Below are 56567 nucleotides of genomic sequence, written 5' to 3' on the forward strand. Positions count from 1 at the left end.
ACGTCGTCTTCTCGGTGGCGTTCAGCCCGGACGGGGATACCCTGGCCAGCGCCGGCGAAGACAGGTCTGTTCGGTTGTGGAATGTTTCTGATCCGGCCCGGGCCGTGCCGTTGGGGCGGCCCCTGACCGGCCACACCAATATCATCACCTCGGTGGCGTTCAGCCCAGACGGGCGCACCCTGGCCAGCGCCGGTTGGGATAGGTCTGTTCGGTTGTGGAATGTTTCTGACCCCGCCCAGTCCGCCACCTTGGGCCGGCCCTTGACCGGCCTTATCGGCACTGTCTTCTCGGTGGCGTTCAGCCCGGACGGGCATACCTTGGCCAGCGCCAGCGCCGACCGGTCTATCCGGCTGTGGAACCTTCCCGGCTCGTATCTGACCGGGCACACCCACGCCGTCGCCTCGGTGGCGTTCAGCCCGGATGGGGATACCCTGGCCAGCGCCAGCGAAGACAGGTCTGTTCGGTTGTGGGACGTTTCTGATCCGGCCCGGGCCGTGCCGTTGGGGCGGCCCCTGAACGGCCACACCGCCAGCGTCTTCTCGGTGGCGTTCAGCCCGGATGGGGATACCCTGGCCAGCGCCGGTTGGGATAGGTCTGTTCGGTTGTGGGATGTTTCTGATCCGGCCCGGGCCGTGCCGTTGGGGCGGCCCCTGACGGGCCACACCAACATTGTCTTCTCGGTGGCGTTCAGCCCGGATGGGCATACCCTGGCCAGCGCCGGTGCCGACGGGTCTGTTCGGTTGTGGGATGTTTCTGATCCGGCCCGGGCCGTGCCGTTGGGGCGGCCCCTGACGGGCCACACCAACATTGTCTACTCGGTGGCGTTCAGCCCGGATGGGCATACCCTGGCCAGCGCCAGCGAAGACAGGTCTGTTCGGTTGTGGAATGTTTCTGACCCGGCTCAGCCCGCACCTCTGGGCTGGCCCCTGATCAGCCACGCCAGCAACGCCGTCCTCTCGGTGGCGTTCAGCCCGGACGGGCATACCCTGGCCAGCGCCAGCGCCGACAGGTCTATTCGGTTGTGGGACGTTTCTGATCCGGCTCAGCCCGCACCTCTGGGCCGGCCCCTGACCGGCCACACCGACCACGTCTTCTCGGTGGCGTTCAGCCCGGATGGGCATACCCTGGCCAGCGCCAGTTGGGATAGCTCTGTTCGGTTGTGGGACGTTTCTGACCCTGCCCGGGCCGCACCACTGGGCCGGCCCCTGACCGGCCACACCGGCGCTGTCTACTCGGTGGCGTTCAGCCCGGACGGGCATACCCTGGCCAGCGCCGGTGCGGATCGTGCAGTTTTGCTATGGGAGACAAACGTGGCCAAGGCAATCCAACGAATCTGCGCCATTACCAAGAACAACCTCGGCATTAAAGAATGGCAGCGCTACATCGGCGACGACGTCCCATACACCTCACCGTGCAAATGACCCGGCCACCAGCATCCAAAGATCCTTCTCTGGCTGCACGTGGGCGGCGCAAGTGCCGCGCCGATATCTACGAGAGGCAATGGCTTCACCTGGGTTGACGTGAACTTAGTGAGGGCACAGACGCCCCCGACCACTAACAACAGGAGCATTGACGTGACGCGGTCCTGCCGACGGCGCCTTACCACGCGCGGGAGCGGGCCGAGAACGGGGCGGCGGGGTCGGAGTGGCTGCCCTGGTGCGCTTCACCACCGACGCCTCCGACGCGGTGCGCTGGATCTTCGACGCGTATACGCCAACTGCGAGACGCGGAATATCCACGCCTTCACTAATCATCTTGACCGCCACGATCCATCGGCCTGTGCCGTTGCGAAAGTTGTCGTCCCAGACAGGAAGTTGCCCTGGACCACCATGTCGGCCGCGAACCACGTCTTTGGCGGGCTCGTACCGTCCCCCGGCTCGACGTACTGGGTACGGCGGCTCCGCGCGAGTTGGGTCATGTCCTCCGCGAAGCCCCGCATCGCGATCGTGTCCTGGTTGGGACGGCGGCGGTTGATCCGCGCAAAGACGACTCTGCGTCTCTTGGGGGCATCCAGGCTTCTCCTTGAACATCGTGCGTGGCGCTCGTCCTATCGTTGCGCCACGGTCAACTACACGCCGCGTTCCCATAGACAGTGTGAGGAGATGGTTACGGTTCGCGGTTGTTCGCCGAACCGAAACCAGGCCGCGGGCTTGCTGTTACGGCTTGAGACGTGGGTGCGCCGTATCCGGCCGCGCTCTCGCTCGGCCTGCCGCCCCACACACTTGTCAAGCCGCGATCGAGCGCGTAGGTGAGGCACTCCGCGCGGACCTCGCATCGGCGGCAGATCTTCTTGCCGGCGTCCGGCCGCTGTCCCTCTTACGGAAGATCTCCAAGTCGGTCTCGGGACACAGCCTGGATGCACCGCGTGAGTCCTTGTGATCGGTTTCTGGGCCGATTTCGTTCCGCGGGCCGTTTCGTCAGGTGACGTGCTGTTTCCCAGGCAGGCGGGGGCCGCTGCGCTCGGGTCGCAGCTTGTCCACATGTCCGCAGGGGCTCGGGGGCGGAGATTCATGCGCCGGTGGCGCGGGTGACCGCTGGGGGCCGTCGTCGCGCGGGTGGTGACCGAGACTTCGGGCTGGTCAGACCGCTTCGGCGGGCGGCGGGTCATGTACGGCGTCGAAGATGTTCATCCACGCCTGCCGCCAGCGCCAATGCTCGGGTAGGTGGACGGTGACGTGGCCGCGTCCGTGCCGGGCCAGGCGAGCGGGGATGGCGATCAGACGCCGGCGGAGCGTGGTGCCCCGCACCTTGGCGTGCACGCCACCGGCCAGGCAGCCGGTCGCGCGCAGCAGGTTGTGGGTGATCGCCGCGCAGGTCACCCAGGCGGCGTTCGCGGCGAAGTCACCCGAGGGGAGATGCGCGAGCGGGCCGCCGTTCAGGTCGGCGAAGACCTGTTCGACGATCGCGTGGTCACGATGCTGTTCTTCAGCCTGGACCAGGTGGAACGGGCTGTCGGTGAACACCGCGTGGTACCGGTAGGTGCTGAACAGCTCGTCCTGGCCGATCATCGTCTGCGGGTTGAGCCGCTTGACCCGGCGTACGATCAGCCGGGCCGTGACGGCCCGGCCTTTCTTCGAGGTGAACGCGGTGGAGGAGACTTCGGCGATCTCGGCGTCGGAGACCCAGCATCCGGCCTGCTCATCGAAGATGGCGCCCGGGTAGGTGATCGGCGTCCAGGCGTCCTCGTCGATGACGGCGATCGCCGCCTTGATCTTCGGGTCCATCTTCGCGGTGACCGAGAAGTGCGCGCCCGCGCGGCGGCAGGCGCCGATGACGCCCGCCGCGTAGAACGTCGAATCAGCGCGCAGGAGGAGGATGCCGGTGGCGCCCGCCGCCCGCGCGGCCGTTATCGACTCGGCCACGAACGATTGCGCGCCGCGGGCTGAGTTCGCTTTCCCGCCACGCAACCGGGTGCCGGTGATGACCGGGGCGGCCAGCGGCGTCGACAGCACCGAGGCCAGCACGTTCAACCCGCGCACCAGCACACTCTTGCCGCCGATCTTCGTGTGCCCGAACTCGCTGCCTTGTTTGGCGTGTCCGTAGGTGCGTTTCTGCATCGAGTCCACATCGAGGAACGCGACCGTGCCGGCTGCGGGCAGCAGCGGCGTGTGCGCGGCCAGACGGCCCAGCACCTCGCGGGAGACCTTCTCGATCTGGCGGACGTTCCCCCACCTCAGGCAGCGCAGGAACGAGCCCAGTGTGGAGGGGGCGCGGATGTCGTCGAACAGTTTGTCCATGCCGCCGTGCCGCAACACGTCCAGATCGGCGATGGAGTCGGCTCCGGCGACCATCCCGGCCACAATCGAGCTGATCTTCGCGGCCGCGTTGACGCCGACCCGGTCGGCGATCGCGACGTGCTCGTCGACGAGCCCGCCCAGGTCGATGCGCTCGGCCAGCCGCATCACCGGCTCCAGCCCGGCGTAGGCGATCACGTGTTCGTCGTCGAAGCGCGCGTGGGTCCTGGCAGCGGCATGAAACAATCGCACTTACGAGGTGTCCTTCGACTGCGGATCTTGGAAGCGTAGAGAACTCCCATCATCCCAGCTCGCAGCGCACCTCCTCTCATTTCACGGCAATCACGTCAGAATCGGCTCGGTGCATCAGGCACAGTGCCTGGGCCATCCAGCCGGTGTCGGGGTCGTGTGCAAGGGCATACAGGGCGGCGAGGTCGTCTCCGGTCATTGTGGTGATCGAATGTCGGTCGATAATTATTGCCGGGCCCCCGGCAGATGTCCGCCCCGATCGTCCGCCGAACATCCCACCCGCGCCCGCCCGCGCGTGCGCGCACGCGCGTGGAGCCTCCTCTCGGGGCCGGTGAATTCGTCGTTCTACCCTTTCAACCAGGCAAACGCCTGCCCGTGCATTGGCGTGCAAAGGCGTCACCTCACTGGCTGACCGCTCTCAAGTCAGAGATTTCTTGCAGCCCGCTATTCGCTATCTCTGAGCTGTTCAGAGATAGTGCCATCCGCCTCAGAGTCTGATCTGATGGTTGCCCTCTCTGAGTAGTCTCTGAGGTTTCTGCTGTCCTGGTCATGCGCCGTCGACCCGACTGGCGGGCCGACGGCGCACGCATCCGGAGAAACGTGTCCCGACTACACGATGGAAAGCAGGAATGACAAGCAGACAATCGCCAATGAGCGCGAGGGCCTGAACAGCCCGGAGCGTCTGGAGAATCGTCGGCTGGTGATTTCGCCGGTGCCGATCCAGACCGCGCGGGCATTCATCGCCTGGACCCAGCCCCGCCTCGCTTCGCCAGCCGGTTCCGCGTTCGCTCTCGGTGCCCAGAGCGGTGACGGCACGCTCGTTGGTGTCGTGCTCATCAGCTGGCCCAGCGCTGGGGCCTTCGATGACGGCGAAACCGCCGAGGTCCTCGCCCTGGCCACCGACGGCACATCCGACGCCAGTCGAGCGCTGCTCGGTTCCGTCTGGCCCCTGGTCCGAGAGATGGGTTACCGGCGCCTGATCGCCTACACCCGCATCGAGGAATCCGGCACCGACCTGTGGGACGCCGGGTTCTGCGTCGTTCCCAGGCCCTTCGGGTGGTGGGACACCGCGGGTCGAGCCGATAGCGTCGCCCGCGTCCTGTGGGCGATCTGGGCCGTCGGGGGCCGTCGATGAGCGGGATACGCGAGCCGTACTGGCACGACGAGCACGCGGCGATCTACCACGGGGACGCGCGCGAGGTGCTGGCCGAGATGGACGAGGGCTCGGTGGACTGCATAGTCACCAGTCCGCCGTATTGGGGACTGCGGAACTACTGTGAGGGCCAGTACGGGCAGGAGCCCACGCCGGACTACGTCGACACCCTGCTGGCCACCTTCGCCGAGGCCCGCCGGGTGCTGGCCGACGACGGCACCTTCTGGCTGAACCTTGGAGACTGCTACGCGGCCAACTCCGACGGGTGGTCCCGCGGCAAGGACTACAACTCGCGCCAGCCCGAGGTACGACCCAAGGCCCGGCAGGCCGTGCTGCCGAAGAACCTGCTCGGCATGCCGTGGCGGGTCGCCTTCGCCCTGCAGGAGGACGGCTGGATCCTTCGCAACGCGATCGTGTGGAGCAAGCCGAACGCGATGCCGCAGTCCGTCCGCGACCGGATGTCCAACCGGTACGAGCTGATCTTCCTGCTCGTCAAACAGCAGCGGTACTGGTTCGACCTCGACCCGGTCCGTCAGCCCTACATCGGCGACCGTCCGATGTCCAGGCGGGCACGAGCCGGGGGCAACAAGCCGAACAGCATCACGACGGCCTGGCCTCCGCCCGGCAAGTACGGCAGCGACGGCGAGGACACGGCTGGCCCGAGGCATGGCGCGGCGATGCGGCCCACGGGTGAGCGGCATGCCGCCGCGCACCCCAACGGCAGGAACCCCGGGGACGTCTGGTCGATCCCCACCCGGCCACTGCGGGCGCACTTCGCGGCATTCCCGATCGACATCCCGCTCAAGGCCATTGCTGCCGGCTGCCGCCCCGGCGGCACCGTCCTGGACCCGTTTACCGGCAGCGGCACCACCGGCATTGCCGCCCGGCAACTCGGCCGGAAGTTCGCCGGCATCGAACTCAACGCCGACTACTGCGAACTCGCCCGAGACAGGCTCCTCCCAGGGGAACCGCACTCTCGGAGATCGACAGGGCCGGTGAATTTCGGCCCGACGACTTGTCACGCGGATGGGTCCCCAACTCTCGACGGCGGAGCCAAGGAGGACACTCCATGAAGCCGCTGACTCTTGCCGAGGTACAGGCCCTGCCCGCCGTCGTACCGCTCCTTCTGGCGGCTCGCGCTCTGGGTCTGAGCAGGAACACCGCCTATCGCCTGGTCCAGCGGGACGAGTTCCCCTGTCGCGTCATCAAGGTCGGCGACACCTATCGCGTGCCGACCATCGAGCTGCTCGTTCTGATCGGAGCTGACAAGGAGAACGTACGAGGAGCCTTCGGCTCCAGCAGCTGAACCCGGAAGTAACAAGGGCCCCGACGCCACGGAAACGGTCGGGGCTCTCAACTCTTCTTGCACCAGGGACTTGAGTACGCTCTGGGATACGTCGCGGCGTCCGAGGACGACTGCCGACTGAGGGTCTGCCTAACCAACAGGTCTCTGCAACGATGACCTCGTGACACACGGGTACAACGGCAGCCAGGTCCTCTTTAGACAGGCGAAAGCGCGGGCTCTTGCTGCTCAACGGTTCGCCAGGGAGGCGGATCAAGAGCTAGCAGCGGGCCTATCCGGTATGGAACGTAGGCAGCGTGAAAGAGATGCCGTGATCTCAACGTTGATTCTGGCTCAGGGAGCCGCTGAAGGCTACGTCAACTGGGTCTTCCTACAGGCTGGACTCACTCCGAACGGCACGTGGATTGATCGCTGGAGTGGCCTGCGCAATGCAGCGCGTGCCCTTGGACGCGACGATAGGTTCGGCCTCCCGCAGGAGCATCGAAAGTTTTTTAACGAGCTCAACGCTTGGCGCAACTACCTCCTACACGGAGATGAGAAGGCTCGGAAGGCACTGCATGAGGCTCTCGAAGCTCAGGGCAGAACCGATCTTGCAAGCGAGATCGACATTCTCGACAGTGCCTATGCGACCTCGGTGATGACCAGGGTCGAGTCCGCATTCAGGTGGGCCGAGCAGCATAGTGGTGTCCAGGCCCCCTTCCTCAACGGCGCCTGGGTCGCGCTCGACGAGATTTGAGCGGGACGGACGGGACAGGATCAACGTAGGTGGAGTTGGTCGGGCAGCGCCCTACACCGGCGGATCACGGTCACGTAACAAGCAGTCGGGCTAAGGCGCTGGGGTTTTCGCTGCCACTATCTGCCATCTCTCCGTAGGCCCTTGCGATTACCTCATTGGCGGAGGGATCACGCCGATGATCGTGCTCCAGGTAGAAGCGGCCCGCCTCGCTGATCACGGCCTTCCATGTGCCGCGCCGCTTTGAGATCTCGACGAGCCCTCGGTTGCGAAGCGCACGTGCCGAGTGCTGTTCGGGCACGTCGTCAGGCCCACTGAGATCTTCGCCGGCTGAGATCCGCTTGAGGGGGGCGAGTTGGCGGGGATTGACGGGGTCCCAACGGTGCATGACGTCAGCTCACACCTGCTCGTGGAGCGAAGGCAACCCCTCGTGTCGCAGAAAGTGCGGAGAGTCATGCCGGGTGATTTGAACTACCGTCGATGGCCGGTGGCCGGGGCGGAGTGATCAAGGTGCCCAGGAGAACTCGTTTGAACCCGTCAGGGTCCCCTGGCGGCGTTCGGACCGACGGTCAAACTACGGTCAAACGATCAAGGGCCTGACCGCTGTCTCCAGCGATCAGGCCCTTGACCTGCAACTACCTGGTCGGGGTGGCGGGATTTGAACCCACGGCCTCTTCGTCCCGAACGAAGCGCGCTGCCAAGCTGCGCTACACCCCGGTCGCTTGGACTTTTCGTCCTGCGCCTCGGCAAGTCTAGCGGACTTTGCGGCTGCTTGTGTCATCCGCCGCGACGGGGCGGCGGGGGACGAGCGTCAGCAGGGTCGCCTCTGGCGGGCAGGCGAATCGCGCGGGTGCGTACGGCGAGGTGCCGAGCCCGGCAGACACGTGCAGCCAGGAGCTCTCGTGCCTGCTCAGCCCCTTGACCCGGGCGCGGTCGATGCCGCAGTTGGTCACAAGAGCGCCGTAGAAGGGGATGCAGAGCTGTCCGCCGTGGGTGTGCCCGGCCAGCAGCAACTGATATCCGTCCTGGGCGAAGCGGGACATGTTGCGCGGCTCGGGCGAATGCATGACACCGAGCCGCAGATCGGCGTCCATCGGGGCCTGGCCCGCGATCTCGTCGTACCGGTCCCTGTCGATGTGGGAGTCGTGGATGCCACCCACGTGGACGTCGAGATCGGCCACCTTGAGGCGGGCCGTGGTGTTGTTCATGTCCAGCCAGCCGGCCTCCCGCATCGCGGCGCCCAGCTCGGCCCACGGCAGGGTCGGCACGTGCTGCCGGGAGTCCCCCTTGGACGTACGCCACAGGTAGCGGGCGGGGTTCTTCGGCCGGGGGGCGTAGAGGTCGTTGGAGCCGTAGACGAACAGACCCGGCCGGTCGAGCAGGGGCTCCACGGCGTACATGTACGACTCGACGGCGTCGGGGTGCGCCAGCGTGTCGCCGGTGTTGACGACGAGGTCGGGGTTGAGCGCGGCCAGCGACCGTACCCATGAGATCAGCCGGTGGCGCCGGGGCGTGAGGTGCAGGTCGGAGATCTGCAGGATCCGGACCGGCCGCTGACCCGGGGCCAGGACGGGGACATCGAACCGGCGCAGCCGGAACCAGTTTCGTTCGATCACCGAGGCGTAGCCGACACCGGCAATGCCGAGGCCGAGCACGGACAGGGGAATCGCGGCTGCTTTCCTCACACAGCCATGATGCCCGACGTATGGCCCGCCTCCCGCATAACCTGGCGAAGACGGGAGCCCGAGCACGGCAAGATGGACGCATGAGTGCGTTGAAGGACAAGCTGAAGGCCGACCTCGCGGCCTCGATGAAGGCCCGTGACGAGGTTCGGGTCCGGACCATCCGGATGGCTCTGGCCGCCGTCAACGTCGAGGAGGTCGCCGGCAAGGAGGCTCGCGAGCTCTCCGACGACGAGGTGATCAAGGTGCTGACCCGCGAGGCCAAGAAGCGCCGGGAGGCCTCCGAGGCGTTCGCGGGCGCCGGGCGGGCGGAGCAGGCCCAGGCGGAGCTGGACGAGCAGGCGGTGCTGGAGGAGTACCTTCCCGCCCAGCTCAGCGACGACGAGCTGAACGCGCTCGTCGACGCGGCGATCGCCGAGAGCGGCGCGGAGGGCCCCAAGGCCATGGGCCAGGTCATGAAGATCCTGAACCCGAAGGTCGCGGGCCGCGCCGAGGGCGGCCGGGTCGCCCAGGCCGTACGCGCCCGTCTGTCCGCCTGAGGGCCGGGGACTCCGGCCGGAAGCCCGAGGCAGGAGATCCCCGTCCGAAAGGGTTGGAACTCCGCTTGACCGCCGCGAATCGGCCGACGCCGGAAGGGGCCCGGCAGGGGACTCGGCGATAAGGCCAGGGCGGGGAAACTCCGCCTTACGGCCCGCGAAGCTCACGGCCCGGAAGCCTCACGGCCCGCAAAGCTCACGGGCCGGAAAAACTCACGGGCCGAGAACCTCACGGCCGCAAACCGTACGGCCGGATATCTCATGGCCGGAAACGGCGATGGGCCGCTCCTCGGCGAGAGGAGCGGCCCATCAGGGGACATCAGGGGAAGATCACCCGAACGGGTCGAAGGGCGCGTCGCCGCCACCCGGACCGCGGCCACCGCCGGGCCCGCCACCGTGCCCGCCGCCACGGCCGCCGGGGCCACCGCCGCCAGGACCGCCGCCGGGACCGCCTCCGCGACCGTCACCGGGTCCGTCGCCGTCGCCCCGCTCGGACTTCGGCTTCGGCGGGGGAGCGCACTGGTGGGCGCAGCCGCCGAACCTCTCCATGTCCGGCTTGACGAACGACGAGGGTTCGACGCCCTTGAGCGCCGCGAGGAAGGTGTCCTTCCAGATCGGGCCCGGGATGCTGGCGCCGAAGACCGAGCCGTACGACCGGCCGCCGATGACGCGGTTGCTCAGCGGGTAGCGGACCGGGCCGCGCGGGTCGCCGAGGCTGACCGCGCCCGCGAGGTCGGGGGTGAACCCGGCGAACCAGACGGTGCGGGAGACGTCGCCCGTACCGGTCTTGCCGGCCGCGTCCCTGCCGATGCCGCCGACGCCGGACATGGTGCCCTTGGTGAACACGCCCGACAGGATGTTCGTGGCCGCGTCGGCGACCGCGGCCTCGACGACCTGCTTGCACTTGGGCTTGAACGAGGTCACCTTGTTGAAGCGGTCGGTGATCTCGGTGATGGCCATCGGTGCGCAGTACTTGCCACGGGCGCCCAGCGTCGCGTACGCCGTGGCGACGGTGACCGGGTCCATCTCGTTGAAGCCGAGCGTGAACGGCTCGAACTCCTGAAGCTTGCCGCCGTCGGCGCGCTTGATGCCGAAGTCCTTGGCGGTCTTCACGACGTCGCAGAGGCCGACCTTCTGCTCAAGGGTGAGGAAGAAGGTGTTGACCGAGCCCCACGTGCCGGTCTGCAGGGTCAGGAACCCGCCGTGGCCCTCCGCGTTGTGCAGCGGGGTCTTGATGTCGCCGACGTTGTTGCCCTTGCAGTCCTTGAACGCGGAGTAGCTGGGCGCCGTATAGGTGCTGCCGACGTTGAAGCCGTCTTTGAACTTGTAGCCTTCCTTCAGCGCCGTCACCAGCGTGAACATCTTGAAGGTCGATCCGGCCTGGAAGCCCGTGCCGCCGCCGTGCGCGGCGTCCGCGACGACGTTGATCGACATCTCGTTCTTCTTCTTGCTGGTGCCGAACTTCCGGCTGGAGGCCATCGCCTTGATGGCTCCGGTGCCGGGCTCGACGAGCGCCTCGGAGGCGACCGGCTTGTCGCTCGGGAAGACGTACTTCTTGATGGCCTTCTCCGCGGCCTTCTGCATCTTCGGGTCGAGCGTGGTCCTGATCGTCAGGCCGCCGCGTGCCAGGAAGTCCTGCCGGGCCTTCTGCGTCTTGCCGAACTGCGGGTCGTTGAGGATCTCATTGCGCACGTACAGGCAGAAGTACGGGTAGTCGCTCTCCTCGCAGCCGCCGGGGATCTCCTTGTCCTTCCACCCCAGCTTCTTCTTCTTGGCCGCGTCGCGCTCGGCCTCGGTGATGATGTTCAGCTCTTTCATGCGGTCGAGCACGACGTTGCGCCGGGCCAGCAGCCGGTCGCGGAACTCCTTGCCCCGGTTGGGGTCGGTGGCGTTCGGGTCCTGTACGGCTCCCGCCAGCGTGGCGGCCTCGGCAAGGTTCAGTTCGGAGGCGTGCTTGCCGAAGAAGCGCTTGGACGCCGCCTCGATGCCGTACGCGCTGGCGCCGAAGTAGGCGATGTTGAGATAGCGGTTGAGGATCTCGTCCTTGCTGTACTTCTGCTCGATCCCCATGGCGTAGCGGATCTCGTTGAGCTTGCGGCCGACGGTCGGCGCGACGGCGGCGGCCTTCTGCTCGTCGGTCTCCGCCTTGTTGTACAGCACCTGCTTCACGTACTGCTGAGTGATGGACGAGCCGCCCTGTGTGACCCCGCCCGTGGTGATGTTCCTGACGAGGGCGCGGGTGGTGCCCTCGACGTCGAGCGGGCCGTGTTCGTAGAAGCGGAAGTCCTCGATCGCCACGATCGCTTTCCGCATGATCGGTGCGATACGGTCCATCGAGACCGATTCCCGGTTCTCGAAGTAGAACTGGGCGATCTGCTTGCCGTGCGCGTCGAGCAGGACCGTCTTCTCGGGAAGTGGCGGTTCGTCGAGCTTCGCCGGCTTGAGGCTCAGGGTCTCGATGCTCGATTTGACCGTGACGCCGGCCCCGCCCACGGCGGGTAGCGCAATCGCCGCCGCCAGCACTCCCGCGACGCCCGCGGCGCCGACGAGGCGCAGGGCAGCACCTGTCCGGGATGCCAGAGATTTGCCGTGAGCTTGCACGGATCCAAGGGTACGTCCGTTTGGTGACTCTCCCGGCATCGACCTCACAGGTCCGCATTACCCTTCGGCGGGGGGGACTAGTCATTCCCGGCCACATGGCCTGACATGACCATGCACGAATTTGGTCCCCCCGGGGTATGTCGGTTCGATCGTTTCGTTGCGTACTTTCTCCTCTGCGGCTACTGCAACCAGGAGGCCCGACGCCCGCGCCCGTCGGCCGAAACGACGACTGACCACCTAAGGGGAGTGGGGTCGAACATGTGGATCACGGATTGGACCTCCCGTGCCGCCTGCCGAGGTGCGGATCCTGACGCACTCTTCGTGCAAGGCGCCGCCCAGAACCGGGCAAAGCTCATCTGCCGTGGATGCCCCGTCCGTACCGAGTGCCTCGCCGATGCGCTGGACAACCGCATCGAGTTCGGGGTGTGGGGCGGGATGACGGAGCGGGAACGGCGTGCGCTGCTCAGGCGCAGGCCGGACGTGGAGTCCTGGCGGGACCTGCTGGAGTCCGCCAAGGAAGAGTACGAGCGCACCAACGAGCTGATCGCCGGCTGAGCCCGGCGCGGCGTCCCGCGGCGAAGCGGGACGCCGGATGTCGCGTCCTCGAAGAACGTCGCGTCTTCAGAAGACGCCGCGGCTTCAGGACGCGAGGAGTTGCCCGATCTGGCGAAGTCCCGCCAGATCGTGCACGTCCTCGGGCATGGCGGGCACCTGTGCGATGGGCACCGTCGGGTGCGCCGAGGTGAAGTGCTCCTGCTGACGCTGCTCCCGTGAGGCGAGCTGCATCCTTCCGGCGTGCAACCGCAGCACGGCCGCGGTGAGATCGTGCTCGCCCCTGGCGGCCAGGTCCTCCGCGGCGGCGGAGCTGCGCGCCGCCGACAGTGACGGCGCCAGCGGCCGGTGTACGCGGTTGACGACCAGCCCGGCCAGCGGCATGCGCTCGTCGGCCAGCCGCTCCACGAAGTAGGACGCCTCACGCATCGCGTCGCGCTCGGGCGCGGCGACGACGAGGAACGCCGTGCCCGGCGCCTGGAGCAGCCGGTAGGTCTGCTCGGCGCGCTGGCGGAAACCGCCGAACACCGCGTCGAGCGCGGTGACGAACATCTGGATGTCGCGCAGCACCTGGGCGCCGATCACCTTGGTCAGGATGCCCGCGACCATGCCGAAACCGGCGTTGAGCAGCTTGAACGCGCTGCGCCCGCCCGCCTTCGCCGGTGCCGTGAGAATGCGGATCAGCCTGCCGTCCAGGAACCGGCCGAGGCGTTCGGGGGCGTCGAGGAAGTCGAGCGCCGACCGCGACGGCGGGGTGTCCACCACGATCAGGTCCCACTCGTTCGAACGGCGCAGCTGGCCCAGCTTCTCCATGGCCATGTATTCCTGCGTGCCGGAGAAGCTGGACGACAACGACTGATAGAAGGGGTTCGTCAGGATCTGCTGGGCGCGCTCCGGGTCGGCGTGGGCCTCGATGATCTCGTCGAAGGTCCGCTTCATGTCGAGCATCATGGCGTGCAGCTCGCCGCCGGCCTCTCCGGCGCCGTCCACGCCGTCGACGCGCCTGGGGGTGTTGTCGAGCTCGGTCAGGCCCATGGCCTGGGCCAGCCGCCTGGCGGGGTCCACGGTCAGGACGACCACCGAACGGCCACGTTCGGCGGCGCGCAGCCCGAGGGCCGCGGCCGTCGTGGTCTTGCCGACGCCGCCCGAGCCGCAGCACACGATGATCCGGGTGTCCGGATCATCCAAAATCGCGTCGATGTCCAGCGCGGGCGCCGTCCTGGTCACAGCTCAGCCTTTCGCTCTTGCGTTCGGTCGGAAGGTCACGCGGCACCCTGGGCGCGCAGGGCGTCGGCCAGCTCGTAGAGCCCGGCCAGGTCGGCGCCGTCGGGCAGCAGCGGCAGGTCATACCGCGGCACGCCGGCCTCCTCCAGCGCGACGCGCTCGCGCTTTTCCAGCTCGGTCCGCAGGGCGTGCTCGGTCACCTCGCGGGCGAGCGCCTCGGCGACCGCGGAGGCGTCGGCCGTGGCGTCCGTCAGCCCGGCCGCCTTGAGGCCGAGCGCGAGTTCGGCGGAGTCGAACCGTCCCTGGGCGGCCGCCTCCAGCACGCCCTCGGGCAGCCCGGCGGGGCGCACCATGTTGACGAACACGCCGCCCACCGGCAGGCCGGTCGCGCGCAGCTCCTCGATGCCGTCGAGCGTCTCCTGGACGGGCATCTCCTCCAGCAGCGTCACGAAGTGGACCGCCGTCTCGGGGGAGGCGAGGACGCCCCGCACCAGGTCGGCGTGGTTCTTGATGGGCCCGACCCGGGCCAGCCCGGCGACCTCCTGGGTCACGTTCAGGAACCGGGCGATCCGGCCGGTCGGGGGCGCGTCCATGACGATCGCGTCGTACACCCTGCGGCCCTGCTTGTCGCGGCGCCGTACGGCCTCGCTGGTCTTGCCGGTGACCAGGACGTCCCGCAGGCCGGGGGCGATGGTCGTGGCGAAGTCGACCACGCCCATGCGGGTCAGCGCCTTGCCCACGCGCTTGATGCCGTAGAACATCTCGAGATATTCGAGCATGGCCTCTTCGGGGTCGACGGCCAGCGCGTACACGTCCCCGCCGCCGGGGGCCACGGCGATCTTGCGTTCCTCGTACGGCAGCGGCGGCAGGTCGAACGCCTGGGCGATGCCCTGCCGTCCCTCGACCTCGACGAGCAGCACCTTGCGCCCGCCCGCCGCGAGGGCGAGCGCGAGCGCGGCGGCGATCGTCGTCTTCCCCGTGCCGCCCTTGCCGCTCACTATGTGCAGGCGCACGCCGTCCCAGTCGGTGTCACGGGCCTCCCCGTTGCTCCCGCCGCGACTGCCGGTCGGCTGACTCACCGTGCCTCCTCCGGACGGCCGGCGAGATCGCGTCCGCGGATCGTCGCGCGGTGGTTCCCGTCGGCGTGCCTGCTCCACTCGCCCACGTGAGGAAGGCTACCCAAGCGTCACATGCCGATTCGCGCCGGTCGTCCACAGTCGGAACCCCGAGGTACGGCTTGCGCGTGGATCGGGTAAGAGTTCGCCAATGGGTGCATTCCCGGCACGGCCGGCGGAGAAGGCACCGGCCGTGGAATCGGTGCTGTTGACGCCGCTCGTGGTCCTGGGTTTCGCGTTCCTGAGCGTCCCCGGCGCGCCGCGCATCGATAGCCTTTGCCCATGACCAAGTGGGAATACGTCACCGTGCCGTTGCTCACGCACGCCACGAAGCAAATTCTGGACAACTGGGGCGAAGACGGGTGGGAGCTCGTCTCGGTCATTCCGGGGCCCAACCCCGAGCAGCTCGTCGCCTACATGAAGCGGCCGAAGTGATGGCCACCCCGGAGGAGAGGCTCGCCGAGCTCGGGCTCACGCTGCCCGAGGTCGTGCCCCCGCTGGCCGCGTACGTGCCCGCCGTACGGACGGGTGACCACGTCTACACCTCGGGCCAGCTTCCGCTCGTGAAGGGCGAGCTGGGCGTCACCGGCAAGGTCGGCGCGGAGGTCTCGGCCGAGGAGGCCAAGGAGCAGGCGCGCATCTGCGCGGTCAACGCCCTGGCGGCCATCAAGGCGCTGGTGGGCGACCTGTCGAAGGTCGTGCGGATCGTGAAGGTGGTCGGGTTCGTCGCGAGCGCTCCCGGCTTCACCGGGCAGCCGCAGGTCGTCAACGGCGCCAGCGAACTGCTCGGCGAGGTGTTCGGCGAGGCGGGCAAGCACGCGAGGAGCGCGGTCGGCGTGGCGGTCCTCCCGCTCGACGCCCCGGTCGAGGTGGAGGTCATCGCGGAGGTCCGCTGACCGTACGGCCGGCCGGAACCGGGGTTTGCGGTTCCGCGAACGCGTGGGAGAGCATGGGGTCCGGTCGACCGATTGTTGTTCTGGAGGGCCTCATGGGGTTTCCGCTGCCCGGCGAGGTCGGCGAGCGGGCGCGGGAGATCCTCGCCGGCCGCCTGGCTCCCGCCCCCGCCAGGGACGCGGCCACGGTCGTGCTGCTGCGTGACGACCCCCTGGAGGTGTACCTCCTCAGGCGCAAGACCACGATGGCCTTCGCCGCCGGCGCCTACGTGTTCCCCGGCGGATCGGTCGACCCCCGGGACGCCGATCACCGCGTGGCCTGGGCGGGCCCGTCGCCCGCCGAGTGGGGCGAGGTCTTCCGGGCCGGCGAGAGCACGGCCCGGGGCCTCGTCTGCGCCGCCGTACGCGAGACGTTCGAGGAGTCGGGCGTGCTCCTGGCCGGGCCCGGCCGTGACACGGTGGTGACCGACACGACGGGCCCGGACTGGGAGTCCGACCGCCTCGCGCTGATCGCGCGCACGCTGTCGTTCGCCGAGTTCCTCGACCGGCGGGGTCTCGTGCTCAGGTCCGACCTGCTCAAGGCGTGGGCGCACTGGATCACGCCCGCCGTGGAGCCCCGGCGCTTCGACACCCGCTTCTTCGTGGCGGCCCTGCCCCCCGGGCAGCGTACGCGTGACGTGGGCGGGGAGGCGTCGGGCGTGGCCTGGATGCGGCCGGGTGACGCGCTGGCCGCCGTGCGGGCGGGTACGGCGCACATGCTGCCGCCCACCTTCCGGACGCTGGCCGAGATGGCGGCGTTCGAGTCGGCCGGCGACGTGCTCGCCTGCCCCCGGACGATCACGACCATCCTGCCGGAGGCCGCCGAGGTGGACGGGCGGATGGTGCTGATGATCCCGGAAACGATCCCGGAAACGATCCCCGAGACGATCCCTGAGACGATCTCCGGGACGGACCCCGACTCAGGAAGGACGGGCGAGTGAGCGGGCTGCGCATCCCCGGACCGGACACGTCCGGCGGCCTCGACGGCGCGGGCACGGCGAGCACCGTGAACGTGCTGGCGCCCAACCCGTCGCCGATGACTCTCGACGGCACCAACACGTGGATCGTCGGCGGGGCGGATGCCGTACTGGTCGTGGATCCCGGCCCGGACGACGAGGCGCACCTGCGGCGGGTCGCCGAGCGGGTGGACGGCCGCCGGGTGACCGCCGTCCTGCTCACGCACGGCCACCCCGACCACAGCGAGGGCGCGGCGACGCTCGCGCGCCTGCTCGGCGCGCCGGTGCGGGCGCTCGACCCGCGCCTCCGCCTGGGCGAGGAGGGGCTGGCCGACGGCGACGTGGTGACGGCGGGCGATGTGGAGGTCCGGGTCGTCGGCACGCCCGGGCACTCGTTCGACTCGCTGTGCTTCTGGCTGCCCGGCGATCGGGCGATGCTGACCGGCGACACGATCCTCGGCCGGGGAACGACGGTCATCGCACCGGACGGGGACCTCGGCGACTACCTGCGCAGCCTCGACAGGCTCAGGCAGGGCGCCGAGATGCTGGAGGCCGCGGCGCTGCTGCCGGGACACGGGCCCGTACTGCCCGATCCGTCCGCGGTGCTCGACGCGTACATCGCCCACCGGCGCGAGCGGGTTGAGCAGATCCGCGAGGCGATCCGCAGGGGTGCGAGAGACGCACGCGAGATCGTCGAGATGGTCTACGCCGACGTGGACCGGTCACTGTGGCCGGCCGCCGAGATGTCGGTGGCGGCGCAGCTCAACTACCTCAAGACGCTCTAGCGTCGCGTCAGCGGGAGCGGTTGAAGAGCCGCTCCCTGTCCATGATCACCACGGCCTTGGCCTCGATGCGCAGCCAGCCGCGCTGGGCGAAGTCGGCCAGGGCCTTGTTGACCGTCTCCCGCGAGGCGCCCACGAGCTGGGCGAGCTCCTCCTGGGTGAGGTCGTGGTGCACCCGGATGCCGTCGTCGGTCTTCTGCCCGAAGCGGTCGGCCAGGTCGAGGAGCTGCTTGGCGACACGGCCGGGCACGTCGGTGAAGACGAGGTCCGCGAGCACGTCGTTGGTGCGGCGCAGCCGCTGGGCCAGGGCGCGCAGCAGGTGGAGGGCGACCTCGGGCCGGCCGGTCAGCCACGGCCGCAGGTCGTCGTGGCCGAGCCCGGCCAGGCGCACGTCGGTCAGCGCGATGGCCGAGGCCGTACGCGGGCGGGGGTCGAACAGCGACAGCTCGCCGAACATCTCGCCGGGGCCGAGCACGCTCAGCAGGTTCTCCCGGCCGTCCGGAGCGGTGCGCGCCAGCTTGATCTTGCCTTCGAGCACCACGTAGAGCCGGTCGCCCGTCTCGTTCTCGCTGAAGAGGGTGCGGCCCTTGGGCAGCTCCACCTCTGTGATGCTCGTACGCAGAGCCGCGGCGCTCTCACGGTCGAGCGCGGAGAACAGCGGCGCCTTGCTCAGTACTTCCTCGGTGCTCACGGTGCCTCCTTGCTGCGGGCGCGCTCGGTCGCCGGCTCCGTGCTAGCCATTGTGACCCACGCCTTCCACGACGTATTGCGGGGTGTCCCGTTACGTCGCATGGGCGTGGCTCCCGGCTCACACGTGTGTGCGTCGTGCCTGGCGAAACAACACAATCTTGGCGGAAACCTATCCTTACGCCCATTGCGCGCTCGACCGGCTCGGGCGTCCGGTCGTCCCCCTACCGGCACAGTGTATTGCGCAGCGTAGGGACAAATTGGCAAATACAGGCTGGATATGTGGCATGTGTGGCAAGCCATGACCAGGGAGCGGACCGGGGACGCGAGGCCCTACGCTTGCGGCATGGCGACGAACACGGCCGCTCCCCGACGGCGTCAGCGCCAGGCCGAGACCCGCCTGGGGCTCGTGCGGCGGGCGAGGCGGATGAACCGGATCCTGGCCGAGACCTACCCTGACGCCCATTGCGAGCTCGACTTCGGCAACCCGCTGGAGCTGCTGGTCGCCACGATCCTCTCGGCGCAGTGCACCGACAAGAGGGTCAACATGGTCACTCCGGTGCTCTTCGCGAAGTACCGCACCGCGGCCGACTACGCCGGGGCCGACCGCGCCGAGCTGGAAGAGATCATCAGGTCCACCGGGTTCTTCCGGGCGAAGGCCAACAGCATCATCGGCATGGCGCAGGCCCTCTGCGAACGCCACAACGGCGAGGTTCCGGGCAGGCTGGAAGACCTCGTCAAGCTCCCCGGCGTGGGCCGCAAGACCGCGAACGTCGTGCTCGGCAACGCCTTCGGCGTCCCCGGCATCACCGTCGACACGCACTTCCAGCGGCTGACGAGGCGCTTCGGCTGGACGACCGAGACCGATCCCGTGAAGATCGAGCACGAGGTCGGCGAGCTGATCCCCAAGTCCGAGTGGACGATGTTGTCGCATCGGCTGATCTGGCACGGACGGCGCATCTGCCACGCCAGGAAGCCCGCCTGCGGGGTGTGCCCCCTCGCCGCGCTCTGCCCGTCGTACGGCACCGGCCCCACCGATCCGGAGGAGGCGCGCAAGCTCGTGCGACCGGGGCCTTTCTCATGAGTGCCCGTTAGTCGGGAAGTTCGGACGCTCTCGCGTGGTTGTACGGCACGCCCGGGTCCGCGCATGCCCTATGTGACGGTGTGGTGTGACGACACGGGTGACGATGTGGAGGTGGTCGTGGCTCCCCCTTGGCTGACGGAGCTGGCCGCGAAGGCCGCGCACAGCCCTGTCCCCACCGCGTTGCGGCCTCCCGCGAACGGCGCCGGCCGTTCGGCCGCGGTGCTGCTGCTGTTCGGCGAGGGGCCCGAGGGGCCCGACATCCTTCTCATCCAGCGCAGTTCGAAGGGCCGCACGCACGCCGGCCAGCCCGCGTTCCCCGGCGGCGGCGTCGATCCCGATGACGACGGCCCGATCGGCGCGGCCCTGCGCGAGGCCCAGGAGGAGACCGGGCTCGACCCCTCGGGCGTCGAGGTCGTCGGCACCATGCCCGAGCTCTACGTCTGGCGCAGCGACAACCGGGTGACGCCCGTGCTCGCCTGGTGGCACACGCCCTGCGCCGTGCACGCCGCGTCCCCCGACGAGGTCGAGATCGTCGAGCGCGTCCCGGTCGCGGAGCTGGTGGACCCCGCCAACCGGCTGCGGCTGCGCCACCCGCGCGGCGTCGGCCCGTCCGTGGCGTTCCGCGTACGCGGCCTGCTCGTGTGGGGGTTCACCGCCGGCGTGCTGGACGGCGTGCTGACCGCGGCCGGCTTCGAGCGTCCCTGGGACCGCTCACGGATCGAGGATCTTCCCCCCGAGGTCGTCGACCTGGCCGCGCGAGGCTGAGCCCGCGGGGCTGAGCCCGCGGGGCGCCCGTACGCGGCATATGCGGGGACATGTGCCCACGTAAGCGGGGTGTTCGTACGCCGCGTATGGCGACGAGACCCGGCAGAGGCCCGCACACGACGACTGGCGTGCCTATACCGTGGAAACTGTGCGCGGCGATCTTCTCGATCTCATCCTGATCGGCCTGGTGGTGGCCTTCGCGGTATCCGGTTACCGGCAGGGCTTCATCATCGGGGCCTTCAGCTTCATCGGATTCGTCGGCGGCGCCATCCTGGGCCTGTTCATCGCACCGCCCCTGGCCGGAGCGATCGTCAGCGGTGACATCGAGAGGGCCCTGTTAGCCATCGTCATCGTCTTCCTGGCCGCGACGATCGGGCAGTTCGCGTCCTCGACCATCGGCGCGGTGGCCCGCAGCCACGTCACCTGGGAGCCGGCCAAGGCGGTCGACGCCTTCGGCGGCTCGGTCGCCAGCGGTCTTTCGGTTCTGGTCATCGCCTGGCTGATCGGCTCCCTGATGGTCTCGATGAGCATCGGCCAGCCGCTGATCAAGGACCAGATCAACGGATCGGTCGTGTGGCAGACGGTCGACGAGGCCATCCCCGACGGCGTGGGGGCACTGCAGAAGCAGTTCAGGGACTTCGTCAACACCTCGGAGTGGCCGCAGGTCATCACCTCCATCGGCGGCCAGAACGTGCCCCCGCCCGACCAGACCCTGATCAACAGCAGCCCCGCACTCGTGCGGGCCCGCAGGGCGATCGTCAAGGTGCAGGGCACCGCCCCGAGCTGCCGCAAGCGCATCGAGGGCACCGGGTTCGTCTACGCGCGCCAGCGGATCATGACCAACGCGCACGTCGTCGCCGGAGTCACCGAGGGCCTGAAGGTCACCGACTACGACGGCAACCAGTACGACGCCCGGGTCGTCCTGTACAACCCCGAGCGCGACATCGCCGTGCTGTTCGTCCCCGGCCTCCCGATCAACGCGCTGCGCTTCGACATGGAAGCCGACAAGGGCGACAGCGCGATCATCGCGGGGTATCCGAAGGGACACCCCTTCACACCGCTCGCCGCGCGCATCAGGATCAAGCAGCGCGCCGAGTCGTACGACATCTACAACCAGCGCAAGGTCGAGCGCGAGGTCTATGCCATCCGGGGCAAGGTCCAGCCGGGCAACTCGGGCGGGCCGCTGCTGAGCCCGGACGGCCGCGTGTTCGGCGTGATCTTCGCTGCCGCGACCGACCAGCCCGAGACGGGTTACGCCCTCACGGCGGAGGAGGTCATGCCCGACGCCAAGGACGGCAGCGCCGCCGTCGTCCGCGTGGGCACCCAGGACTGCGACTAGGGAGCGTCCCTACGCGGGGGTGAGCCGGGTCAGGATGGCGGTGATGGCGGAGCCGGCGTCGGCGTTTCCCTCATCGATGGCGGTCGTGACCGCGTCGGCCTCCACGGCCAGGGCCCGCAGGTCCAGCCGGTAGGGCCGCGTGGAGCCGTACGCGCCGAGCCGGGCGGACCCGCGGGTCAGCAGTGCGGCGGCGCCGGAGAGGTTGCCACGCTGGATGTGCGTCAGACCGACGCATATCTGCGCGAGACCCTGCCACAACTCGCGTTCCTCGTCGGGGCCGGTCTTCCAGCGGGCCTCCAGCACCTCGTGGGCGTGGAACGGCCGGCCCGCCGCGAGCAGCTTCCTGGCCTCCTCCAGCGCCTCCTCGGCGGCGGGGGCGTAGTCGTCCGGCACCCGGGGCACTCCCTCTGTGCCTCTGGGAAGCGGCCTGCCGTACTCGTCGCGAGGGCGTGCATTGCGGGGGCGACCCGCTTCGTCACGGTCACGCATGGTCTCTCCGCAGGGCGCGTGGGCGGTTCCAAGCGGCCGAAGCCCCCGGCGACTCCCGGATAGCCCGGAGATCAACCAGGAAGTTGAGCCACTTCAGGGCACATTTCTACTATCTTCTACAAGATCACGGGTACCGATCCGGCAGCCGGGGCGGCCGCCTGGGAGCGGTCACGCTGTGGAGGGACGGCGTGCGGGACCGGCGCCGGCGGACCATTCCTGACGCCGAACGGCACGTCAGAGGCCCGATTCGACGGCGAGGCCGCAAAGCGGGGGCTCAGCGGCGGGCGTGGGTCTGACCGGGTTCGGGGGTGTGCCTTGGATGGGCTGGCGGTAGCGGCCGGGCTTCAGGGGTGGGACCCCAGGCGGGGCTCGGCGGTGGGTCCGTGATCGGGGCGCGGTCGGGCCGCTCGGCGGTCGTAGCCCGGTTCCGCGGCAGGGCTGAGCGGCGGGGCTGAGCGGCGGGGCTGAGCGGCGGGGCTGAGCGGCGGGGCTGAGCGGCAGGGCTCAGCGGTCGGGCTCGGGGTCGGAGAGCCAGGAGATGAGCTCGGTGTTGAACTGCTCCGGGCGCTCTTCGTGCGGGAAATGCCCGGCGCCCTCGATCAGCCGCCACCGGTACGGCGCGGCCACGAACCTGCTGGAACCCTGGGCGGTCCGCGGCAGGATGCACGGGTCGAGCGCGCCGTGCAACTGCAGCGTCGGCGCCTCGATCTCCGCGCGCATCTGCCGGGCGTAGCGGAAGCCGTCGGCGCGGAGCTGCGACCGGGCGAACCAGCGGTAGTACTCCAGCGCGCAGTGCGCCACCGCCGGTAGCCGCATCGCCTCCCGGTATGCCCGTGTGACGCCGTCGCCGGGCCACTGCGGTCCGGCCCACCTCTCGACGAGCTTGCCCACCGCGGCGCCGCCCTTGCGGGTCAGCTTCCGCTCCGGCAGGAAGGGGAGCTGGAACCCCAGGGCGTAGCGGCTGGCCTTGAGCTGCCCGAGCGGGTCGGTGAACAGCGCGGAGCGCATGCGCAGCGGATGCGGCGCCGAGACGGGCACCAGCCGCCGCACCACCTTCGGGTCGAGGACGCTCATCGTCCAGCCCAGCAGCCCGCCCCAGTCATGGCCCACCACGATCGCGCTCGTCTCGCCGAGCGCGCGCACCAGGCCCGCCGCGTCGACGGCCAACGTGGGCAGGTCGTAGCCGCGCGGCGGCTTGTCGCTGGTGCCGTAACCGCGCAGGTCGACGGCGACGGCGCGGTAGCCGGCCTCCGCCAGCGCCGGAAGCTGGTGCCGCCAGGTCCACCAGAACTGGGGGAACCCGTGCAGCAGCAGGACCAGCGGCCCTTCACCGGCCTCGGCCACGTGGAACCGCACACCGCCCGCGTGCACCGCACGGTGTGTCCAGGGGCCCTCGACCTCGATCAGCGTCTCGTCAACCGGCATCGCTCACGGACTCCCGGTGGGCGCCCACCTGCCCGGCGGTCGGGCCCGTGTACGGCGGGGGCGCCGGGGCCGCGGGCCTTGCCGCGGGAGCCGGAACCCTCTCCGGCAGCCCGTCCTCCGCCTCCTCCGGGCCGGCCAGGCCACGCAGGCTCCGTCTCGTGCGCTTCATGCCGGTCAGCCCCTTGAGCCGTCGATAGCCGACGAGGACCAGCAGCCCGGCCACCACGAGGTAGAACACCGTGACGATCGTGAACGCCAGCCAGGTGGCCAGACCCACGGCCACGAGGGCGTACGCGATCGCGAACGAGGCCAGGATGAGGCACAGGTGCCCCATGAAGGCCGCGGCGCCGAACAGCCCGGCGGCCACGCCGACCCGCTTCGCGTCGAATTTGAGCTCGGCCTTCGCCAGCTCGATCTCCGACCGTACGAGGGTCGAGATGTGATGGCTCGCCTGGGCGACCAGCGCACCGAGCGATTCGTCCTCGGGCATGAGCGATCTCCTATCTGCGACTATCAAACATCATCTCGTGCCCGTCCGCGCACGTGTACGTCAAGCCCCCTGCCTGGGGATAACCCGGTTCGAAGGACGCGGCACGCGGAGACCTGCCCGCGCACGGCCGGAATATGACGGCTCGAACGATTCGTGCGCACCGTGCCCTGCCTTGCACCGCGCTCTGCCTTGCACCGCGCTCTGCCTTGCACCGCGCTCTGCCTTGCACCGCGCTCTGCCTGGCACCGTGTCCGCCTCACCGCGCGGCGCCGGGCTTTACAGCGCCTCCCCCGCCTCGCACCGCACCCTGCCTGGCACCGTGCCCCGCCGGGCCTCACAGCGCCTCGCCCTATCCGCTCCGCGCCGTGCCCTGCCGCGCCGTGGCCGGTGGCCGGTGCGGAGATGCGGAAGGCGTGGACGTCGTGCGTCCACGCCTTCCTTCACGCGGTCAGGCGGCTCGCGATCAGTCCTCGCTCTTGGCGGTGGGCAGCTTCTGCGCGATCAGGTTCATGACGGAGTCGTCGGTCAGCGTGGTGACGTCGCCGAGCGAACGGTTCTCCGCCACGTCGCGCAGCAGGCGGCGCATGATCTTGCCGGAGCGGGTCTTCGGCAGCTCGGGCACGACCAGGATCTGCCGCGGCTTGGCGATCGGGCCGAGCGTCTTGGACACGTGGGCGCGCAGCTCGGCCGCGATGTCGTCGCTCTCCTCCGCGGTGCCGCGCAGGATCACGAAGGCCACGATGGCCTGGGTGGTCACCGGGTCGGTGGCGCCCACGACGGCCGCCTCGGCCACCTTCGGGTGGCTGACGAGCGCGCTCTCGACCTCGGTCGTGGAGATGTTGTGTCCCGAGACGAGCATGACGTCGTCCACGCGGCCGAGCAGCCACAGGTCGCCGTCCTCGTCGCGCTTGGCGCCGTCGCCGGGGAAGTACATCCCGTCGAACCGCGACCAGTAGGTGTCGATGTAGCGCTTGTCGTCGCCCCAGATGGTCCGGAGCATGGACGGCCACGGCTCGCGGACCACGAGGAAACCGCCACCGCCGTTCGGCACCGAGTTGCCCTGGTCGTCGACCACGTCGGCCGCGATGCCGGGCAGCGGCTGCATGGCGGCGCCGGGCTTGGCGGCCGTGACGCCCGGGAGCGGGCTGATCATGATGCCGCCGGTCTCCGTCTGCCACCACGTGTCCACGACGGGGCAGCGGTTGGCGCCGATGTGCTCGCGATACCAGACGTACGCCTCGGGGTTGATGGGCTCGCCGACCGACCCGAGCACCCGCAGGGACGACATGTCGTACTTCGCGGGGATGTCGTCGCCCCACTTCATGAACGTACGGATCGCGGTGGGGGCGGTGTAGAGGATCGTGACCTTGTACTTCTGCACGATCTCCCAGAAACGGCCGCGGTGCGGGGTGTCCGGGGTGCCCTCGTAGATCACGCTGGTCGCGCCGTTGGCGAGCGGGCCGTACACGATGTACGAGTGCCCGGTCACCCAGCCGATGTCGGCGGTGCACCAGTAGATGTCGCTGTCGGGCTTGAGGTCGAAGACCGCGTGGTGGGTCCAGGCGACCTGGGTGAGGTAGCCGCCGGTGGTGTGCAGGATGCCCTTCGGCTTCCCGGTGGTGCCGCTGGTGTAGAGGATGTACAGCGGGTCTTCGGCGTCGTGCGGCACCGGCTCGTGCTCGGCGGGCTGACGGTCCACGAGGTCGTGCCACCAGATGTCCCGCTCGGTGACCGCGACGTCCTGACCGGTCCTGCGTACGACGAGGACGTGCTCGACGCCGGGGCACTCGGCGACCGCCTCGTCGACCGTCGGCTTGAGCGCGCTGGGCGCGCCGCGGCGGAAGCCGCCGTCGGCCGTGACGACGACCTTCGCGTCCGCGTCGTGGATGCGGCTCTTGAGAGCGGAGGAGGAGAAGCCGCCGAAGACCACCGAGTGGATCGCCCCGATCCTGGCGCAGGCCAGCAGGGTGATCGGCAGCTCGGGGATCATCGGCATGTAGACCGCGACCCTGTCGCCCTTGCCCACCCCCAGCTCCTGCAGGGCATTGGCGGCCTTCGCGACCTCCTTCTGCAGGTCGGCGTAGGTGATCGTGCGGCTGTCGCCCTCGGGCTCGCCCTCCCAGTAGTAGGCGACCTTGTCGCCACGGCCGGCCTCGACGTGCCGGTCGACGCAGTTGTAGGCGACGTTCAGCTTGCCGCCGATGAACCACTTGGCGAAGGGCGGCTTCCACTCAAGGGTGGTGTCCCAGCGCTCCGCCCACGTCAGCCGCTCCGCGGCGCGCTCCCAGAAGGCGAGCCGGTCCTGTGCGGCCTCCTCGTAGGCGTCCGCTTTGACGTTCGCGGCCGACGCCAGGTCCGCCGGGGGCTCGAACCGGCGCGTCTCGCTCAGCAGGTTCGACAGCGTCTCCTGGGTTTCCTGACCGGGGGTCTCGGTGGCCACTCCGTACTCCTTCGTAGCTTCTAAAAGGTTGTCTCTCGTTCGGCCGCCTCGGCCAAGCTGGGGTATGTCGTGTCCCACTTCACCAGGCGAGCGGTGTGAAGTACAAGTAATCGGGGTGGGGGCGTTTTGTCTGGTTACCGCCTATAACCTGCCAACTTATCGATAGGCGACAAACTGGCCGAGACCGGCGTCGCCTTCGTGCGCTGAACGGCCGCACCTCTTCGGCGAACGACCCCCTACCGGCGGGTATGGTCGGAGGCTGTGAGCGATCCCCTGGCCGTGATCGCCGGGCTGCCCGGCGTGCCCGAGGCCGTACAGGAGGCACGAGAGGCCGTCGACCGGCTCTACCGGCACCGGGTGCTGCGCCGGCGCGGACCCGAGGTGTCGGCCGAGTCGGCGCTGCGTGGCGCGCGCGCCTCCGCCGCGATCGAGGGCGTCGACGTGCCGCTGGAGCCGCTGCGCATGGGCGAGGTGACCGATCCCGTCGTACAGGGTGCGCTGCGTGCCTCGGCCGAGCTCGGCCGGCTGGCCCCCACGTGGCGTTCGGCGCCGCGGCAGGTCCTCGCCCGGCTGCACGCGCTGGCGGCGGCGGGGCTGACCGCCGACCCCGGCAGGCCCAGGACCGCGCCCACGACCGCAGATCCGCTCGGGCTCGGCCCGGCGCCCGGGCCGGAGGAGACCGCGGCCCGCATGTCGGCACTCGCCGGGCTGGTCACGAATTCCACCGCGCCCGCTCTCGTGCTCGCCGCGATCGTGCACGCGGAGCTGGTGGTGCTGCGCCCGTTCGGCGTGGCCGACGGCCTGGTCGCCCGCGCCGCCGAGCGGCTCACGCTGGTGGAACTCGGCCTCGATCCCAAGTCGCTCGCCGTGGTGGAGGTGGGCCACGCCGACCTCGGCGACGCGTACGCCGAGGGCCTCAGGGCCTATCTCAAGGGCACGGGGGAGGGCGTCGGCACCTGGGTGAGGCACTGCGCCTCGGCGGTCGTCCACGGCGTCCGCGAGACGACGGCGATCTGCGAGGCCATGTCCCGCTGATCCGCCCCTGTCCCGTACGGCCGCCGCGTACGGCGGGCACATGGCGGGCCGCGTGGCCGACACGGCGCGGTGGGTGTTCGCGGCGGTGATGGCGCGGTGCCGGGTTCGCGGTTGTGGCGGTGCAGTGGGCGGCTGCTGGAGGCGGCGGTTCACCGCTGGTGTCGCGAGGCCGCTTGGGGCACGGTAGGCGTTCGCAGCGGTGCTGAGGCAGTGCCTGGTTCGTGGTCGCGGCGGTGCGGGGGGCGGCTGCTGGACCGGTGCTGCGTCGGGGCCTCGCCCTGGCGTACGGGGGTCGTGATGCGCACGCGGTGCGGACAAAGCGGACGGCGTCCCTGGTGTGGAACGCCGTCGCCGGTACGTGTCACCGGGCTACCAAGCGTGCACCTGATCTGTCGGAGCGGGTCAAGCCCGTCTCGACACGCCTCCCGCGGCTGGTCGCGCGTGGGTACCCGATGTCGTACACGAACCCGCAGGTCCGTAATCCCTTTTTACGTCCGTTTCCCCGGGATGGAAACCCCTAGGTCCAAGAGCTTTACGCGTCACCTTGGTCATTCCTGTATTTCTGTCCACATTCATACCGTTTGTCGCATACGAAGGGGTGAACGGTGACTCCTTGTGGCCGGTCCCCACACGCGTTGCGACCGCACCTGTCGACCTGACGCGCTGACTGTGGGAAAAATTTTTACTCAGACCGGCGAGGACCTCGACGTACCTCTCGTGATCAGGCAGCATACGGTGTGTCTCCATCCGGAATGACGTGGCTTGAGGGGGTTCGAACCCTTGCCATGTCCTGGTTACTTGTTTAAAGCTTTCTTGTAATACGGGACCGGCTCTACCCCCCAGAGCCGGACCGCAAGGCGACCCCCGCTCTCCCCCCCGGCGGGGGTCGCCCTTTTTCTCGACCCCGTCCATGGTCTATAGCGGACGACCCGAACTGCCCCGGTCCTGTCCACAGGCCGGGCTTCGTCCACAGAACGGCGTTCGCTCGCCCGGGCCGGTCGCGGCCTCTCGCATCGTGGTCCTCCCAACCGCCGAGTCGTCCCGGACGACAGGGAGACGCCGATGCCACGCCCACTGGCCATAACCGACGATCAGGAACTTCTCGACGATCTGCTCCGCATCGCCGCCGCCGCGGGCGTCGAACTCGACGTCGCCCACGCGGCCGCCCAGGCCCGCCCGCACTGGATGAGGGCCCCGCTGGTCGTGGTCGGTGGCGACCTGGCCGACGATCTCGCCGCCACGGGTCCGCCACCCCGGCAGAACGTGGTGGTCGTGACGCGGGCGGCCGACGACCCCGACATGTGGCGCAGATGCGTCGCGGTCGGGGCGCACACCGTGCTGGAGCTGCCCGAGGCCGAACGGCTTCTCGTGGAGGAGTTCGGCGACGCCGCCGAGCCCGTGACCAGGGCCGGCACGGTCTTGTGCGTCGTGGGAGGGAAGGGCGGAGCCGGTGCCACAGTCCTCGCGTCCTCCCTCGCGCTGACGGCGTCCCGCGGCGGGCTGCGCACACTCCTCGTCGACGCCGACCCGCTCGGCGGCGGCGTCGACGTGCTGCTCGGTCAGGAGGAGGCCCAGGGTGCCCGCTGGCCCGACGTCGTCGGGAGGGAAGGCAGGGTGAGCTTCGCCGCCCTTCAGGAGGCGCTGCCCACCTTCGGGGAGCTCACGGTGTTGTCGGCGCATCGCGGTGAGCCGGTGCGCATACCCCGGGAGGCGATGCGTGTCGTGCTCGACGCCGCGCAGCGCGGCTGCGACCTGATCGTGGTCGATTTGCCCCGCAATCTCGGCGAAGGCGAGGCCGAGGCGCTCGCCCGGGCCGCCGCGACGATCGTCGTCGTTCCCGCGGACCTGCGCGGAGCGCTCGCGGCGGCTCAGACGGTGACGCTGCTCCGGCCGGGGACCGGCGACCTGCGCCTGGTGATGCGCGCCGGGGCGCTCGATCCCGAGGTCGTCGCGGCCTCTCTGTCCGTCCCGTGCGTCGGTGTGCTCCCGGAGGTGCGCGGGCTCGTGGAGACGCTCGATCGGGGAGATCCGCCGCCGCTGCGCCGCTCTCCGCTGGGCCGCTTCTGCGCCGAACTGCTCGACTCCCTCCTCGCCGGGTCTTCCTCACCCGACCCGGCCGACCCAGCCGACCGGGCCGACCGGGCCGACAGGGCCGACAGGGCCGAGCGGACCGGCCGGGTCCGCCGAAGTGACCGGAGCCATCGGACCGACCAGAGCGGTCGGCCGTTCACCGGGGCGGGCGGCTCATGACCCGTGAAGACCCCGTGACCGTTCCCGGAGTCGCCGCCGATCTCGTTGAGGCGGTGCGCGTACGGCTCTCGCAGACCGGTGCCGCCCCCACCGCGGCCCAGGTGGCGGCGGCCCTGCGCGCGGAGCGGGCCGTGCTCGGCGACGCCGAGGTCCTCGCCGTCGCCCGAACGCTGCGCGCTCATCTCATCGGCGCGGGCCCGCTCGAAGCCCTGCTGGCCGAGCCGGGTGTCACGGACATCCTGGTCAACGGGCCGCGCGAGGTGTGGGTGGACGACGGGGACGGCCTGCGCAGGACGAGCGTGACGTTTCCGGGAGACGACGAGGTCCGCAGGCTCGCCCAGCGCCTGGCCGCGGCTGCCGGACGCCGTCTCGACGACGCGTGCCCTTATGTGGACGCCCGGCTCGCGGGCGGCGTGCGCCTGCATGCGGTGCTCCCGCCGATCGCGGCCGAGGGAACCTGCCTGTCCCTGCGGCTGCCGTCACGGCGGGCGTTCACGGTGGAAGAACTCGCCGCGGAGGGCGGAGCCGCCGTGCTCCGCGCGATCATGGCGGCCCGGCTGGCATTCCTGGTCACGGGCGGCACCGGCACAGGAAAAACAACGATGTTGAGCGCCATGCTCTCACTCGCCGGCCCGGCGGAGCGTCTGCTGCTGGTCGAGGACTCCGCCGAGCTGCAGCCCGTGCACCCGCACGTCGTACGGCTGGAGGCACGACCGCCGAACCTGGAAGGCGCGGGCGGGGTCGGGCTGCGCGATCTCGTACGGCAGGCCCTCCGGATGCGGCCCGATCGCCTCGTCGTGGGCGAGGTGCGAGGAGCCGAGGTTGTCGATCTCCTTGCCGCCCTCAACACGGGCCACGAGGGAGGCTGCGGCACGCTGCACGCGAACAACGCCGCCGACGTGCCCGCGAGGCTGGAGGCTCTGGCCTGTGCGGCCGGGCTGTCGCGGGAGGCGGTGCACAGTCAGATCGCCGCCGCGCTCGATCTCGTCATCCACCTCGCGCGGGAGGCCGGGGGAGGCCGCCGCCGCGTCGCCGAGATCTGCGTGCTCGAACGCGGCCCGTCCGGCCTGGTGACCGCGGCTCCGGCCCTGACCTTCGATCCGGACGGCCGGGCACGCCGGGGCCCGTCTTTCGAGACGTTGCGCGCACGCTGCCCGTCCTTCGAGGCGGTGGGAGCGCGCTGCCCGGCCTCGTGGCCGTCATGACGCCGCCGGGCGGGCTGGTCCCGGCACTGGTCGCGATGCTCGCCGCCGCCCTCGCCGCCTGGGAGTGGACCGGGCCGGACGCCGGGACGACACGGCTGACGTCGCTCACACGGAGACGGCGGCCAAGGGATATGCGCGGGTTCTGGACCGCGCTCACCCGCCGCCCACGGCCGGGGGCGACGGCGGCGGCCTGGCGCGCGGCGTCCATCGAGCTGTGCCAGAGCCTGGCAGCCGAGCTGTCGGCGGGCAGGACTCCGGGAGACGCCCTCGCGCGGGCGGTCTCCTCGGTCGACCCACCCGACCCGGCGGCGCTCGCCCCGGTGGTCGCCGCCGCCCGGGACGGCGGGGATGTCGCCCAGGCGCTGCTGAACGCCGCTCCCGCCCGCGGCGGCGAGGGCCTGGCCCGGCTGGCCGCGTGCTGGCGGGTGAGCGTGGCCGTGGGCGGAGGCCTTACCGCACTGGTGGAACGGGTGTGCGCGTCTCTTCGGGAAGCACAGGCTCATCGGGAGGAGGTCGCCGCCCAGCTTTCCGGCCCCCGGGCGACCGCCCGGATGCTGGCGGGCCTGCCCGTGCTCGGCCTGCTGATGGCCGCCGGGCTCGGCATGGATCCGCTGGCGTTCCTGTTCGGCGGCCCGGCGGGGTTCGTCTGCCTGGCCGTGGGGCTCGCCCTCGACGCCGCCGGCGTCTGGTGGACCCACAGGCTCGTCACCCGGGCGGAGGAGCTGACGCTGCCGTGAACGACGGCCCCGCACGGTTGTCTGCTGAGGAGGGAGCGGGACATGATCGCTGTACTGGCCGGGCTCCTGACCACGCTGGCCATGCTGACGTGGCCGGTTGCCCGTTCGCCGGCGGCGCGGCTGAACTCCATCGTTTCGACGGCGGCGTCGGAGACGCCGGTAAGGGGGTCACCAGGCCCCGGGTCGATGAGCGAGAGCGCGGCACGCCGGGGGATGGCCGTCGCGGCGCCCGTGGGGGTCGCGCTGTTCCTGTTTCTCGGCGGCCTGATGGGGGCGTGCGCGGGGACGGTGGCGGCCATCGGCCTGTTCGTCGCCGTCCGCAGGCGGGAGCCGGCCGAGGTCAGGCGCCGCAGAGAGCGCATGGGGGCCGACCTTCCGTTCGCCGTCGATTTGATCGTCGCCTGTCTCCGGGCGGGACAGCCGATGAGCGGGGCCGTCGAGACGACCGCCGTCGCGATCGCGGGCCCGGTGGGCGAGCGCCTCTCGTGGGTGGGGGCTCAGATGCGCCTGGGCGCGCCTCCCGAGGAGGCGTGGGCCGCGCTGTCCGATGAGCCGGCGCTCGGGGCTCTGGCCAGAACGATGATCAGGGCCGCCCAGAGCGGCGCGCCGGTCGCCGACGTCCTCACCCGGCTCGCCGACGATGCCCGGCGTACGGCTCAGGCGACGGCGTCGGCCGCGGCGCGGAGGGTGGGCGTCCATGCCGTCGCGCCGCTCGGGCTCTGCTTCCTGCCGGCCTTCGTCTTCCTGGGGATCGTCCCCATGGTCGCGGGCCTGGCGGGCCAGATCCTCCTGCCGTGAGCGACAGGCCGGTTCCTCCTCCTGTGAACAAGGGGCAGAGCTCCTGCCGTGAACAGCCTGTGGACAACCTCATCCACACCTGTGGACAGCGAGCGGAGCAAATGACCCAAGAGCTCACCATTCGCTAGTCGTCTCTCCACATGCGGGGGTGCTGTCGTTGTGGACAACTACGGCTGCGGCGTTCTTGTCCACAGAACCGTGCTCGGTCCGAATTCGGCCATGCGCGATCCCGCAGTCTGGCCCCAGCACGGGCGGAGTGGCCGCCCCGAGCGGGATCAGGAGGACCGATGAGCAAGCACGCGGTGACCGGCCGGAGGAGCCAGACGGGCACGACCCTCCGGCGGCGAGACAGTGGCGCTGTGGGCCGTCACAGGGCGCGGCCGGCACGATGGGCGGTGCTCGTGCGCTCCGCACGAAGGGCACTGCTCGGCCGCTCCGGGCCCACATCCGCGTTCAGTCGCCCCGGGCGCACGCCCGCGCTCAGGCGCGTCGTCCGCTCTGGGCGCACGTTCCTGTCCACCCGCTTCAGCCGCACGTCCGCGTTCACCCGCTTCGGCTGCCCCGGGCGCATATCCGCGCTCACGGGCGTCGTCTCGGCGCGTATGTCCGTGCTCACCAGCTTGGGCCGGTCCGGACGTACGTCCCTGTTCACAGGCTTCGGCCGTTGGGCGGGATTCGGCCGGCTCCGGAACGCCGTGCGAGCGATGGGCGGCGTCTCGCGGAGGTCGTACGCCGCGCTGCGGCGATCGGTCGCCACGGCCTCGCGCCGTGCTCGGGAGCTGTCCGTTCAGTGGGCGGTGCAGGCCCGGACGAGGGCCGACGCGGGCATGTCCACGGCGGAGTACGCCGTCGGCACGATAGCCGCCTGCGGGTTCGCCGCACTGCTCTGGAAGGTGGTCACCAGTGCCGAGGTGAGGTCGATGCTCGCCGCGCTCATCCAGAAGGCGCTGAAGCTGGCCGCCTGAGTCTTCCGGCGATGCGCTGCTGTGCGTGGCTGCCGCGACGCCGTGTGGCGGACGTGCGGCTCTGGCGGAGGCTCCGGCGGGATCGTTGGGCGACTCGGCCTGGGTCGCGGAGGCTTCGTAGCGCAGCCAGAGGGTCGGTGACGGCGGAGACCGCTGTCGCGCTTCCGGCCCTCGTGCTGGTGCTGACCGCCGCACTGTGGGTGGTGGCGATCGTGGGCGCGCAACTGCGATGTGTCGACGCGGCCCGGGCCGGCGCACGGGCGGCGGCGCGCGGAGAGGTGGCCGAAGAGGTGCGCGAGGCAGTCCTGCGACTGGCTCCGGAGGGCGCCACGGTGACGATTCGCGTGGGGGCGGACACCACCCGGGTCGAGGTCGTGGCGACCGTCCGGCCGCCTTTCAGGACGCCGCTCCCGCCGGCTCGCCTCCGGGCCGCCGCCGTCTCGAGCACCGAACCCGGCGTTCTTCCGCCGCTGTCCGCGCCCGCGCGGGTGACCCGGTCTCCGGGCTTCCGGGAAGACCTGGCCGCTCCGAGACCAGGCGCGACCGACCAGGCATGCGCGACCGACCAGGCGCGACCGACCAGGCATGCGCGGCTGACGGGGCGAACGCGGATGACGAAGCGGCGGCGAAGCCACAAGAACGCAGCCGAGAGCGGCCCTGAGTCCGCAGGAACCGACTCAAGGATCGGCTCACCATGCACTCGGCGCGAATACAAGACCACGTGGCCCCAGACACGGAGGCCCAGACACGGAGGCCCAGACACGGAGGCACGGACCCGGAGGCACGGACCCGGAGGCCCGGACATGGGGCCCGGACATGGAGACCTGGACATGGAGCCCTGGCATGAAGACCTGGACACGAGGCCCGGACACGAGGCCCGGACATGGGGGGCTCGGACCCGGAGGCCCGGACTCGGACGATCTGGCATTGGGCCGACCTGGAGGATCGCGGATAGCGGGGCATGTGGATGAGCAGATCGCAGGCATGCAGGGGTCCGGCGAGCTTCGGGCGGGAACGCGGCTCGGCGACCATCTGGACGATCGCCCTCATGATCTTCGTCTGGGCGGCGGCGATGGTCGTCGTCCAGGTGGGCGTCGCTCGGGTCGCGCGACACCGAGCGCAGAGCGCCGCCGACCTCAGCGCGCTCGGGGCCGCTCGCGTGGCGCTGGCCGTGCCGGACGAGGCGTGTCATCGAGCGGAAGCGATCACGGTCGCCAACGGCGCGGTGCTGCGGTCGTGCTCGCTGTCGGGTGGTGTCGCCGAGATCGTGGTGACCATGCGGTTCGTGGTCCCCCTCCTCGGTTCCGCGACGGCCACCGCCTCCGCATCCGCCGGTCCGGTCGGTGCCCCGGCATGAGTCGGTGCCCCGGCATGCGAAGACCGGCCCGGTGGGCGGATCAGCGTGCGGCGAAGAACAAGACTGCTCTCTCCCGGAGATCCGCTCTCTCCCGGAGATCCGCTCTCTCCCGGAGATTCGCCCTAGGTTCGGCAGCCATGGCGGGCGAAAGGAGTGCACGGTGACGGAGCTCTGGGAGATGGCGGCGAGCGACCTGGCCGAGCTCGTCAGGGGCGGGGAGGTGTCGTGCCGCGAGGCGATCGAGGCCCATCTGCGACGCATCGAGGCGGTGAACCCACGGGTGAACGCGGTGGCGGTGCCGATCGCCGAACGCGGCGGGTTTCCACAGGCGGTGCAGATCATCGGTCCCCGATTCCGAAAGGATCTCTGCCTCGCGGCGGTGGCCGCCATCGAAGCCGCGGTCCCGCCGCTGACACCCGTTGAGCCGTGATGAGGCCTTATCGGCCGGTCAGGCGCGCCCTGGCACAGAGCGCATCTGGATCTTCCGCATCTGGGGCTGCTTCTGTCGCAATAGAATCACGACTTCTTAGACACAAGGTCCAAGAGCGGACGGCTGGCGTAAAGTGCCGCGTACTCTCAGTCGCCGTTCGTGTTCGGCCGATGCAGCCGGGGCGGACGGTTCTGTACGAAGGGATGCGTCGTGACCAGGGTTCGCAGGCTGGGCACAACGGCGTTGATCGGTCTGGCGGCTCTGACGTGCACGCCGATGATCGGTGCCGCACCCGCGAACGCGGCCGACGCCGAGATCCTGTCTCCCGCGGACGGGGAGGTCGTCAAGTCGTCCGGCGCGGTGGCCGTGTCCGCGAAGACGGACTGGTACCAGATCAGCATGGCCCTGTACGTCGAGGGACCGTCCATATCCCGGCAGAAGATCGCTTCGGGTGGCGCGAACCAGACGATCAGCGGAGCCTTCGACCCTGGCAACGCCCCCAACGGCACGTTCACGGTCAGTCTGTTCGGCGAGGTCACGCACAAGACCTACGCCACCTCGACCTTTGTGCTCAGCCGCCCGCCGGAGGCTCCCGCCGGGGTCGAGGCGCAGCTCAAGAATCCTTCGACAGTCCTGGTCCGCTGGGCGAAGGGCGCCGAGCCGGATCTCCAGTCGTACGAGATCGCCTCGGTCAAGGCCGGTAAGTCCGGCTCCGTTTCCGCCGACTCCGCCTGCTCCGGTTCGATCTGTCAGACGAGCATGGCGCTTCCGGCCGGCCTGGGCGGGCAGAAGGTGGACGTCTCCGTCCGTGCGTACCGATCGGACGGCACAGGCGGCACCGTCGCCTCTCAGCGCTCCTCGGCCGCGTACGTGACCATTCCCGCTCCGAAGGCGTCCCCGAGCCCCTCGCCGAAGCCGTCGAAGAAGCCGGTCCAGTCGGCGGCCAGGCCACCCGCCGTCCACACTCCGAAGACGCATCAGTCCGCCGCCGTGCCGAACCCGGAACCGGCACTGCCCAAGGACACCAAGCTGCCGAAGCTCACGCTGCCGGAGGCGAACGGCGGCAGTGACCAGACCGAGCCGGTGGTCGTCCCGGAGAAGGCCGACGACCCGAAGATGACGGCTCAGTCGTCTTTCCTGCCGCTCGGCGGGCTGAGCTTCGGCGTGTACGTCGCCCTCGCCGTCGTCCTGCTCCTCACAGGCGCGAACCTGGGCGCCTGGCTGCGGCGCAAGGGCCTGACGAGTGACAGCGCGGGCGCGGGACGATCCGGCGGTCCGGAGCCGCGGCCGCTGACAGGACAGACGGGCGCCTCACCTGAGGCCGCCATGGTGGCGAGTGGCGCGGCCGCGTTGAGTGCCGGCGCCACGGCGAAGGCCCGGGGGAAGGCGCCCCTGCGACGTCCCTCCGTCATCCTGGCCAGGCCGAAGGCCCGCGAGAGTCTCCCGGAGACGGAGGCCGACACCGAGACCCACTTGGACGCCGTCTCCTCGACGACCGAGGACACCGACACCATCCCGGCCGCAGATGCCGGCACGGACACCAACCCTGACGCGGGCGCGGACACCATCCCGGGCGCAAGCGTCGGTGTGGACACCATCCCTGGCTCAGGCGTCGGCACGGGCGCCAACCCTGGCGCGGGCGCAGGGACGGGCACTTTGCCGGGCTCTGGCTCAGGCGTCGGCACGGGCGCCAACTCTGGCGCGGGCGCAGGGACGGGCACTTTGCCGGGCTCTGGCGCAGGCGTCGGCACGGGCACCTACCCCGGCACGGGCACCTACCCCGGCCCTGGCACAGGCGTCGGCGCGGGCGCAGGGACGGGCACCCACTCCGGTCCTGGCTCAGGTGTCGGCGCGGATGCCGATCCTGACGCGGGCACGGACACGGGCACGGGCACGGACCAGGAGACCACGACCTTCGGTCAGGAACCGGCGCCCGCTCTCGACCGGCCGGACCGGCAGGAGCCGCCGCCGGTGATACCGGCGCCGGTGGTGCCCGCGGGTGCGGCGATCAACGGCCAGATGCTGGAACGGCCTCTCCGCCAGCCCGAGCCGGACATCTGGACGGAGGACGACGACCACCTCTACTCCGGCCGTCGGCGCGATCTCTGACGGCCGCATCGTCCCGGCACCTCCGCCGCCCGCCCGCCTATGAGGCGAGCCGATCCGCCTGCCAGGGGCGGCGGCCCGCCGTGTCTCCGTGCGCCGTGATCAGGGGTCAGAAGGCGGATCCCTCGGACATGTGCCTCCGGTGCGCGTCGGCCGCCTCCGCCGTTGATCGCCTCGTGGGGGGCCGTGCTGGGAGGGCCCGCCTGCGGGGGCAGGCCGCTCCGCTCCCCGGAGGGCCTGCCTGTCTGTTCGGTCCCGTCCGTGGTCTGCCGTGTTGTGCGCCGTAATCAGGTGGCCAGGAGGATGTCGAGGAGGCGGATCGCTCCGGCCTTGTCGAGCGGCTCGTTGCCGTTGCCGCACTTGGGGGACTGGATGCAGGACGGGCAGCCGCGCTCGCACTCGCATGAGGCGATCGCCTCCCGTGTCGCCGTCAGCCAGTCGGACGCCCGGGCGTACCCGCGCTCGGCGAAGCCCGCGCCACCGTCGTGGCCGTCGTAGACGAAGACGGTGAGCAGGCCGGTGTCGGGGTGGAGCTCGGTGGATACGCCGCCGATGTCCCAGCGGTCGCAGGTCGCGAAGAGCGGCAGCAGGCCGATCGAGGCGTGCTCGGCCGCGTGCGCCGCCCCGCCGAGATCGACCGCTTCTCCAGGCTTGACGAGGTCGGCGAGCGCGGGCGTGGGCAGGGTCCACCAGACCGCGCGTGTGCAGAGCGTACGCGGCGGCAGGTCGAGTGGCTCCTCGCCGAGGACCTCCCCGGTCTGCGTGCGCCGCTTGAGGTACGAGACGACCTGGCGGGTGACCTCCACCGAGCCGAAGTGCAGGGTGCCGGGCCCGAAGGGCCGCGACCGCAGCGACTCCATCACCCGGATGTCGGTGACGTCCCGCGCGAAGGTCGTGTAGTCCGGGTCGGCGGCGGTGACCAGGGCGACCCCCGCCTCCAGGTCGAGCACGTCGACCACGAACGTCTCGCTCTGGTGCAGGTAGACGGCCCCGGCATGGACCATGGTGTGCGCCGACGGCTCGTCGACCGTGCCCAGCAGACGGCCGGTGGACGCCTCCACGACCTGTACGGGAGCGCCGCCCGAGCCGCGGATATCCGCCAGATCGGCGGCGTGGTCCCGGCTCGTCCAGAACCACCCCGTGGGGCGCCTGCGCAGCAGCCCCTGCTCCACGAGATCGTCGAGCACGCCCCGCGCCGCCGGGCCGAAGGTCTTCAGGTCGTCCTCGGTCAGCGGGATCTCCGCGGCGGCCGCGCACAGGTGAGGCGCCAGCACGTACGGATTGTCGGGATCGAGGACGATGGCCTCCACGGGCTGCCCGAACACCGCCTCCGGATGATGGACGATGTAGGTGTCGAGCGGATCGTCACGCGCGATCAGTACGGCCAGCGCGTCCTGGCCCGCACGCCCGGCCCGGCCCGCCTGCTGCCACAAGGAGGCACGGGTGCCGGGCCACCCGGCGATGAGGACCGCGTCGAGCCCCGAGACGTCGACGCCGAGCTCGAGAGCGTTGGTGGTGGCCAGGCCGGTCAGCTCGCCCGAACGCAGGGCCTTTTCGAGCACGCGCCGATCGTCGGCCAGGTAGCCCGCCCGGTAGGCCGCCACCCGGTCGGCCAGCCGCACTCTATGGTCGGTCCCGCGGCCCGCGCCGGTCTCAGCCGTTTCATGGGAGGTCTCGGCGGTGTCGGAGGTCTTGGTGCCCTGGGGGGTCTCGGCGGCCACGGAGGAGGGCCGCTCCCGCCCGCCGCCGATCTCGCCGAAGGGCCGGCTCGCGTCGCGTGCCCCGCCGGCGCCTGAGGCGTCGCCCCGAGCCGTGCCGTCGCCCGCGCCGTCGCCGAAGGCCTGGCCCGCGCCGCCCGAAACGCTGCCGAAGGGCCGGCCCGCGTCGCTCATCTCTTCCGGCAGGCCCTCTCCGTACTCCCCGTACGGCTGGGGCTCGGCGTCGAGGAGGGCCTCGACCTCCTCAAGAGTGCGGCGGGCGGTGAGGGCGACGGCCTCGGCGGCGCGGCGGGAGCGGACGAACGCGAGCGTGCGGACGTCCTCGATCACGAGGTCCGCCAGGAGATCGGCCGCCTCGGCCGTGGCCGTACGGCGGACGGGAGCGCCGCTTTCCCCGCGTAAATCGGTCAGAGGCGGCTCCCACAGGGCGAAGGTGGTCGAACCCCGGGGAGAGGCGTCCGTGGTCACCTCGGCCATCTCAAGCCCGGTGAGGCGCATTCCCGCGGCGGCGGGGTCGCTCGCGGTGGCCGACGCCAGCAGGAACACGGGAGAAGAACCGTATCGGGCGGCGACCCGGCGCAGCCGGCGCAGGATCTGGGCGACGTGGGAGCCGAAGACGCCCCGGTAGCCGTGGCACTCGTCCACGACCACCAGCCGCAGCCGCCGCCAGAACGACGACCAGGACGAGTGCCGGGGCAGAATCGACCTGTGCAGCATGTCCGGGTTGGTCAGCACGTAGTTGGCGTTCTGACGGACCCACCGGCGTTCCTCTGGCGGCGTGTCGCCGTCGTACGTCGCCGCGCGCACCTGCGTCAGCCGCAGCTTGCGCAGGGCTCTGAGCTGGTCGGCGGCGAGTGCCTTGGTCGGGGTGAGATAAAGCACGGTGCCACCGGCGAAGATGTCCGCGACGGCCGGCACCAGGTAGGCCAGCGATTTTCCGGACGCGGTTCCTGTGGCAATGATCACGTTTTGGCCACGTTTAACCAGCTCGGCGGCTATAAGCTGGTGTTCCCACAGGCCAGAGACACCTTGCAGGCGAAGGCGCGAGACCAGCAGCTCAGGAGCCCATTCCGGCCATCTCGCCTCACCTGCCTGACGTGCTGGAACATGCTCCACATGAGTGACGCGTCCCCGGCGTGCGGGAACCGCGAGCAGACGGGTGAGAAGGTCGCCTGTTCGGGCAGAGGACGAAGAAGTCGGAGTCACTGGTTTCCAGTTTGGCATCTGCGGGGAGAGTCGCCCGGAGTCGTGATTTCGTATAGACACGGAGTCGTAGCGTGGTTGAATGCCGCGCATCGGGTCGTGCCTCTGGACTACCAGGATGCATGACCTGTATCGAGACCTACGCAAGTAAGGCGCTGGAGGATCTGTGGATCTGAAGTTGGACCACCATTCCGAGGACAATCTCACCATCGTCGATGTCGAGGGTGAGATCGACGTCTACACCGCGCCCAGACTGCGTGAGCTGCTGATCGACCTGGTCAACAAGGGCAACTTCCACCTGCTCGTGAACATGGAGAAGGTGGACTTCCTCGACTCGACCGGTCTTGGCGTGCTGGTCGGCGGCCTCAAGCGGGTGCGGGCGCACGACGGTTCCCTGGAGCTCGTCTGCACGCAGGAGCGCATCCTGAAGATCTTCCGCATCACCGGCTTGACGAAGGTCTTCGGGATCTACGCCTCGGTCGAGGAGGCCAAGGAAGCCCACGGCCGGGACAAGTGACGGCCGAGGACTCAGCAACATGGCCACCGTCGAGCTGACGTTCAGCGCTCTGCCCGCCCACGTGCGTACGGCCCGGTTGGTCGCCACGGCCATCGCCCGCCGCACGGGAGTGGCCGAGGCGATCCTGGACGAGGTGCGGCTCGCCGTCGGGGAGGCGTGCTCGCGGGCTGTGGAGGCGCACCGCCTCCACTGCCCGGGGGAGCCGGTACGCATCGAGTTACGCGATGACGCGGGGCGCTTCGAGGTGACGGTCACGGACGCCGCCCCCAGCGAGGACGTGACGCCCCAGGTGCTGGAGGCGAACGGCAGCCTCATGCCCGAGATCGACAATCTGGGCATCGCGGTCATCGCGGGACTTGCCGACGACGTCGAGGTGCTCCCCGGGCCGAAGGGCATGCGCATCCGCATGAGCTGGCCCGCGTCGTCCCCCGGCATCGCCGCCCCCTGACCGGCGAAAGCCGCCAAGCCTCACAGGGCATCCAAGAGGACTTTCACGCACCTCGAAGACCTGCCGCGGCAGGCTTCGAGGCGAAACCTACGAGCAGATCGAGTGTCGCCCCCGGCGTGACACTCGATCTTTTGCTATGTCCGGCCCTATTTCGGACAGGCCGAAACCAGGAGCAGGGGAGTGCCGTAACCAGGGCGTCCATCGCCGCCGCGCCCCTGACTCCGCTGGTCAAAGCCCCTTCATAGCGGTGCAAATGTTCGGGCATTACTGGACGCCGTTTCGATTACGAGGCGCGAGGGCCTTCATATCCGTGGCGTCGCTGCGTAGACTCCCGGCACCGGCCAAGGTATTGCGGATGCAACCGGAAGCGGCACTTGCCAACCCGCCCGGAAGCGCCGCACGGCCAGTGGGTTCGTTCAGCGTCGTCCGGGCAGGAGGACCGAAACCCCGTCTGGCCGAGGAGGACGGATGTTTGCCTTGCACGCCGCTGGCGAAGGCGCAGCGGTAGCTCTGAACGGTTCCCATCTCACTCTTGTCATAGTCGTCGCCGTCGTGGCGTTGCTGGCGTTGGCGGTCGCGGGCGGTCTCGTCCGCGAGGTGCTCGCCGCAGGGCAGGGCACCGAGCGAATGCAGAACATCGCGCGTGCCGTGCAGCAGGGCGCCGCCGCGTATCTCGCGCGGCAGTTCCGGACGCTGGCCATATTCGTCGTCGTCATTCCGTTCCTGCTCCTTCTGCTCCCCGCGGGCTCGACCGGCGAGCGCATCGGCCGGTCCGTCTTCTTCGTCGTCGGCGCGGTGTTCTCCGCGCTGACCGGTTTCATCGGAATGTGGCTCGCCGTACGCGGAAACGTCCGCGTGGCGTCCGCCGCCCGCGAGTCGGGTGAGAAGACCGCGATGCGCATCGCGTTCCGTACGGGTGGCGTGGCCGGCATGTTCACGGTCGGCCTCGGCCTCCTGGGCGCCGCGATCGTGGTGCTGGTCTACAAGGGCGACGCGCCGAACGTCCTCGAGGGGTTCGGCTTCGGGGCCGCGCTGCTCGCGATGTTCATGCGTGTCGGCGGCGGCATCTTCACCAAGGCCGCCGACGTCGGCGCCGACCTGGTCGGCAAGGTCGAGCAGGGCATCCCCGAGGACGACCCGCGCAACGCGGCCACCATCGCCGACAACGTCGGTGACAACGTCGGCGACTGCGCCGGCATGGCCGCCGACCTGTTCGAGTCGTACGCCGTCACCCTGGTCGCGAGCCTGATCCTGGGCAAGGCCGCGTTCGGCACCGAGGGCCTGGTCTTCCCGCTGATCGTCCCGATGATCGGTGTGATCACCGCGGTCATCGGCATCTTCACCACGGCTCCGCGCTCCCGCGACCGTTCCGGCATGGCCGCCATCAACCGCGGCTTCTTCATCTCCGCAGCCATCTCGGCCGTGCTGGTGGCCGTCGCCGCGTTCGCGTACCTCCCGTCGAGCTTCGCCGAGCTGTCCGGCGCGGCCGCGGACGTCGCCGCGCTCACCGCCGACCCGCGCCTGATCGCCATCGGCGCGGTGCTCGTGGGCCTGGTGCTGGCCAGCGCCATCCAGATCCTCACCGGCTACTTCACCGAGACCAACCGGCGCCCGGTGCGGGAGATCGGCGAGAGCTCGCTCACCGGCCCCGCCACCGTCATCCTGTCCGGCATCTCGGTCGGTCTGGAGTCCGCGGTCTACTCGGCGCTGCTGATCGGCGGCGCGGTCTACGGCGCGTTCCTGCTCGGCTTCGGCAACGTGACCGTGGCGCTGTTCGCCGTGGCCCTCGCGGGCACCGGCCTGCTGACCACGGTCGGCGTGATCGTGTCGATGGACACCTTCGGCCCGGTCTCCGACAACGCCCAGGGCATCGCCGAGATGTCGGGCGACGTCGAGGGCGAGGGTGCGCGCGTGCTCACCTCGCTCGACGCGGTCGGCAACACCACCAAGGCGATCACCAAGGGCATCGCGATCGCGACCGCCGTGCTCGCGGCGACCGCGTTGTTCGGCTCGTTCCGTACGGCGGTCGAAGGCGAGCTGGCCAAGGCGACACAGGGCGTGAAGGACGCGCTCGGGTCGTTCGCGAACTTCAGCCTGTCGGTGGACGCCCCGAACGCCCTGGTCGGCCTCATCGTCGGCGCGGCCGTGGTGTTCCTGTTCTCCGCCCTCGCGATCAGCGCCGTCGGCCGCGCCGCCGGCCGGGTCGTGTACGAGGTGCGCGAGCAGTTCCGCACCAAGCCGGGGATCATGGACGGCACCGAGCTGCCGGACTACGGCCGCGTGGTGGACATCTGCACCCGCGACTCGCTGCGCGAGCTCGCGACCCCCGGCCTGCTCGCCGTGCTGACCCCGATCGCGGTCGGCTTCGCGCTCGGGTACGCGCCGCTCGGCGCCTACCTGGCCGGCGCCATCGCGGCCGGAACGCTGATGGCGGTGTTCCTCGCCAACTCCGGCGGCGCCTGGGACAACGCCAAGAAGCTGGTCGAGGACGGCCACCACGGCGGCAAGGGCTCGGAGGCGCACGCCGCCACCGTCATCGGTGACACCGTCGGCGACCCGTTCAAGGACACCGCCGGCCCGGCCATCAACCCGCTGATCAAGGTGATGAACCTGGTCGCGCTGCTGATCGCCCCGGCCGTCGTCACGTACGCCGACAACGTCGCGGTCCGTGTCACCGCGACGGTCGTCGCGGTGGCGGTCGTGGTCGGCGCCGTGGTGGTCTCCAAGCGCCGCGCCACGGGCATCGCCCCGTCCGGTGAGGCCGACGTGGAGTCCCGCGCCACGGAGCCCGTCGCTCACTGAGAGCACTGACTACGAAGGTCCCTCGCTCCTGGAGCGGGGGACCTTCTCCATACACTGAGCACTTATGGACAAGCCGAACGGGGGCAGGACGCTGGCGCTGATCCTGCTGACCATGGCCGTGATGATGGCCGTGATCGTGGGTCTCGCCGTGTGGGCCATGCCGTGAGCGCCCGGACGCTCGTCGTGGTCAGGCACGCCAAGGCGGGCCAGGTGCCCGGCCTCCTGGACACCGAACGTCCGCTCACCCCCAGTGGTGAGCGCGACGCCCGCGCGGCGGGGGAGGAGATCAGGCGGCTCGCCCCGGAGCTCGTCCTGTGCTCGCCGTCGGTCCGCACCCGCAGGACCGCCGAGCTGCTCGGCCTCGACGCTCCCGTCGAGATCGAGCGCGACATCTACGAGGCGTACCCCGACGACCTGCTCGGCGTGCTGCGCCGTACGGACGACGAGATCGCGGCGGTGGTGCTCGTCGGCCACAACCCGGGCGTGCACGAGCTCGTGGTCGCCCTCACCGACGCGCGGCTCGACGGCTTCCCGCCCTGCGCGTACGCGGTGATCGAGCTGGACGTGCCGTCGTGGGAGCACCTCGCCCCCGGCACCGGACGGCTGGCCCGGATGAGCCGCCCCTGATTGCCGGGCGGCACGGCGGGTAGAAACACCCGCCTGCCGCTCAGGAACGTCGTGCTCGCCAGGGCGCCGAGGCTGGAGGATCCACGCCTCGCGCTCGGCTTCGGCCTGACCGGGGCCGCCTGCCTGCTGATCCCGCTGCTGACCGGCCTGCTCGCCGGCCATCCCGCGGGCGGCGCGACGGTCGGCGTCGGCGCGTGGCTGGTCGCGGGGCGGGCCATCGTGAACCCCGCGGGTGTGCGCACGCCGTTTCTGCTCGGCGTCGTGCTGTCGGTCGGCGTGGGGACGTCGCTGGGGATCCTGCTGTCGGGCAGCAGCTGGGCCATGGTGCTGGTCGCCTCTGCCCTGGCCGGGCTGGGCGGCCTGGTGCGCCCGATCGGCGTCACCCCGGCGCTCACGCTGCTGCTGACCGCCGCCAACCCGCTGCCGCTCGATCCGGCGCCGCACACCGGCCTGCAACTGCTCGGCGGCCTGCTGGCGGCAGTCCTGCTCACGCTGCCCTGGCCGTGGCGGCGCACCCGCCCGGTCGTCGCGGTGCTGGGCGAGGCGGCCGACACCCTGGCCGAGCTGGCCGAGGCCGTGGCCGACCCCGCCGTCGGTCAGGACGAGTGGGACGAGCGCCGCAGGAAGGCCACCGCCGCGATCGCCGATGTCCGCATGGCCCGCGCCCGCCGCGTCCAGTGGGAGCGGTCGCGGGCGGCAGAGGAGGTCGCGCTCGCGTTGCGCCGGGTGTTCCACGAGATCATCGCGTTGCGCGGGCTGTGCGGCACGCTGGCCCGGCGTGCGCCCGGCGCGGCGGACGAGGCGGGGATCTGCGACCTCGTGGCCTCGCTGTCCGCGACGCTGCGCGCCTATCTGGCCGAGTGCCCGCCCGAGCGCGTGTCGATCGTGGACTTCGGCGACCGGGTCGACCGGCTGCGCGACCGGGCCGCGGGCGGCAGGCGCGAGATGGTCGTGCTCGTCCTCCTCCGGCAGATCGCGCACAGCGCCGGGCGGATCCGGGAGGCGCTCGACGGCTCCCTTGAGGCGGCCCGCCGCCTGTGCACACCCGGCCTCGATCTGACCACGCTGGCGGTCTCTCCGTCGCTCGCCTTCGACGACCCGCGCGTGCGGCACGCCCTGCGGGTCGTGCTCGGCACCGCCTTCGCCTCGATCGTCATCGTGCTGTTCAAGCCCGCCTATCCGCACTGGCTGGTGATCGCGGTGCTGGTCACCATCCAGCCGACGTACGGCGAGACGCGGGCGAAGGTGTGGGCGCGGGTGGGCGGCAGCACGGCCGGGGGCCTGATCTCGGCCGGCATCCTCCACCTCATGCCGGGTCACTGGACGCTCGTCGCGTTGATCGGGGTGTCGGCCGCGCTGGCGTTCGGCCTGGCCCCGACCCACCAGGCCTACTGGGCGACGTTCATGACGATGTGCGTGCTGCTGCTGCTCGACTTCCAGAGGCCGCAGACCGCGGGGATCGCCGAGTCGCGGGTCGTGCTGACCATCCTCGGCGGTGTCATCGCCATCGCGTGCGCGCGGCTGCTGTGGCCGCGAGGGGAGACGGACCGGCTGGCCGAGCGGGTCGGCCGGATGCTCGACTCGCACGCGGCGGCCGCCCGGACGCTGGCGCAGATGGCCCGGGGGAAGGCGGGCGTCGAGCGGGCCGACGAGCGGATCAGGAAGGCCGCGGTGGACGCCGACATGGTCACGGCGGCGCTCGGCTACATCGCCAAGGAGCCCGGCGGCACGGCCCCCGACGCGGTCGAGGAGGCCGTGGAGGCCGCCCAGCGGGTGCGTGACGACCTGCTGACGCTGATCTCGGTGCTCCGCGACGAACCCACCGGGGCCGGGCCGGTGCCCGACGTCCTGGACGCCGTGGCCGTCCACCTGCGGGGCGCCGCGCAGGCCGTGTGGGGGCGGGAGCCGTACGAACCGGCGGGGGAGGTGAGCCGGGGGCTCGCGGACGACGCCGTGTGGGTCGGCGCCCAGGCCGAGCGCCGGCTCACCGAACTGGAGGCGGACGACGCCGAGCCCGGCTCCGGGCGGGCGCTGCTGCGCACCGCCGCCGTCGACCAGGCCCTGCGCTCACTCGGTGCCGACGCCGTACGGCTGTGCGCGGTGGCATCAGGCGCGTTCGCGACCAGGTCCTGAGATTTCAGTTCATGGTGGGCGGCATGCCGTCCTCGGCGTCGGCCGCCTCGACCTCCTCGCGGGAGATGCCGAGCAGATAGAGGATCGAGTCGAGATAGGGCACGTTGACCGCGGTGTCGGCGGCCTGCCGCACGATGGGCTTGGCGTTGAAGGCGATGCCGAGCCCGGCGGCGGCGAACATGTCGAGGTCGTTCGCGCCGTCGCCGATCGCGACGGTCTGGCTGAGCGGGATGCCCGCCTCGGCGGCGAAGCGCTCCAGCGCGCGGGCCTTGCCCGGCCGGTCGACGATCTCGCCGACGACCCGCCCGGTGAGCCGGCCGTTCACGACCTCAAGGGTGTTGGCGGCCGAATAGTCGATGCCGAGATCGGCCACGAGGGAGTCGGTGATCTGGGTGAAGCCGCCGCTCACGATCGCGAAGCGATAGTCGAGCCGCTTGAGGGTCCGCACCAGCGTGCGCGCGCCGGGGGTGAGGACGACCTCCTTGGCGACCTTCTCGAAGACCTCCTCCGACAGCCCTTCGAGCAGCGCGACCCGCCTGACCAGCGACTCGGCGAAGTCGAGCTCGCCGCGCATGGCCTCGTCGGTGACCCGGGCGACCTCGTCCAGGCACCCGGCGTGCCGGGCCAGCAGCTCGATGACCTCGTTCTGGATCAGCGTCGAGTCGACGTCCATCACGATGAGGCGCTTGGCGCGGCGGTGCAGGCCGCTGCGCTGCACGGCCACGTCCACCTGCTGGGCCGCCGCCTCCGCGGCCAGCTCCGCCCGCAGCGACTCGGGATCGGCGCCGGACACGGCGAGCTCGATGCACGTCACCGGATAGCTCGACAGCCGTTCGATCCTGTCGATGTTGGCTCCGCTCGCCGCGATCCGGCCGGCGATCCCGGCCATGGCGGCGGGCAGCAGCGGCGCGCCCAGGACGGTGACGTGCAGCCGCCCGCGTCGCCGCTTCTCCTTGGAGTGCGTGCCGGTCGCGATCTCCAGGTCCATGTCGAGGTCGGCGGCGACCTGCTCGACGGCCGTCCACAGGCCGCCGATCGTGCCTCCGGTGCCGGTGGGCGGACCCCCGGCGTACGCGACGAGGACGCCCAGGGTGAGGCGGCCTCGGATGACGACCTGCTCCACGTCGGCCACGACGACCGGGAACCCGGACAGTACGGAGAACAGCCGCGAGGTGACGCCCGGGCGATCCGGACCGGTCAGCGTGATCAGGAGCGTGCGCTGGTTCACGTTGTTTGAGGTTACTGCGCCGCTTGTCGTGTGCGCGCACGAGGTTCACGATGCGGACGCCTTCATGCCCCCGCTCTGAGGCTCCGTTGTCATTTCCGCATGTCGTCATGGTGGTGGGCCGTGGAAGGGGCCGGGAGAGACGGGACGCCTCACCGCGGCCGGCACCCCCCGAGGAAGGACGCGACACGCATGACGATCTCGCTGCAGCCCCAGCATTCCCTTGATTCCGGCCGTTACACCGTCGGGCTCGCCGAGAGCGCCGCGGATCTGCGTGCCGCCCAGCGCCTGCGTTACGAGGTTTTCGCCGGGGAGATGGGCGCCCGGCTCGACTCCCCGCTGAACGGGCTCGACGTCGAACCGCTCGACGCCTACTGCGACCATCTCCTCGTCCGCGAGGGTGACACGGTGGTCGGCACCTACCGCCTGCTGCCGCCCCGCCGCTCCGACCGGCTCTACTCCGACGCGGAGTTCGACCTCCGGGCGCTGGAGGGCCTGCGCGGCGACCTGGTCGAGGCCGGGCGCACCTGCGTGCACCCCGGCCACCGCGGCGGCGCGGTCGTCGCGCTGATGTGGGCCGGGATCGCGCGCTACATGGCCGACCGCGGGCACGCCTGGCTGGCGGGCTGCTGCTCGGTGCCCCTGGACGACGGCGGCGTGGTCGCCGCCGGTGTCGTCGACCGGGTCGCGCTGGGGCCGCAGGAGTATCGCGTCACGCCGCGCACGCCCTGGCGCGGCGACGGGGTCCCCCGCCCCGGCCGGTTCGCGGTGCCGCCGCTGCTACGCGGTTATCTGCGGCTCGGGGCGTGGATCTGCGGCGCGCCCGCCCATGATCCCGACTTCGGCACCGCGGACTTCTTCGTGCTGCTGCGCGTGGCCGACGCCGACCCCCGCTATCTGCGGCACTTCCTCGGGCGGTCGCGATGAGCGCCGTCACCCACCTGCCCGCGGCCTCCTCCGCCTGGCTGCCCGCCTCCCCCTGCGCGCCGGACCTCTGCGTGCGGGCACAGGCCCGTACGGCGGGCCCCCTGCGGCGGGCCGCCCGCCTGCTGGGCGTGGTCGTGGTGCTGCTCGCCGGTCTGCCGATCGCGCTCGCCCTCGGCCGTACGGCGTGGCGAGAGGCGGTCACGACGCGCTGGTCACGGCTGCTGCTGCGGGCACTCGGCGTGAGGATCGTGACGCGTCGCGGGTTCTCCTGCATCGGGGGCTCGGCGCGGGCGCGGGCCGTGCCGGAGGAGGACGGGCCCGCCCTGCTCGTCGGCAACCACGTCTCGTGGCTCGACCCCCTGGTGATCACGGCGACCTTCGCCTGCCGCCCGCTGGCCAAGGCCGAGGTGGGCAGGTGGCCCGTCGTACGCACGCTGGCCGCCGGGGGCGGCGCCCTGTTCATCGACAGGGACCGGCCGTCCGCCCTGCCGGAGGTAGTCGCGGACATGACCGCCGCGCTGCGGCGCGGTGAGAGCGTGGCCGCGTTCCCCGAGGGCACGACGTGGTGCGGACGCGAGATGGGCCGGTTCCGGCCCGCGGTGTTCCAGGCGGCGATCGACGCCGGGGTGCCCGTGCGGCCGGTGGCGCTGCGGTTCCTCGAGCTTCCCGAGGGCGCCGGAACAGGCGTGTCCACCCGGCCGTCGTACGTCGGGGACGACACGCTGCTCGCGTCCGTCCTGCGGATCGTCGCCGCCCGGGACCTCGTCGCGGAGGTGACGGTCTTCCCCGGCGTACGGCTGGACCGCCCGCCCGTGTACGGCAGCCGGGCCCACCGGAGACAGGCGCGGGCGGAGCTCGCGCGGATCGCCGAGGCCCAGGTCAGGACGGGACTGGTGGAGCCCGGGGAGCGGGCCGCGGCGGCCTGACAAACCGCCGGACAAGCCGCCGGACGATCGGCGGCGCCTGCCCGGAGACCCCGGGCGGGCGCCGTGGAGGATGGACGGGGTCAGCGGGTGATCGTGCTCTTCGACTTCACCCAGCCGATGCTGTCGCCGAACTCCGAGAGCAGCCGCCTGGGGTCGGTGTTCGTCGAGGTGTCGACGACCGCGCCGCCGAAGTAGCCGTAGAGTTTGCCGCGGGCGGACCCGCTCACCTGGGCCTTCGCATAGAACGTGTAGCTCTTGCCCTTCTTGAGACCGGGGAGCACGCACAGCGAGCGGGTCCGCTCCCGCGTGCAGTGCTCGTGATAGCGGGAGCCGTGCGGCACGTAGATCCGGGTCTTGGTGACGTTCTTGGGGAACTTGACCGCGAGGAAGATCTCGTCGGTCTTGGTCTTGAGCCTGTTGACGAGCTTGACCGTGAACGTCACCACGTGCCCGGCGCGGGCGCGGTAGGGGAAACTGACCTGGATGCGGACGGGCGCCGAGGCCGCCGTTGACGAGGAGGCGGACGATGCGGACGCGGCCGACGACGCGGCGGAGGCGGGCGCGCCGGACGCGACCAGTGCGCCCGCGGCCAGCGGCACGGCCAGCAGCGCGGTCGGCTTGCCGATGAGGGTACGCATGCGGGCCAGCCTTGACGATCGAGGTCACGGTTCGATCACGCGTCAGGAATCACGTGTCAGAGGATGAGATGGCTGTCGCCGAACTCGTGCCAGAGGTAGCCCTCCTCCAGCGCCGCCTCGTACGAGCGGGCCAGCACGCCCGTCCCGGTGATCGCCGACAGCATCATCAGGTGGGTTGACCGGGGCTCGTGCAGGCCCGTGACCATGCCGTCCACCGCGCGTACGCCTCCCTCGGGCGTGACGACGCGCGAGGTCCAGCCCGACGCCGCCCGCACCGTGTCCGGGGCGTCGCGGGCGGCGGTCTCCAGCGCCCGCACGACGGTCGTGCCGACGGCGATCACCCGGCCCCCGTGCTCATGGGTGATGTTCACCAGCCGTGCCGTCCGCTCGGAGACGGCGAACCACTCGGGATAGGGCGGTTCGTCCTTCTCCGGAGACGCGACCCCGGTGTGCAGCGTGATCGGCGCGACCCCGATTCCCCGGCTGACCAGGGCGGTGACGAGCTCCGGGGTGAACGGCCGGCCGGCGCTCGGCATCTCCGCGCTGCCCGGCTCGACCCCGAAGACCGTCTGATAGTCGGCGAGCGGCCAGTCGCGCCTCACGTAGCCGTAGCGGATGGGCACGCCGTGCCTGGCGAGGTAGGAGAGCACGTCGCGGTCGAGGCGGGCCCGCCACAGGCGCGGCGTCTCCGGCGCCAGCAGGCGCAGCGTGGCCCCTCCCGGCAGTGGCAGCCACTCACCGGGCGCGGCGCCCGAGTAGGGCTCCGTCGCCGTCCCCGTACGGCGGCGCAGCTCGACCAGCCACTCGCCGGACGCGAGACGGCCGGAGAAGTGGACGGCCAGCCGGTCGAGCCGCACCGCCGCGGGCAGGGTGGCGGAGTCGTTGACCACCAGCAGGTCGCCGGGGGACAGCAGCGACGGCAGGTCGGCGAATACGTGATGGGTGATCTCGCCGGTGTCGCGGCGCGACACCAGCAGCCTGACCTCGTCGCGGCGCAGCCCGCGCGCCTCCGGCGGTTCGTGCGCCTCCAGCGCCGCCCCCAGCGCGAACTCGAACGACTCTCCGTAGGGCCGGATCTCCGGATCGGGGGTGGTCATTCCAGCGCTCCCCGGGTGAAACGGCCGGGGGCGGGGCGGGAGCCGACGAGGCGCAGCAGCGCGGGCACCACGCTCTCGGGCGGCGGCGCCGCTCCGGCCTCCTCCGGGCCGACCGCGTCCGTCAGCATGCGGGTGCGCATCTCCCCCGGGTCCACCCACCAGACCGTCACGTCGGGCTCCTCGGCGGCCAGGACGTTCGACACCTGGTCGAGGGCGGCCTTGGTCGCGCCGTAGCCGCCCCAGCCCTCGTACGCCTCGACGGCGGCGTCGGAGGAGATGTTGAGGATCGCGCCCCGCCGCTTGCGCAGCGCCGGCAGGGTCGCCTGGACCAGCGCGAGCGGCGCGATCACGTTCGTCTCGAACAGCGCGCGCAGCGCGTCGAGCGGATAGTCGGCGAGCCTGGGCAGCGGGGTGGGGCCGAGCCCGCTCGCGTTGTTGACCAGGAGGTCGAGCTCGGGCACGGAGTCGGCGAGCCTCGCCACGTGCGCCGGGTCGGCGACGTCTCCGGGAAGGGCCCGGGCGCCGAGGTCGAAAGCGGCCGACATCAGGTCCTCTTCACCGCGCGCGGTGAGCAGGAGCGACCAGCCGTCGTCGGCGAGCGCCTTGGCGAGCGCGAGCCCCAGCCCTCGCGAGGCTCCGGTGATGAGTGCGTGCTTCATGCGCCTCACGCTAGGAATCGGCACGTCACGAGCGCATCGGACCGAGGCCCGGCCGTCGCTCGGCAGTTGGGTCTAGGTCCTGCGGCCGACGCGGCCCGCCCGTCGCGGGACCTAGTCTGTGTTGCGTGCCCGAGCCCGCCCACTCCGCCGCCGCCTGCGAGCGGGACCGTGACGCCGTGCTGCACGCGGTCAGCTCGGCCGTGCTCGCCGTCACCCGTCACCTGTCGGTCCGCGAGGTCCTCCAGGTGATCGTGCGGTCCGCGGCGCGGCTGCTCGACGCGAAGTACGCCGCGCTCGGCGTGCCGGACGACGACGGCGCGTTCGCCGAGTTCGTGGCCGAGGGCATCTCCGACGAGCAGTGGGCGGCCATCGGGCCCACCCCGCGCCAGCACGGCATGCTGGGCGCGATGCTCCGTGAGGGGACGCCGGTGCGGCTGCCCGACATCCGCAGGGACCCCAGGTTCGAGTGGTGGCCGAAGGCCCACCCCATCCTCAAGGACTTCCTCGGTGTGCCGATCACCGACGGCGACACCGTGCTCGGGATCATCTTCCTGTCCAACAAGCGGACGCCCGGCGGGTTCGACGAGGCCGACGAGGAGCTGCTGACGCTGTTCGCGGCGCACGCCGCCATCGCGATCACCAACGCCCGGCTGTACGAGCGGGGGCGCGAGCTCACGGTCATCGAGGAACGCACCCGGATGGCCCGCGAGCTGCACGACGCCGTCAGCCAGAAGCTGTTCTCGCTGCGGCTGACCGCGCGGGCCGCCGCCGCGCTCGCCCGTACGGACCCCGAGCGGGCGGCCGAGGCGATCGAGCGGGTCGAACGGATGGCGGGAGAGGCGCTGACCGAGCTGCGCGCGATGATCGTGGAGCTGCGCCCGGCCGAGCTCGACCGGCACGGGCTGGTGGAGAGCGTGCGCAAGCTGGCGGCCCTCCTCGACCGCCTGCACCCCATGACGGTCGCGTTCTCGGCCGAGGGCGAGTCGCCGGACGACCGCGACCTGGCGCCCGAGATCGAGGTCGCCGTGCTCCGGGTCGCCCAGGAGGCGCTGCACAACGCCGTACGGCACGCCAGGGCCGCCCGCATCGACGTACGGCTCTCGCACCGGGAGGCCACGCTGGTGCTGGAGGTGACCGACGACGGCGTGGGCTTCGACAGCACCGGACCAAACGGGGCGGGAGTGCACGGCCTGGGGCTGCCGTCGATGAGCGACCGGGCCCAGGCCGTCGGCGGCACGCTGACGGTCTCCTCCGCGCCCGGCCGCGGCACGACCGTACGACTGGAGGTGCCCGCGTGATCCGCGTGCTCATCGCCGACGACCACCCCGTCGTGCGGCAGGGCCTGCGTACGTTCCTGGAAATCCAGGAGGACATCAGCGTCGTGGGAGAGGCGGCGGACGGCGCCGAGGCGGTCGAGATGACCGGCGCGCTCGCCCCCGACGTGCTGCTGCTCGACCTGAAGATGCCGGTGCTCGACGGCCTCGGCGCGCTCGCGGAGCTGTCCGGACGGGACGTCCGGGTGATCGTCCTCACCTCGGTCAGCGACCGCGGCGACGTGGCCCCGGCCATGCGGGCGGGCGCGGCGGGCTTTCTCTACAAGGACGTGGATCCCGCCGCCCTCGTGCAGGCGATCCGGGCCGTGCACGGCGGGCAGGTCCTGCTCGCGCCCGAGGCCGCCGAGGCGATGCTGGCGGGACCGGCGGACCGGGAGCAGGCCGACGCGGGGGCCGCGCTGACCGACCGCGAACGCGAGGTGCTGCGGCTGCTCGCCGCCGGCCGCTCGAACCGCGAGATCGCCCGCGAGCTCGTGGTGGCCGAGAAGACCGTGAAGACGCACGTCTCCAACGTGCTCATGAAGCTCGGCGTGCAGGACCGCACCCAGGCCGCGCTCTACGCCGTACGCCACGGCCTGGCCTGAGTGCGGCTTCAGACCTGGGACTCCACGATGGCGTTGTGTGCGGCCACCCTGGCCCGCCGTACGGCGCGGTCGAGGTCGCGCAGGGCCTGCCCGCGCACGGCGACCTGCCCGGACGTGAGCCCTCGCTCGTCGGCGAGACGGAGCGCCACCGACAGCCGGGCGGCGAGGGCGCCGACCCGGTGCGCCCTGCCGGGGTAGCCGGGAGCCAGGGCCTCGCCCGCGCGGTCGAGCGCGTCGGCCGCAGGGAAGCCCTGCGCCGGGCCGCCCACGCCCAGCAGCGCCTCGGTGGCGGCCATCATGGCGGTCCGCAGCGCCTGCTCCGCCTCGGCCAGCGACGGCACGTCGGGCGGGACCGCCGACGCCTCGGTCACGGTCCAGCGGATTCCGGAGTACGAGGAGCCGCGCCGGTCGGCGGACGGCACGAGACCCAGGCAGCGGCCGGACAGCACGGCCACGGCGGCCTGGCCCGCGTCGATCGCGGCGCCGTTGAAGGCGGGCGGGCCGGTGAGCCCGAGCGGGTCGCCGGGCACCGGCAGGGCCAGCCGGAACGCGCCGAGCCCCTCGATCCGCTGATCGACGAGGTAGGCGAGCAGGGGGGTCTCGACGTCATCCGCCGCCACCACCTGAGGCCCGGCCTCGCGCTCGACGCGGTCGAGGGCGTGCTCCAGGCTCACGTGTCCGCCGAGCCAGGCGTTGCCCCAGGCGACGAGCGTGGCGGAGATCGGTGAATCGATGCGCACCCGATCCACGATATGTGGTCGGACTGCCATAGTTTTATCTCAGAGAACCACGGGAGGGGGCCACATGGGCGGTCAGGTGCTTCAGCTTCAGGACGTGGCCGTCCGCAGGGACGGCGCGGCCCTGCTGCGCGGCATCGACTGGAGCGTCAGGGAAGACGAGCGCTGGGTGGTGATCGGGCCGAACGGCGCGGGGAAGACGACGCTGCTCCAGGTGGCCGCATCGCTGCTGTTCCCGTCCGAGGGCTCGGTGGAGATCCTCGGCGAGCGGCTCGGCCAGACGGACGTGTTCGACCTGCGGCCCCGGATCGGTTTGGCCAGCGCGGCCCTGTCGGAGCGCATCCCTCCGGACGAGAAGGTCATCGACCTCGTGCTCACCGCGTCGTACGCGATCCTGGGCCGGTGGACGGAGGAGTACGACTCCCACGACGTCACCCGGGCCGTCGAGCTCATCGACCAGCTCGGCTGCGCCCACCTGATCAGGCGGCGCTTCGGCACGCTGTCGGAGGGCGAGCGCAAGCGGGTGCAGATCGCCCGGGCGCTCATGCCCGACCCCGAGCTGCTGCTGCTCGACGAGCCCGCCGCCGGGCTCGACGTCGCGGGCCGCGAGGACCTCGTACGCCGTCTCGGCGCGCTGGCGCGCGACCCGAAGTCGCCCACGATGGTGCTGGTCACCCACCATGTCGAGGAGATCCCGGCCGGGTTCACCCACGTGCTGCTGCTGCGGCACGGCTCGGTCGTCGACCAGGGGCCGATCGACGCGGTGATGACGGCGGAGAACCTGTCGGCGACCTTCGGCGTGCCGCTGCACCTCGACCGCGGCCAGGAGGGCCGCTGGTTCGCCCGTCCCCTCTGACGTCCTGGCGGAGCCCCCGGCCTACCCTTGGCGGATAGCCGTTCGAGGGAGGGGCGCGCCGTGTTCTGGACTGAGGAGCGCGCGGGAGCGAAGCGATCAAGCGCGACGAGGGAAGTGTTGATCGCGCGCCTCCGGCACGACCCCACGGCCTGGAAGCGCCCCGAACCGCCGAGCGAAGCGAGGCAGGTAAGCAGGGAGAGGTGCGAGTGACGCCGTGGGAGGCGGCCGCGGTCTTCGCGGCCGGAATCGGGGCCGGGGCGATCAACGCCGTCGTGGGATCGGGTTCGCTCATCACGTTCCCGACGATGCTGGCCGTCGGTTTTCCGCCGATCGTCGCGAACGTCTCCAACAACGTCGGGCTAGTCCCCGGCGGCGTGACCGGGGTGCTCGGCTACCGCGCCGAGCTCAAGGGCCAGCGTGAGCGGCTGCTCCGGCTCGGCGTCGCGTCGGTGATCGGCTCGCTCGCCGGTGGCGTGCTGCTCCTGGTCCTGCCCGCCGAGGCGTTCAAGGTCATCGTCCCGGTGCTCATCGCGATCGCCTGCCTCCTGGTGGTGTTCCAGCCGAGGATCAACGAGTGGCTGGCCGTACGGCGCAGGCCGCACCCCCACGGCGGGCCGTGGCTGTGGCTGGGCGTGCTGGGCGCGGGCATGTACGGCGGCTACTTCGGCGCCGCCCAGGGCATCGTGCTGATCGGCCTGCTGGGCAGCTTCCTCGACGAGGACCTGCAACGGGTGAACGCGGCGAAGAACCTGCTGTCGCTGCTGGTCAACGCCACGGCCGCGGTGCTGTTCGCGTTCGTCGCGCCGGTGGACTGGATCGCCGTGCTGCTGGTGGCGCTGGGCTCGGCCGCCGGCGGCTTCCTCGGGGCCCGCGTGGGCCGCAGGCTGCCCGCACCCTTGCTGCGGGGCTTCATTGTTGTCGTCGGAATCGTGGCGATTGTGAAGCTGGTGTCCTGAAAGGGTATGTCTGCCCTTGTGAAGGG

53 protein-coding genes and 1 tRNA gene (1 of these 54 running past the window's edge) are annotated in these 56567 nt (G+C 70.9%); 36 read left to right on the forward strand and 18 right to left on the reverse strand.

Features of this window, described 5'->3' with window-relative positions; all coding sequences use genetic code 11:
* Positions 1-1421: WD40 repeat domain-containing protein (locus HCK04_RS14475; RefSeq protein ID WP_185948975.1), on the forward strand; the 1421-nt coding region annotated here is incomplete at its 5' end.
* Between the two features lie 685 nt (positions 1422-2106).
* Here HCK04_RS14475 and HCK04_RS14480 read toward each other — a convergent pair.
* Both HCK04_RS14480 and HCK04_RS14485 read right to left on the reverse strand, forming a co-directional pair.
* A complete protein-coding gene (locus HCK04_RS14480; protein WP_260617277.1) occupies positions 2107-2286 on the reverse strand; it encodes a WhiB family transcriptional regulator in 180 nt (59 codons plus the stop codon).
* 293 nt (positions 2287-2579) lie between these two features.
* Entirely contained in the window at positions 2580-3986 is a 1407-nt protein-coding gene (locus HCK04_RS14485) for an IS1380 family transposase (protein ID WP_142647860.1), read from the reverse strand.
* 613 nt (positions 3987-4599) lie between these two features.
* Here HCK04_RS14485 and HCK04_RS14490 point away from each other — a divergent pair.
* From HCK04_RS14490 to HCK04_RS14505, 4 genes are all read left to right on the forward strand, one after another.
* Positions 4600-5118, forward strand: coding sequence for an XF1762 family protein (locus HCK04_RS14490; RefSeq protein ID WP_142647863.1), 519 nt, complete (start codon positions 4600-4602; stop codon positions 5116-5118).
* Complete coding sequence (locus HCK04_RS14495; RefSeq protein WP_205830245.1) at positions 5115-6209, forward strand: site-specific DNA-methyltransferase; 1095 nt, start codon at positions 5115-5117, stop codon at positions 6207-6209. The genes HCK04_RS14490 and HCK04_RS14495 overlap by 4 nt, the downstream gene beginning before the upstream one ends.
* Positions 6206-6442, forward strand: coding sequence for a helix-turn-helix domain-containing protein (locus HCK04_RS14500; RefSeq protein WP_142647867.1), 237 nt, complete (start codon positions 6206-6208; stop codon positions 6440-6442). Before HCK04_RS14495 ends, HCK04_RS14500 begins: the two co-directional genes overlap by 4 nt.
* Before the next feature lie 307 nt (positions 6443-6749).
* Complete coding sequence (locus HCK04_RS14505) at positions 6750-7175, forward strand: hypothetical protein (protein WP_142647869.1); 426 nt, start codon at positions 6750-6752, stop codon at positions 7173-7175.
* A 637-nt stretch (positions 7176-7812) separates the two neighbouring features.
* On the opposite strand, the gene HCK04_RS14510 is transcribed toward HCK04_RS14505, so the two are convergent.
* Positions 7813-7889: transfer RNA gene (locus tag HCK04_RS14510), tRNA-Pro, on the reverse strand.
* 35 nt (positions 7890-7924) lie between these two features.
* Complete coding sequence (locus HCK04_RS14515) at positions 7925-8857, reverse strand: metallophosphoesterase (RefSeq protein ID WP_142647871.1); 933 nt, start codon at positions 8855-8857, stop codon at positions 7925-7927.
* Positions 8858-8937: 80 nt separating this feature from the next.
* On the opposite strand from HCK04_RS14515, the gene HCK04_RS14520 reads away from it, so the two are divergent.
* Positions 8938-9393 carry a GatB/YqeY domain-containing protein gene (locus tag HCK04_RS14520; protein WP_079313711.1) on the forward strand — a complete coding sequence of 152 codons (456 nt, stop codon included), beginning with the start codon at positions 8938-8940 and terminating at the stop codon, positions 9391-9393.
* A gap of 327 nt (positions 9394-9720) precedes the next feature.
* Here HCK04_RS14520 and HCK04_RS14525 read toward each other — a convergent pair whose 3' ends face one another.
* Positions 9721-11883: a transglycosylase domain-containing protein gene (locus HCK04_RS14525; RefSeq protein WP_315985167.1), complete on the reverse strand. Its 2163-nt coding sequence runs from the start codon at positions 11881-11883 to the stop codon at positions 9721-9723.
* A 366-nt stretch (positions 11884-12249) separates the two neighbouring features.
* Between HCK04_RS14525 and HCK04_RS14530 the strand changes: the two genes are divergently transcribed.
* Positions 12250-12546: a WhiB family transcriptional regulator gene (locus HCK04_RS14530; RefSeq protein ID WP_030506755.1), complete on the forward strand. Its 297-nt coding sequence runs from the start codon at positions 12250-12252 to the stop codon at positions 12544-12546.
* Between the two features lie 84 nt (positions 12547-12630).
* Here HCK04_RS14530 and HCK04_RS14535 read toward each other — a convergent pair whose 3' ends face one another.
* Positions 12631-13770 (reverse strand): ArsA family ATPase, encoded by a 1140-nt coding sequence (locus HCK04_RS14535; protein ID WP_142647875.1) that lies wholly within the window; start codon positions 13768-13770, stop codon positions 12631-12633.
* A gap of 35 nt (positions 13771-13805) precedes the next feature.
* Positions 13806-14846: an ArsA-related P-loop ATPase gene (locus tag HCK04_RS14540; protein WP_142647876.1), complete on the reverse strand. Its 1041-nt coding sequence runs from the start codon at positions 14844-14846 to the stop codon at positions 13806-13808.
* 318 nt (positions 14847-15164) lie between these two features.
* Between HCK04_RS14540 and HCK04_RS14545 the strand changes: the two genes are divergently transcribed.
* The 4 genes from HCK04_RS14545 to HCK04_RS14560 all read left to right on the forward strand — a co-directional run bounded on the left by HCK04_RS14545 (position 15165) and on the right by HCK04_RS14560 (position 17555).
* Entirely contained in the window at positions 15165-15317 is a 153-nt protein-coding gene (locus HCK04_RS14545; RefSeq protein ID WP_076440089.1) for a DUF4177 domain-containing protein, read from the forward strand.
* Complete coding sequence (locus tag HCK04_RS14550) at positions 15317-15778, forward strand: RidA family protein (protein WP_142647877.1); 462 nt, start codon at positions 15317-15319, stop codon at positions 15776-15778. The genes HCK04_RS14545 and HCK04_RS14550 overlap by 1 nt, the downstream gene beginning before the upstream one ends.
* 92 nt (positions 15779-15870) lie before the next feature.
* Entirely contained in the window at positions 15871-16755 is an 885-nt protein-coding gene (locus HCK04_RS14555) for an NUDIX domain-containing protein (protein ID WP_142647878.1), read from the forward strand.
* A complete protein-coding gene (locus tag HCK04_RS14560) occupies positions 16752-17555 on the forward strand; it encodes an MBL fold metallo-hydrolase (RefSeq protein ID WP_260617259.1) in 804 nt (267 codons plus the stop codon). Before HCK04_RS14555 ends, HCK04_RS14560 begins: the two co-directional genes overlap by 4 nt.
* A 7-nt stretch (positions 17556-17562) precedes the next feature.
* Here HCK04_RS14560 and HCK04_RS14565 read toward each other — a convergent pair whose 3' ends face one another.
* Complete coding sequence (locus tag HCK04_RS14565; protein ID WP_030506761.1) at positions 17563-18243, reverse strand: Crp/Fnr family transcriptional regulator; 681 nt, start codon at positions 18241-18243, stop codon at positions 17563-17565.
* 342 nt (positions 18244-18585) lie between these two features.
* Here HCK04_RS14565 and nth point away from each other — a divergent pair, with 342 nt between their 5' ends.
* From nth to HCK04_RS14580, 3 genes are all read left to right on the forward strand, one after another.
* Positions 18586-19323, forward strand: a complete 738-nt coding sequence (gene nth, locus HCK04_RS14570) for an endonuclease III (protein WP_142647879.1) — start codon at positions 18586-18588, stop codon at positions 19321-19323.
* A gap of 117 nt (positions 19324-19440) precedes the next feature.
* On the forward strand, positions 19441-20088 hold the full coding sequence (locus HCK04_RS14575) for a CoA pyrophosphatase (protein ID WP_260617260.1): 648 nt from the start codon (positions 19441-19443) through the stop codon (positions 20086-20088).
* 148 nt (positions 20089-20236) lie between these two features.
* Positions 20237-21427: a MarP family serine protease gene (locus tag HCK04_RS14580; RefSeq protein WP_142647881.1), complete on the forward strand. Its 1191-nt coding sequence runs from the start codon at positions 20237-20239 to the stop codon at positions 21425-21427.
* Between the two features lie 9 nt (positions 21428-21436).
* Here HCK04_RS14580 and HCK04_RS14585 read toward each other — a convergent pair whose 3' ends face one another.
* From HCK04_RS14585 to acs, 4 genes are all read right to left on the reverse strand, one after another.
* Positions 21437-21820 (reverse strand): DUF309 domain-containing protein, encoded by a 384-nt coding sequence (locus tag HCK04_RS14585; protein WP_260617261.1) that lies wholly within the window; start codon positions 21818-21820, stop codon positions 21437-21439.
* A gap of 600 nt (positions 21821-22420) precedes the next feature.
* Positions 22421-23341 carry an alpha/beta hydrolase gene (locus HCK04_RS14590; protein ID WP_142647883.1) on the reverse strand — a complete coding sequence of 307 codons (921 nt, stop codon included), beginning with the start codon at positions 23339-23341 and terminating at the stop codon, positions 22421-22423.
* Entirely contained in the window at positions 23331-23831 is a 501-nt protein-coding gene (locus HCK04_RS14595; protein WP_142647884.1) for a phage holin family protein, read from the reverse strand. Before HCK04_RS14595 ends, HCK04_RS14590 begins: the two co-directional genes overlap by 11 nt.
* Positions 23832-24294: 463 nt before the next feature.
* Positions 24295-26271 (reverse strand): acetate--CoA ligase, encoded by a 1977-nt coding sequence (gene acs / locus HCK04_RS14600; RefSeq protein WP_142647885.1) that lies wholly within the window; start codon positions 26269-26271, stop codon positions 24295-24297.
* A gap of 261 nt (positions 26272-26532) precedes the next feature.
* Between acs and HCK04_RS14605 the strand changes: the two genes are divergently transcribed.
* The 10 genes from HCK04_RS14605 to HCK04_RS14650 all read left to right on the forward strand — a co-directional run bounded on the left by HCK04_RS14605 (position 26533) and on the right by HCK04_RS14650 (position 37157).
* Positions 26533-27306 (forward strand): Fic family protein, encoded by a 774-nt coding sequence (locus tag HCK04_RS14605; RefSeq protein WP_142647886.1) that lies wholly within the window; start codon positions 26533-26535, stop codon positions 27304-27306.
* A gap of 1062 nt (positions 27307-28368) precedes the next feature.
* Positions 28369-29556: a septum site-determining protein Ssd gene (ssd, locus tag HCK04_RS14610; RefSeq protein WP_142647887.1), complete on the forward strand. Its 1188-nt coding sequence runs from the start codon at positions 28369-28371 to the stop codon at positions 29554-29556.
* Positions 29557-29570: 14 nt separating this feature from the next.
* Positions 29571-30761, forward strand: coding sequence for a TadA family conjugal transfer-associated ATPase (locus tag HCK04_RS14615; protein WP_346776135.1), 1191 nt, complete (start codon positions 29571-29573; stop codon positions 30759-30761).
* Positions 30758-31498 (forward strand): type II secretion system F family protein, encoded by a 741-nt coding sequence (locus HCK04_RS14620; RefSeq protein ID WP_142647889.1) that lies wholly within the window; start codon positions 30758-30760, stop codon positions 31496-31498. Before HCK04_RS14615 ends, HCK04_RS14620 begins: the two co-directional genes overlap by 4 nt.
* 42 nt (positions 31499-31540) lie before the next feature.
* Positions 31541-32296, forward strand: a complete 756-nt coding sequence (locus HCK04_RS14625; protein ID WP_240971433.1) for a type II secretion system F family protein — start codon at positions 31541-31543, stop codon at positions 32294-32296.
* A 704-nt stretch (positions 32297-33000) separates the two neighbouring features.
* Positions 33001-33261, forward strand: a complete 261-nt coding sequence (locus HCK04_RS14630) for a DUF4244 domain-containing protein (RefSeq protein WP_142647890.1) — start codon at positions 33001-33003, stop codon at positions 33259-33261.
* Between the two features lie 11 nt (positions 33262-33272).
* On the forward strand, positions 33273-34232 hold the full coding sequence (locus HCK04_RS44195) for a TadE family type IV pilus minor pilin (RefSeq protein WP_142647891.1): 960 nt from the start codon (positions 33273-33275) through the stop codon (positions 34230-34232).
* Positions 34229-34618 (forward strand): Rv3654c family TadE-like protein, encoded by a 390-nt coding sequence (locus HCK04_RS14640; protein ID WP_168065946.1) that lies wholly within the window; start codon positions 34229-34231, stop codon positions 34616-34618. Before HCK04_RS44195 ends, HCK04_RS14640 begins: the two co-directional genes overlap by 4 nt.
* A gap of 178 nt (positions 34619-34796) precedes the next feature.
* Positions 34797-35048, forward strand: a complete 252-nt coding sequence (locus HCK04_RS14645; protein WP_142647893.1) for a hypothetical protein — start codon at positions 34797-34799, stop codon at positions 35046-35048.
* 210 nt (positions 35049-35258) lie between these two features.
* The gene (locus tag HCK04_RS14650) at positions 35259-37157 is read left to right on the forward strand and encodes a hypothetical protein (RefSeq protein ID WP_142647894.1); all 1899 of its coding nucleotides are present in this window, start codon (positions 35259-35261) and stop codon (positions 37155-37157) included.
* 284 nt (positions 37158-37441) lie between these two features.
* Here the strand turns inward: HCK04_RS14650 and HCK04_RS42385 are convergent, their stop codons facing one another.
* Positions 37442-39838, reverse strand: a complete 2397-nt coding sequence (locus HCK04_RS42385; RefSeq protein WP_260617262.1) for a DEAD/DEAH box helicase — start codon at positions 39836-39838, stop codon at positions 37442-37444.
* Between the two features lie 403 nt (positions 39839-40241).
* Between HCK04_RS42385 and HCK04_RS14660 the strand changes: the two genes are divergently transcribed.
* The 5 genes from HCK04_RS14660 (at position 40242) to HCK04_RS14680 (ending at position 46602) form a co-directional block, all read left to right on the forward strand.
* Positions 40242-40592, forward strand: coding sequence for an STAS domain-containing protein (locus HCK04_RS14660; RefSeq protein ID WP_030506779.1), 351 nt, complete (start codon positions 40242-40244; stop codon positions 40590-40592).
* A 19-nt stretch (positions 40593-40611) separates the two neighbouring features.
* Entirely contained in the window at positions 40612-41040 is a 429-nt protein-coding gene (locus HCK04_RS14665) for an ATP-binding protein (RefSeq protein ID WP_142647896.1), read from the forward strand.
* 468 nt (positions 41041-41508) lie between these two features.
* Positions 41509-43842, forward strand: coding sequence for a sodium-translocating pyrophosphatase (locus HCK04_RS14670; RefSeq protein WP_142647897.1), 2334 nt, complete (start codon positions 41509-41511; stop codon positions 43840-43842).
* Positions 43843-44004: 162 nt separating this feature from the next.
* Positions 44005-44469, forward strand: a complete 465-nt coding sequence (locus HCK04_RS14675) for a histidine phosphatase family protein (RefSeq protein ID WP_260617263.1) — start codon at positions 44005-44007, stop codon at positions 44467-44469.
* Positions 44470-46602 carry an FUSC family protein gene (locus HCK04_RS14680; RefSeq protein WP_142647898.1) on the forward strand — a complete coding sequence of 711 codons (2133 nt, stop codon included), beginning with the start codon at positions 44470-44472 and terminating at the stop codon, positions 46600-46602.
* Positions 46603-46606: 4 nt separating this feature from the next.
* Here HCK04_RS14680 and serB read toward each other — a convergent pair whose 3' ends face one another.
* On the reverse strand, positions 46607-47830 hold the full coding sequence (gene serB, locus HCK04_RS14685; RefSeq protein WP_185948976.1) for a phosphoserine phosphatase SerB: 1224 nt from the start codon (positions 47828-47830) through the stop codon (positions 46607-46609).
* Positions 47831-48019: 189 nt separating this feature from the next.
* On the opposite strand from serB, the gene HCK04_RS14690 reads away from it, so the two are divergent.
* Positions 48020-48754: a GNAT family N-acyltransferase gene (locus HCK04_RS14690; RefSeq protein WP_142647899.1), complete on the forward strand. Its 735-nt coding sequence runs from the start codon at positions 48020-48022 to the stop codon at positions 48752-48754.
* Positions 48751-49680, forward strand: coding sequence for a lysophospholipid acyltransferase family protein (locus HCK04_RS14695; protein ID WP_142647900.1), 930 nt, complete (start codon positions 48751-48753; stop codon positions 49678-49680). Before HCK04_RS14690 ends, HCK04_RS14695 begins: the two co-directional genes overlap by 4 nt.
* Before the next feature lie 80 nt (positions 49681-49760).
* Here HCK04_RS14695 and HCK04_RS14700 read toward each other — a convergent pair whose 3' ends face one another.
* Genes HCK04_RS14700 through HCK04_RS14710 form a run of 3 tightly spaced genes read right to left on the reverse strand, consistent with a single transcriptional unit; the run spans position 49761 to position 52074 of the window.
* The gene (locus tag HCK04_RS14700) at positions 49761-50318 is read right to left on the reverse strand and encodes a hypothetical protein (RefSeq protein WP_142647901.1); all 558 of its coding nucleotides are present in this window, start codon (positions 50316-50318) and stop codon (positions 49761-49763) included.
* A gap of 56 nt (positions 50319-50374) precedes the next feature.
* Positions 50375-51415, reverse strand: a complete 1041-nt coding sequence (locus HCK04_RS14705; protein WP_142647902.1) for an S-adenosylmethionine:tRNA ribosyltransferase-isomerase — start codon at positions 51413-51415, stop codon at positions 50375-50377.
* Positions 51412-52074 carry an SDR family NAD(P)-dependent oxidoreductase gene (locus HCK04_RS14710; protein ID WP_142647903.1) on the reverse strand — a complete coding sequence of 221 codons (663 nt, stop codon included), beginning with the start codon at positions 52072-52074 and terminating at the stop codon, positions 51412-51414. The genes HCK04_RS14705 and HCK04_RS14710 overlap by 4 nt, the downstream gene beginning before the upstream one ends.
* Before the next feature lie 125 nt (positions 52075-52199).
* Here HCK04_RS14710 and HCK04_RS14715 point away from each other — a divergent pair, with 125 nt between their 5' ends.
* Together HCK04_RS14715 and HCK04_RS14720 are read left to right on the forward strand one after the other, a co-directional pair.
* Positions 52200-53372: a GAF domain-containing sensor histidine kinase gene (locus HCK04_RS14715; protein ID WP_142647904.1), complete on the forward strand. Its 1173-nt coding sequence runs from the start codon at positions 52200-52202 to the stop codon at positions 53370-53372.
* Positions 53369-53992: a response regulator transcription factor gene (locus HCK04_RS14720; RefSeq protein WP_142647905.1), complete on the forward strand. Its 624-nt coding sequence runs from the start codon at positions 53369-53371 to the stop codon at positions 53990-53992. Before HCK04_RS14715 ends, HCK04_RS14720 begins: the two co-directional genes overlap by 4 nt.
* Positions 53993-54000: 8 nt before the next feature.
* On the opposite strand, the gene HCK04_RS14725 is transcribed toward HCK04_RS14720, so the two are convergent.
* Positions 54001-54732: a hypothetical protein gene (locus HCK04_RS14725; RefSeq protein WP_260617264.1), complete on the reverse strand. Its 732-nt coding sequence runs from the start codon at positions 54730-54732 to the stop codon at positions 54001-54003.
* 64 nt (positions 54733-54796) lie between these two features.
* On the opposite strand from HCK04_RS14725, the gene HCK04_RS14730 reads away from it, so the two are divergent.
* The 3 genes from HCK04_RS14730 to HCK04_RS14740 form a co-directional block, all read left to right on the forward strand.
* Entirely contained in the window at positions 54797-55585 is a 789-nt protein-coding gene (locus HCK04_RS14730; RefSeq protein WP_142647907.1) for an ABC transporter ATP-binding protein, read from the forward strand.
* A 206-nt stretch (positions 55586-55791) separates the two neighbouring features.
* Complete coding sequence (locus HCK04_RS14735) at positions 55792-56541, forward strand: sulfite exporter TauE/SafE family protein (RefSeq protein WP_142647908.1); 750 nt, start codon at positions 55792-55794, stop codon at positions 56539-56541.
* Between the two features lie 6 nt (positions 56542-56547).
* Positions 56548-56567, forward strand: the start of a protein-coding gene (locus tag HCK04_RS14740; RefSeq protein WP_205830246.1) for a hypothetical protein. The gene runs 226 nt beyond the window's last position; the window shows 20 of its 246 coding nt (coding positions 1-20); its start codon is at positions 56548-56550; its stop codon lies off the right edge, out of view.

Source organism: Microbispora sp. CL1-1, assembly GCF_012034195.1.
In the GTDB taxonomy this organism is placed as follows: Bacteria; Actinomycetota; Actinomycetes; order Streptosporangiales; family Streptosporangiaceae; genus Microbispora.

Bases quoted from the DNA above. Each gene is read 5' to 3' on its own strand.
- HCK04_RS14665 (WP_142647896.1), top strand. From the start codon at position 40,612: ATGGCCACCGTCGAGCTGACGTTCAGCGCTCTGCCCGCCCACGTGCGT.
- HCK04_RS14690 (WP_142647899.1), top strand. From the start codon at position 48,020: ATGACGATCTCGCTGCAGCCCCAGCATTCCCTTGATTCCGGCCGTTAC.
- HCK04_RS14670 (WP_142647897.1), top strand. From the start codon at position 41,509: ATGTTTGCCTTGCACGCCGCTGGCGAAGGCGCAGCGGTAGCTCTGAAC.
- HCK04_RS14730 (WP_142647907.1), top strand. From the start codon at position 54,797: ATGGGCGGTCAGGTGCTTCAGCTTCAGGACGTGGCCGTCCGCAGGGAC.
- HCK04_RS14530 (WP_030506755.1), top strand. From the start codon at position 12,250: ATGTGGATCACGGATTGGACCTCCCGTGCCGCCTGCCGAGGTGCGGAT.
- HCK04_RS14620 (WP_142647889.1), top strand. From the start codon at position 30,758: ATGACGCCGCCGGGCGGGCTGGTCCCGGCACTGGTCGCGATGCTCGCC.
- HCK04_RS14490 (WP_142647863.1), top strand. From the start codon at position 4,600: ATGGAAAGCAGGAATGACAAGCAGACAATCGCCAATGAGCGCGAGGGC.
- HCK04_RS14625 (WP_240971433.1), top strand. From the start codon at position 31,541: ATGATCGCTGTACTGGCCGGGCTCCTGACCACGCTGGCCATGCTGACG.
- HCK04_RS14700 (WP_142647901.1), bottom strand. From the start codon at position 50,318: ATGCGTACCCTCATCGGCAAGCCGACCGCGCTGCTGGCCGTGCCGCTG.
- HCK04_RS14705 (WP_142647902.1), bottom strand. From the start codon at position 51,415: ATGACCACCCCCGATCCGGAGATCCGGCCCTACGGAGAGTCGTTCGAG.
- HCK04_RS14710 (WP_142647903.1), bottom strand. From the start codon at position 52,074: ATGAAGCACGCACTCATCACCGGAGCCTCGCGAGGGCTGGGGCTCGCG.
- HCK04_RS14695 (WP_142647900.1), top strand. From the start codon at position 48,751: ATGAGCGCCGTCACCCACCTGCCCGCGGCCTCCTCCGCCTGGCTGCCC.
- nth (WP_142647879.1), top strand. From the start codon at position 18,586: ATGGCGACGAACACGGCCGCTCCCCGACGGCGTCAGCGCCAGGCCGAG.
- ssd (WP_142647887.1), top strand. From the start codon at position 28,369: ATGCCACGCCCACTGGCCATAACCGACGATCAGGAACTTCTCGACGAT.
- HCK04_RS14545 (WP_076440089.1), top strand. From the start codon at position 15,165: ATGACCAAGTGGGAATACGTCACCGTGCCGTTGCTCACGCACGCCACG.
- HCK04_RS14495 (WP_205830245.1), top strand. From the start codon at position 5,115: ATGAGCGGGATACGCGAGCCGTACTGGCACGACGAGCACGCGGCGATC.
- HCK04_RS44195 (WP_142647891.1), top strand. From the start codon at position 33,273: ATGCGCTGCTGTGCGTGGCTGCCGCGACGCCGTGTGGCGGACGTGCGG.
- HCK04_RS14550 (WP_142647877.1), top strand. From the start codon at position 15,317: ATGGCCACCCCGGAGGAGAGGCTCGCCGAGCTCGGGCTCACGCTGCCC.
- HCK04_RS14640 (WP_168065946.1), top strand. From the start codon at position 34,229: ATGAGCAGATCGCAGGCATGCAGGGGTCCGGCGAGCTTCGGGCGGGAA.
- HCK04_RS14555 (WP_142647878.1), top strand. From the start codon at position 15,871: ATGGGGTTTCCGCTGCCCGGCGAGGTCGGCGAGCGGGCGCGGGAGATC.
- HCK04_RS14595 (WP_142647884.1), bottom strand. From the start codon at position 23,831: ATGCCCGAGGACGAATCGCTCGGTGCGCTGGTCGCCCAGGCGAGCCAT.
- HCK04_RS14590 (WP_142647883.1), bottom strand. From the start codon at position 23,341: ATGCCGGTTGACGAGACGCTGATCGAGGTCGAGGGCCCCTGGACACAC.
- HCK04_RS14520 (WP_079313711.1), top strand. From the start codon at position 8,938: ATGAGTGCGTTGAAGGACAAGCTGAAGGCCGACCTCGCGGCCTCGATG.
- HCK04_RS14630 (WP_142647890.1), top strand. From the start codon at position 33,001: ATGGGCGGCGTCTCGCGGAGGTCGTACGCCGCGCTGCGGCGATCGGTC.
- HCK04_RS14645 (WP_142647893.1), top strand. From the start codon at position 34,797: ATGGCGGCGAGCGACCTGGCCGAGCTCGTCAGGGGCGGGGAGGTGTCG.
- HCK04_RS14500 (WP_142647867.1), top strand. From the start codon at position 6,206: ATGAAGCCGCTGACTCTTGCCGAGGTACAGGCCCTGCCCGCCGTCGTA.